The organism is Reyranella sp. (assembly GCF_036558665.1).
GTDB lineage: Bacteria > Pseudomonadota > Alphaproteobacteria > Reyranellales > Reyranellaceae > Reyranella.
Map to the genome: position 1 here is coordinate 1 of NZ_DATBFE010000083.1, position 43,705 is coordinate 43,705.

Below are 43,705 nucleotides of genomic sequence, written 5' to 3' on the forward strand. Positions count from 1 at the left end.
AGGCATAGACGCGCTCGATGCCGTCGCGCACCTTGCTGACGCGCCGCTCGGTGTGGGCGCCGGCGACGAGGTTCTCCTCGGTGGTGAGGTGCTCGAACACCCGCCGACCCTCGAACACCTGGGAAATGCCGAGCCGCGTGACGTTGAAGGCGCGCATGCCGTCGATGCGCTTGCCTTCGAAGGTGATGGAGCCCTTGGTCACGTTGCCGCGTTCGGTGCGCAGCACGCCGGAGATGGCCTTGAGCGTGGTCGTCTTGCCGGCGCCGTTGGCGCCCAGCAGGGTGGTGATGGCGCCCTCGTGCACGTCGATCGACACGCCCTTCAGCACGAGAATGACGCGGTCATAGACGACCTCGATATTGTTGATCGACAGCATGCGAAAAATGGGCGGCGGTTGTCCGCCGCCCACTCCCTGGCGGTTCAGGATTTGGCGTCGGCGGCGATCTGCTTCTCGACGATCTGACGGAAGCCCTGGTACCAGTCTTTGGTCTTCACCAGCTTGCCGCCCTTGACTGTCCAGACCTCGCACCAACCTCCGCCTTCGTGGTCGGTCGGCGTAATGTTCAACGGTGGCACCAGGCCGCCGAGTGTGAAGCCTTTGATCTGCTCCATGCCCTTGCGGACGTCGTCAGACGTGGGCGGCTTTCCGCCCGTCGCCTTGAGGGCATTGCGCAGCGCTTCGACGTGGATCGCGGCAGTCATGACGCCGCGATTGTAGTAGACGGTCGAGTCCATTTCCTTGGGTGCCGGCTTGCCCTGCGCCTTGTACATGGCAACGATTTCCTTCAGCGCTGGGAAATCCTTGCCGACGCCGGCGAACTGGAGGGTGTTGTACCCTTCGGCCACGGCATAGCCACCGGCCGCAAGGATGTCATTTTCGGCGCTGCCCCACACGAACGATATGACCTTGCTGAGTGGGTAACCCTTGCCCTTCAGTTCCTTGATGGAGACCGACGGCGAGCGCCCGAACAGGTGTGCGACGACGAAATCGGGCTTGTAGCGGCTGGTGATGTCGAGCACCTGGGCGCCCATCTCGACGCCGGGGGCCGGCACCGCGAAAGTGCGCAGCTCGAAGCCCTCACTCTTGGACAGATCCTCGAGGATCGGCAGAGGCTCCTTGCCCGCGGGGTTGTCGTAGAACAAATAGGCGATCTTCTTGCCCTTCAGCGTGCCGAGCTTTTCCTTGACGAACTCGATCGCAGCGCCCGCTTGCGACCAGTAGGTCGCCGCGATCGGAAAGATGTAGGGAAAGCGCTTGCCGTCGGCAGCGGAGGCGGTGCCGAAGCCCGGCGAGGTGCCGGGCATCTTGTCTTCCTCGAGCTTCTTGGCCAGGGCCTGGGTCTGTGGCGTGCCGTACAGTCCATCGATGACGGCGCCCTCCTTCTTGAAGCGCTCGTGCGCTTCGACTGCCGGCGGCACCTTGTACTCGTTGTCGACCTCGATGACCTTGATCTTGTAGCCGTCGACGCCGCCCTTGCTGTTTACCAGATCGATGTAGTCGTGGTAGCCGGGGCAGAGCACCGTGCCGACCAGGGCGGTCGGTCCGGTACGGTCGCACTGCAGGCCGAACACGACTTCCTTCTGCTGGGCGAATGCTTCGCCCGCTCCGAACGCCAGAGTGCCGGCCGCGACCGCCACTCCCAGACTACTTTTCACGTACCTCAGCATGGGATCCTCCCTTTGCTCGGATGTTGCCCTTTCCTAGTAGGAGAAGGGCCAGACCCGGAAATAATTCCGGATATTGCGCCACAACCTGTTGAGCCCCTCGGGTTCAACGATCAGAAAGAAGATGATCAACGCGCCGAATACGGCCAGGCGCGTGCCGGAGATGACGTTCGCCAGTTCGGACTCGCTGAAGATCAGGGAACCGACGTTTTCCAGCAGCAAACGCAGGACGATCGGCAGCAGCGTGACGAAGATCGCGCCGAAAATCGAGCCCAAAACCGATCCCAGGCCGCCAATGATGATCATGGCGAGGTAGTCGATCGACACGATGAGCTGGAACTGCTCGTAGTTGGCGATGCCGAAATAGTACGTATAGAGGACGCCACAAACGCCGGCATAGAAGGACGAGATGGCAAACGACAGGAGCTTGTAGCGGTAGATATTGATGCCGATGATCTCGGCCGCGATGTCCTGGTCGCGCACGGCGATGAAGGCGCGCCCGATGCGGCTGCGCACCAGGTTCAGCGTCGCCACGATCGCCAGAGCGGCAAAGAACAGCAGGAAGAAGTACAGCCGGCCCTGGGTATCGAGGATCAGCCCGAAGAGATCCGGACGCGGCACCTGGATCGAGGCCTGGGCGCCGCCGGAGATCGCCGGCACATGGTTGATCGTCCACTCGATGATGAGCTGGCCGGCCAGGGTGGCGATGGCGAGATACAATCCTTTGATGCGCAGGCTCGGCATGCCGACCAGGACGCCGATCAGCGCCGCCATCAGACCGCCTGCCGGCAGCGTGATCCAGAACGGCAATCCCAGCCTCACCGCCAGATTGGCGGCCGTATAGGCCCCGACCGACATGAAGGCGCCGTGGCCGATCGAGATCTGCCCGGTGTAGCCCACGAGGATATTCAGGCCCAGCGCGCCGACGACGGCGATGAAGATCAGATTCAGGATCGCAAGATAGTATTCCTCCATCACCAGCGGCACGATCACCACGAACAGCAGCGCGAGTGCCGCTACGGCCCATTTCGCGATCGGCAGCGGGAAGAGCGCCATGTCGGCGGCATAGGTCGTTTTGAAGATGCCGGCCTCGCGGTGGAACATCGCTACACCCGCTCGATCTGACGTCGGCCGAAGATGCCGTAGGGTCGGATCATGAGGACAAGGATCATCAGCACATAGGGCGCGAAATCCTTGGTTCCCCCGCCGACATAGGGGTCGAGGTACCCGGCAGCGAGGCTCTCCACGACTCCCACGATCACGCCGCCGAGCAGGGCACCGCCAATCGAGTCCAGACCGCCCAGGATCACGACCGGAAACACCTTCAACCCGACCAGGGCAAGCTGGATGTCGACGCCCAGCATGCTGCCCCAGATGATGCCGCCCATTGCCGACACGATACCTGTCATTGCCCAGGCGATCGCAAAATAGCGCTCGACATTGATGCCCATGGCTTGCGCAACCTGCTGGTTGTCGGCAACGGCCCGCATGGCGACACCCATGCGGCTCTTCTTGAAAAACCAGCTGAAGGCCAGGAAGAAGAGAATGGCCACGACGGCGCCAAGAACCTGGATGGGTGGCAGGCTCGCCGGGCCGATTTCGATCGGCTCGTCGCCGATCGGCAGGGACACGCCCATCGTCGAGCTGCCGAAGACGATCGGCGTCAGCCCGCGCAGCACGGCGGCAAGGCCGATGGTCGCCATGATGACGGCAACTACCGGCCGCCCCAGGAGGGGCCGAAGCACGACGCGCTCGAGGGCAAAGCCAAAGCCCACCATTACTGCGAGCGTCACCACGACCGCCACGATCAGCCATGCACCCTCGACCGCCAGCACGGCGGCGGCGATCAGGCCGGCCATCATCACGAACTCGCCCTGCGCGAAGTTGATGGCGTCCGTCGCCTTGTAAACCAGCACGAATCCCAGCGCGATCAGCGAGTACATCAAGCCGATCGAGGCGCCGTTCAGCAGCAGCGCCAGGAGAAAACCGAGATCCTCCGATGACATTACGCCCGCGCCTCAGGCCGCCCGGCGTGACGGCTCGGCCGGCGCGAGGTCGTGGATGTCGATGTCGGAGATCAGCGAGGACTTGCGGCCATCCTCGAACGTGATCTCCATCGTGACCTTGACACGGCCTGCGCCGCCGTAGAAGGCGTCGACTACTGCGGCGTACTTCTCCGCGACGAACCGGCGGCGCACCTTGCGGGTGCGTGTCATTTCCGCATCATCGGCCTCGAGCTCCTTGTTCAGAAGCAGGAAACGCTTGACCTGCTGCACGTCCGGCAGGGTCGCGTTGGCCTTGGCGACCTCTTCCGCGATCAACGCCGCCACGTCGGCCTTGCGGCTGAGATCCATGAAGCTGGAATAGGCGAGGCCTTTCCTCTCGGCCCAGGTACCCACGGTCTGCATGTCGATGGCGATCATCGCCACGACCATGGGACGGCCGTCGCCGAACGCCACGGCCTCGCGAATGTAGGGGCTGAACTTCAGCTTGTTTTCGATGAATTGCGGGGCGAATGCGGAACCGTCCGTCAACTTGCCGACGTCCTTGGCGCGGTCGATGATCACAAGATGGCCCTGCTTGTCGAAGAAGCCGGCGTCTCCCGTCATCAGCCAGCCGTCGCCGGTCAGCGTGGCGCGGGTGCTTTCCTCCTGTTTGAAATAGCCCCTGAAGACGTTGGGGCCCTTGAGCATCACCTCGCCGCGATCGTCGATGCGGACCTCGACACGCGGCATCGGACGGCCGACCGTATTGGGATTGGCCTCGGCGTTGGACTGGCAGGTGACGAGTGCGGAGGCCTCCGTCGCGCCATAGATCTGCTTCAGGTTGATGCCGAAGGAACGGAAGAAGCGGTAGGTGTCCGGCCCGAGCGGAGCGCCGCCGGTGTAGCACCATCGGGCATTGCGCAGACCAAGCTGGTCGCGCACCGGGCCGTAGACGAGCATCTCGCCGGCGGCGAGACCCAGTCGGTCGGCGAGCGACAGCGACGTGCCGTCCGTGCGCTTCAGCTCGCATCGCTCCGCCAGGCCGCGAAAATAGTCGAACACCCGGCGCTTGACCGGCGAGGCATCGTCTCCCTTCACCTGCACCTGGGTCAGCATGTTCTCCCAGATGCGGGGAGGCGCCAGCATCGCGCTGGGACCGAGCTCGCGCAGGTCGCGTTGCACCGTTTCCGGGCTTTCCGGACAATTCGCCGTCAGCTTGCCGACCAGCGCCAGCCCCAGCGAGAAGGCGGCGTCGCCCAACCACGCCATTGGCAAATACGATAGCCAGTTGTCGCCGGGGCGCACGTCATTGACTTCAAGGAACGACTCGGCAGCTGCCATCATGTTGCGATGGCTGAGCATCGCACCCTTCGGATTGCCGGTCGTGCCCGATGTGTAGGCAATCATAGCGATGTCGTCGGGGCGTCCCTTTCCCAGTTCGGCGGCATAGAACCCGGGATTGGCCTTGGCGAATGTGCGTCCTGCTTCGAGCATGCTCTCGAACGAGCGCAACATCGGGTCGCCATAGTCCCACAGGCCGCGCGGATCGTCGAACACGATCAGTCGCAAGTTGGGCAGCTTGCCCTTGAGGGACAGCGCCTTGTCGACCTGTTCCTGGTCCTCCGCCACGATCACGGAACTCTCGGCATGGTTCAGCACATAGACCAGTTCGGAGGCGATCGAATCCTGGTAGACCGGCACCGACATCCCTCCCAGGACCTGCGCCGAAAGCTGTGCGATGTAGAGCTGAGGCCGGTTGTCGCCGACAACGCTGAGCTTGTCGCCGCGCTCGAAACCCATCGAGGCGAGCCCCAGCGCAAAATCCCGGACGCGGTCGCGATAGTCGGTCCAGGTCAAGGTCTGCCAGACGCCTCGGGTCTTCTCCCGGATGCCGGCAGCATGGGGATTTTCGCGCGCGTTGCGCTCGAGTAGCTTGGGAAGCGTGTCCGTCGTGGGGAAATCGAGCAGGCTCATGTCGGTCCTCCGCTCTTGGCCGTGCCGAGATAGGCTTCGATCACCTTGGCATCGCCCTGGACTTCCGCCGGCGTGCCCGATGCGATGCACCTGCCGCGATCAAGTACGACGACCCTATCCGAGACATCCATGACGACTCCCATGTCGTGCTCGATCAGCACCACCGTCACACCGCGCTCCTGGTTCACGTCCAGGATGTAACGCGCCATGTCCTCTTTCTCGTCCTGGTTCATGCCACCCATCGGCTCGTCAAGCAGCAGCACCTTGGGATCGAGCGCCAGCGCCCGGCCGAGCTCGACGCGCTTGCGCAGCCCGTAGGCCAGCGTCGCCGTCTGCAGCTTGCGCAGGTCCTGTAGCTTCAGGAAGTCGATGATCTCCTCGACCGCCTCGCGGTGGGCGATGTCTTCCTTCTGGGCGAGGCCCCAGTAGATCATGCTCGAGAGCACGCCTGCCTTCATGCGGACGTGCCGGCCCAGCATCAGGTTGTCGAGGACAGTGAGGCCGCTGAACAGGGCGATGTTCTGAAAGGTCCGGGCGACACCGAGCGATGCAATCTCGCTCGGTTTTTTATAGGTGATGTCCTGGCCCTCCAGCACAACGCGCCCCGCGTCGGGTTTGTAGAAGCCGGAGAGCATGTTCAGCAGCGACGTCTTGCCCGCGCCGTTGGGACCGATAATCGAGAGGATGCCGCCGCGCGGCACCTCGAGCGACACGTCCTGCACGGCGGTGACGCCACCGAATTTCTTGGACACACCCTCGACAGCGAGCTGGTTGTCATCCCGGCACGCCGCAACGCGCCGGGCAGACACCCCCATCATGACGCCTCCCTTAATCCCTGTTCCTTGGCTTTGTATCGCATCATGTGGGTTCCGCATCCCGAAGGCAACAAATCCGTCCGATGTTTGGGGCCCCAAGAGGCGGCTGCGACCATAAGGCCCGAAGAAGTCGCGACCGGCCGGGGCGGAGAGGGCAAAAGGATCGAACGTTGAAACGACCGGCCACGGTGTTTAGGGTCACTGGGCACCCCGCAACGTCGAAGGGAAGTCCCAATGCCCGGGCATTACGACATGTTGGAAACCCGCCGGCGGGAGGAGCGTGAGGCCGCCCTCATGCAGGCGCTGCCCGGGCAGGTCGCTCACGCCAAGGCGAACGCTCCGTTCTTCGCCAAGTGGTTCAAGGATATCGATGCGGCGACAGTGACCTCGCGGGCCGCGTTGGCAAAATTGCCGGTGCTGCGCAAGTCGAAGCTGGGCGAAGTGCAAAAGGCGGACCCGCCGATGGGCGGCCTGATCGCGGTGCCGCTTGCCAAGGCGCGGCACATCTTCATGTCGCCTGGCCCGATCTTCGAGATCGATACCGAGGAACCTGATTATTTTCGGGGCGCGCGGGCGATGCATGCCGCAGGGTTTCGCGCCGGCGACGTGGTTTACAACACCTTCTCCTATCACCTGACGCCCGCGGGCATCATGATGGAGTCCGCCTTGCGCGCGCTGGGCTGCCCGGTTGTGCCGGGCGGCGTCGGCAACACGGAGCTGCAACTCGACGCCATCGCCGCCATAAGGCCCGTGGGCTACGCCGGCACGCCTTCGTTTCTCAAGATACTGCTCGAGAAGGGGACCGAGCTGGGCAAGGACGTCTCGTCCCTCAAGAAGGCATTCGTGGGTGCCGAGGCGCTGCCGCCCTCGTTGCGCCGCATGTTCCAGGATGCGGGCATCTCATGTCTGCAGAGCTATGGCACAGCCGATGTCGGAACCATCGCCTACGAATCGGAGGCGCTCGAAGGGATGATCGTTGACGAGGGGGTGATCGTCGAGATCGTGCGGCCCGGCACCGGCGATCCGGTGCCCGAGGGCGACGTCGGCGAGGTCGTCGTGACGACCTTCAACCGCGCCTATCCCCTGATCAGATTCGGTACCGGCGACATGTCCGCTGTGCTCCCGGGAGAGAGTCCGTGCGGGCGCACCAACATGCGCATAAAGGGCTGGATGGGCCGCGCCGATCAGCGGACCAAGGTACGCGGCATGTTCGTCGATCCCGAGCAGATCGCCGAAATCTCGAGAAAGCATCCCGGCCTCGGCCGTCTCCGTCTCGTCATCGATTGGGTGAATCAGGCCGACAGCATGGTCCTCAAGGCGGAAAGCGCCGATACGTCGCCCGCGCTTGCCGATGCGCTCGGCGAGACGATCCGGACCGTCTGCAAGGTGGGCGGAAAGATCGAGTTCGCAAAGCCCGGCACTTTGCCGAACGACGGAAAGGTGATCGACGACATCCGCAAGTACACATAGCCGGCCTCGAGGAGCGTCGGCGGGCGCGCGGAGGGAATCGACTGGATGGGCATCGGGTGGTTGTTTGGCCGCGGCAACAAGCCACGCGCACCCGTCGTGGTGGCATTTCTGGTGCTGGCCAATGCGCTCCTCCTGCGTGCTGTTGATCCGCCGGGGATGGTCCGGCTTCGCGACTTCGCTTTCGATACCTATCAGCGCCTGAAGCCTCGCGTCGTGCCGCAGGACATGCCGGTGCGGATCGTCGACATCGACGAGGAGTCGCTTGCCGCTTACGGCCAATGGCCATGGCCGCGTACGCTGGTCGCCACCCTGGTGAACAAGCTGACCAGAGACGGCGTGGCCGTCATTGCCTTCGACGTCGTGTTCGCGGAACGTGACCGCTCTTCGCTCACCGTGATCGCGAAAAACCTGCCGGAGGCGGTGCGCGACAGCGACCTCAGGCGCATGATGGAGGCGCTCCCCGACAACGACGAGGTGCTGGCCGAGGCCCTCGCGCGCTCAGACGTCGTCACGAGCTTCGCCTTCGACGCCAAGGGAATGGGCGGTCCGCCACGGCGCGAATGGGGCTTCGCCCACAATACGGGCGAGAAGGACACGAGGTCCGTGGCGGAAATGATCCGCGAGTTCATCCCCCAGCAGACGGGCACGGTTCGCACCCTGCCCGTGCTGGAAGACGCGGGGAAGGGCAATGGCGCTGTCACGACCGAGATCGAAAGCGCCATTGTGCGTCACGTACCCATGCTGTTTCGGCTCGCCGGCCAGCGCGAGGAGGACCTCTATCCGGCGCTGTCGCTGGAAGCGATGCGGGTTGTCCAGGGGGCGTCGACCTATATCGTCCGCTGGTCGGGAGCCCAGCGGCTGCGGTCGTTCGGGGCCCGAACCGGGGTCGGCTCCATCCGGGTAGGCAAGGTCAATGTCGATACCGACGCCGAAGGTCGCGTTGCCCTCTACGACAGCGGGCATCGCGATTCGCGGTTCGTATCGGCCAAGGATGTGCTGAAGAACAGAGTGCCCGCCGACAAGCTCGACGGCAACATCGTCTTCGTCGGCACGTCGGCAGTGGGCCTCAAGGACCTGCGCAACACGCCTCTCCAGGATTCAGTTCCGGGCGTGGAGATCCATGCCCAGGTCGCCGAGCAGATGCTGAGCCAGACGTTCCTCGAACGGCCGGACTATGCCGACGGCGCGGAGTTCGTCTACCTTGCTGCCATCGGATTTGCCTTCTTGCTCCTGCTGCCGCGGCTCTCCGCCGGCCGAATGGCCCTGGTGGCGGTGGGCTTCATTGGCATCGGCGTTGTGGTGCCATGGATCGCCTTCGCGCAGGCGCGGTTGCTGTTCGATCCGATCTATCCGCCGGCAACGTTGGCCGCCATCTATGTCAGCGGCTCGGCTCTGAGCTTCATGCGCGCCGAACGCGACCGGCGAGAGATCCGCGGTGCCTTCGGCATGTATCTGTCGCCCGACGTCGTCGAGCAGCTCGCGCGCAATCCCAGGCTCCTCCAGCTCGGCGGAGAACAGCGCGAAATCACTGTGATGTTCACCGACGTGCGAGGTTTCACGCGCATTTCCGAGCAATTCGACCCGCACGGGCTCACGCGCTTCATGAACCGCTTTCTGACCCCCATGACCGACCTCATCCTGTCGCACAAGGGCACGATCGACAAATACATGGGCGACGCGATCATGGCCTTCTGGAATGCGCCGCTCGCCATGGACGACCATGCCGCCCGGGCATGCGAGGCGGCGTTAGGCATGCAAGCGCGGCTTGGGCAGCTCAACCAGGAATGGAAGACCGAAGCCGAGCTCGAGGGCCACGGCTACATCCCGGTGCACATCGGCATCGGTCTCAACACCGGCATGGCGTCGGTCGGCAATTTCGGTTCCGACCAGCGCTTCACCTATTCATGCCTTGGCGACGAGGTCAATCTTGCTTCGCGCCTCGAGGGACAATGCAAGACCTACGGCGTCGGAATTGTCGTCGGCGACAATACACGCCAGAAGATCCCGGCCCTTGCCACGCTTGAGCTTGATCTGGTCATGGTGAAGGGCAAGACCGAGCCCGAGCGCATCCACGCGCTGGTCGGGGACTCCGACCTTGCACGGTCGCCGACGTTCCGGAGTCTCGCTGATCGTCAGGCCGTGTTTCTGGGCTTCTATCGGGCCGGCCGGTTTGCCGAGGCTCTTCGCGCGATCGATGCGTGCGTTGCTGCAGCAGAGGCAGCCGGTTGGAAACAGGGCTATTACGACGTCATGCGCGTTCGAGTGGTCAGCCTGGTCGACGCCCCTCCAGCCCAGTGGAACGGTGTGTATGTGGCCAAGGAAAAGTGAGCTTGACGCCATCGAGGCGGTTGTTTGCCGGGACGTCGGACGCAAGACACAGCCATTGATCGATGCAACACGCGGCGAGCTCTCAGCGGCGGCGCAGTCATTGGCGCAGGCGACGAGCGTCGGTCTTATCACCGGCTTCTTCGTGCCTCGTGCCGAGGTCGCCGCACCCGAGACCGACGGCCCGGTCGGTGCCGCCCTGCTGGCATCTGGCCTGGATGCGTGTGGCGTGCCGGTCCGCATCGCCGTCGATTCGCCTTGCGCGGAGGTGGTGCGCGCAGCGCTGCGGGAAGCCGGCGGCAACCTACTTGTCGATGAGGTCGGCGTTCAAGATCGTCCCGGAATAGAGCGGGTAATCGATTCCTGGCGCGCCGCGGCGGTCAGCCATGTCGTCGCCATCGAGCGTTGCGGGCCGAGTTGCGACGGTCGCCCGCGCAACATGCGCGGCGTCGATGTCTCGCCGTGGACGGCACCGCTCGATGACCTGTTCTCTGCCGGTCCGTGGACGCGCATCGGAGTAGGTGATGGCGGCAACGAACTCGGCATGGGCAAGCTGCCGGTCGATTTGATCGCGGCCGCAGTGCCCAACGGGGAGCGCATCGCCTGCATGACCGGCTGCGATCATCTCGTCGTGGCGGGCGTTTCCAACTGGGGGGCCTACGGCCTGATGGCAGGGCTCGCGCTCGCGCGTCCGGGATGGTCGCCGGTGCTCGCAAAGTACCTGACTGCGCAACTCGACCGTGGCGTCACCCGGGCCATCGTCGAAGCCGGCGCCGTTGACGGAGTGTCGGGACGCCGTGAGAACACGGTCGACGGCTTCGACGCCGAAGTTCATGCCACGCTGATCGATGGGTTGCGCCGCATTGCGTGGGCCAGAGCAGCGGACTAGGTTGCGGCGCCATGGAAAATCCCTACGCGCCGACCCATCCGGAAATCCGCGACGCGGTGCGCGCTCTCTGCGTCAAGTTCGACGGCGCCTATTGGCGCAACCTCGACCGCGAGCGCGGCTATCCGACAGAGTTCGTGAAGGCACTGACCGAGGCGGGTTGGTTGGCGACGCTCATTCCCGAGGAATATGGCGGTGCCGGCCTCGGCATCTCGGCTGCCGCCGCAGTGCTCGAGGAAATCCAGCGCGCAGGCTGCAACGGGGCGGCCTGCCACGCTCAGATGTACACCATGGGAACGGTGCTCCGGCATGGCAGCGCCGAGCAAAAGCAGCGCTATTTGCCCAAGATCGCCAGCGGTGAACTGCGCCTGCAGGCCTTCGGTGTCACCGAGCCCACGAGCGGCACCGACACCCTGGCCTTGCGTACGACGGCGGTGAAGAAGAACAACAGCACCTATGTGGTGAATGGGCAGAAGGTCTGGACCAGCCGGGCCGAGCATTCCGATCTGATGCTTCTGCTCGCGCGCACCACGCCGCGCGAGCAGGCGAAGAAGCGCACCGAAGGGCTGTCCGTTTTCCTGGTCGACATGCGCAAGGCGCTCGGGCATGGGCTCACCATCCGGCCGATCCGCACGATGATGAATCACAACAGCACGGAAGTGTTCTTCGACAACATGGAAGTGCCGGCGGAGAATCTGATCGGCGAGGAAGGCCAGGGGTTCCGCTACATCCTGGGCGGCATGAACGCCGAGCGCATCCTGATCGCCTCCGAAAGCATCGGCGATTCCCGCTGGTTCATCGAGAAAGCGACCGACTACGCCAAGGAGCGCAAGCTGTTCGGCCGGCCGATTGGCCAGAATCAGGGCGTGCAGTTCCCGATCGCCCGTGCCTACGCCCAGACCGAGGCCGCCGACCTCATGGTTCGGAAGGCGGCCACCCTCTACGAGGCAGGTCTGCCGTGCGGCGCCGAGGCGAACATGGCGAAGTTGCTCGCCTCCGAAGCCGCCTGGGCTGCCGCCGACATGTGCGTTCAGACCCATGGCGGGTTCGGCTTCGCGGAGGAGTACGATATCGAGCGCAAGTTCCGCGAGACGCGGCTCTACATGGTGGCGCCGATTTCGACCAACATGATCCTGAACTTCGTGTCCGAGCACGTGCTCGGCCTGCCGCGATCGTACTGACAGAGACCGGTCAGAACAGAGACTTGAACAGGCCCGCCACGACGAGAGGGCCGACGATCAACAGAAAAACCGTCCATACTGTCGCGAGAAAGGCAAACAGCCACCCGAGGATCGCCATCAGGCCGTCGCCTTCGATCAGCGCCAGGCAGAAGAACAGGATGGACCAGGCCGGGAGCAGATTGTCGAACGGAATCGGGATAGCCAGCACGACGACCATAACACCGAGAGCGAGGCGCAGAAACCGGCGCTGGGCTCCGGTCACCCACCAATCGCGCCGCGGATGGAGGGTACCCTCGATGCGCTCGATCGTGGGGCGGGCGCGCACGAGGAAGTCCTGGAGTTTGCCGCGCGGCAGCGAACGTGCGGCGACGAATTGCGGCAGGAACGGAGTGGGGCGGCCAAGCCACGCCTGTGCCACGAACAGCAGCATGGGCAAGCCCGTAACGGTCGAGAGAAGCGGGATGCCGGTCGGGACGCAGTTCGGCAGATCAAGCGCTGCAATGATGAATGCGTAGGAGCGCGCCTGCAGCCCGGCGAGGAACGCTTCCAGCGTCAGTCGGGAGTCACGCGGACCGGCGAACAGGCGCTCCAGCACCGGCAAGAGCGTGCCGCGCTCTCTCATCCGGCGCGGGCGAGAAGGCGACGGGCGAGCACCAGGTGGGGCTTGTCGAGCATCTTGCCGTCGAGAGTGAGCACACCGGCGGCGGGGTTGCTCTCGAAGCTCGCGACCACGCGTTTTGCCCAGTCGATCTCCTGGGCCGACGGCGTGAAGACCTCGTGGATGACAGCGACCTGGTCGGGGTGGATCGCGATCTTGCCGCCATAGCCCATGCGCCGCGCCTCCTGGGCCTCGGCCCGCAGGCCGTCAAGGTTCCTGATGTCGGGATAGACCGTGTCGTAGGCGGTGACCCCCGCCGCGACCGAGGCCAACAAGTTGACTGTCCGCGCGAGCCTGAAGGTATCGTCGTAGACGCCAGGCGCGGGGCCCTTGGCGAGCGCGCCCAGATCGGCCATGAGATCCTCGCCGCCCCACGAATGGCCCATCAAGCGCGGATGTTTCGCGGGTGCAGCCGTTAAGGCGAGTACGGCCGCGGCACTTTCGGTCGCGACGGTAAGAATGCGCGTCGTCCCTGGTTCGATTCCTTCACGCGCCTCGAAGGCATCGAGGTAGGCAGCCAGCAGGTCGAGATCGGCTTGGCCGACACATTTGGGAAAGACGATGCCGTCGGGCCGGCCCTGCATGACGCTGGCGAGGTCATCGAGCGTAAGGCCGGTATCGAGAGCGTTCACGCGAATGTAAAGCTTGGGCCCAGAGCGATCGACGATGCGCAGATAGGCGAGCGCCATCTCGCGCGCGGCCTTCTTTCGGTCGCTAGCGACGGAGTCTTCGAGATCCAGGATCAGGCCGTCGGCACCGGACTGCGGGCCCTTGGCGAGCTTGCGCTCCGAATCGGCGGGAACGAAAAGTAAGGAACGCATTCGTCTAGCCTCGCTCCTTGGGGCGTTTGCGCATCAGCGCCTGCCGGGTGCATTTGGCGACAGTCTCGCCGCGCTGGTTGAAAGCGCTATGGCCGAACTCGACGATGCCGGCGTCGGGCCGGGACTTGCTCTCCCGCACCGACAGCACCGTGGTCCGGACCTTCAGGGTGTCACCGTGGAAGACAGGCTTGGGAAAGCGGACGTCGGTCATGCCAAGGTTGGCGACAGTCGTGCCAAGCGTCGTGTCGTTCACGGTGATGCCGATCATCAGGCCGAGCGTGAACAGGCTGTTCACGATGCGCTGGCCAAATTCGGTCCTGGAAGCAAACTCCTGGTCGAGATGAAGCGGTTGCACGTTCATGGTGAGCGAGCTGAACAGCACATTGTCCATCTCCGTGACCGTGCGCGTCCAGGTATGGTCGAACGTGCGCCCGACCGTGAACTCCTCGAAATAGAGCCCTGACATCTTCCTCCTCGCGAAAGTTCCGGGTCTTCTAGCACGGATGGACGGTAGGCTGCCGGCCATCGTATCAATGCCGCCATAGGTCGAAACTCGAGCATGCGGAGCAAACGATGCGCGCCATGATCAGCGAAACCCCGGGCGGACCGGAGAGTCTCAGGCTGATGGAATTGCCTTCGAGACCATTGGGCAAGGGTCAGGTGCGCGTCGCCGTCCATGCGGCCGGCGTGAACTTTCCCGACACGCTGATCATCGCCGACAAATATCAGTTCAAGCCGCCGCGGCCCTTCGCACCCGGTCACGAGGTGGCGGGAGACATCACCGAGGTCGGCGAGGGTGTCGGCGCCTACAAGGTGGGCGATCGCGTCATCGGCATGATCGGCCATGGCGGTTACGCGACCGAAGTCGTCACCGACGAAGGCCAGCTTCTGCCGATGCCCCGGAACATGACCTACGAGGACGGCGCCGCCTTCACCATGACCTATGGCACGTCCTACTACGCCCTGAAGCAGCGCAGCAGCTACAAGCCGGGCGAGACGCTGCTCGTCACGGGCGCGTCTGGCGGCGTCGGACTAACCGCGGTTGAGCTTGGTTCTTTGATGGGGCTGAAAGTGATCGCCGCTGTCGGCTCGGACGAGAAGATGGACATCTGCCGCAAGTACGGCGCCACGATGTTCGTGAACTACGCCAAGGAAAGGATGCGCGACAAGGTGAAGGAGCTGACCGGCGGCAATGGCGCGGATATCGTCTATGACGCGGTCGGCGGCGATGCCTTTGACGAGGCGGTCCGCTGTATCGCCTGGTATGGCCGGCTGCTGGTGATAGGGTTTGCGGCTGGCCGCATTCCGACGCTGCCGGCGAATCTCGCGCTGCTCAAGAGCTGCGACGTGCGCGGCGTCTTCTACGGTGCCTGGCGTGGCCGCGAGCCCGTGGAGGCGCGCAAGAATTTCGACGAGCTGCTGACCTGGTATGCCCAGGGCAAACTCAAGCCGCACGTTTCGATGCGCTTTCCTCTGGAGAAGGGCGCGGATGCCATGAATGCCCTGCTGTCGCGCAAGGCGACCGGCAAGGTCGTGCTGACGGTCGCGTGAGATGGGTCGGCTTGCGGGCAAGATCGCCATCGTGACGGGCGCCGCTTCCGGCATCGGGGCGGCGTCGGCAAAGTTGTTCGCCGAGGAGGGTGCGCAGGTCCTGGCGGTGGACCGGCCCGAATCGGAGATCGATTCCGTGCATTCCGGCAGCAGCGCCGTGGCCCCCTTCAAGGCCGACATCACCACCGGCGACGCGCCCAAGCGGATCATCGAGGCGGCGCTGTCGACGTTCGGCGCGCTCGACATCCTGTTCAACAACGCAGGCGTCAGCGGTCGCTCGTTCGTCGAGGAAATGACCGACGAGTTGTGGGATCGCGTGAACGCGGTGAACGTCCGGGGGATGTTCCGCCTCTGCCGCGAGGCCATTCCGGCACTCAAGGCGAGGGCGAAGGAAAAGGGCCGCGCCCGGATCGTCAACACGGCCTCGGTGATGGCGTTCGACACCGACTACGGGCTCGCTGCCTATTGCGCGTCCAAGGCGGGCGTCGGCGGATTGACACGCACGCTGGCACTCGAGCTCGGCAAGTTCAACATCACCGCCAACTATGTCTGCCCCGGCGCGATCTATACCGGCATGACACGCACCAACTTCGACAATCCCGAGATCCGGGCGGTGTGGGAGAAGAAGGCGGCGCTGCGCCGGCTCGGCCAGCCGATCGACATCGCCCGCGGCGCCCTGCTGCTGGCCTCGGACGAGGCTGACTTCATCACCGGCCATGAGCTGGTGGTCGATGGCGGCTTGACGCTTAGAACCTAGCTCGCATGTTCAACACTCACTCCTTTGCCAGCGACTACAGCGAGGCACGCGACAAGTTCCTCGCCGCCGCTCGCATCGCCGGCGCCGTGACCTCGCGCTTCGACAATCCGACCAAAGGTCCGAAAGGAGAGATGCTTTCGACCGACGTGGCTCGTCTTGGCCCCGATGATGCCGCCAAGATCGTCGTCACCCTTTCGAGCACGCACGGGGTGGAGGGTTATTGCGGTTCGGGTTTCCAAGTCGATTGGCTTGCCACCATCGGTGCCGCCGGCTTGCCGAAGGATACGGCGATCCTGTTCGTCCACGCCATCAACCCCTACGGCTTCGCGTGGACGCGGCGCGTAACCGAGGAAGGCAACGATCTCAACCGCAACTACGTCGACCACGGCAAGCCCTATCCGGTGAACGAGGGATATCTTGAGATCGCCGACTGGCTGGTGCCGGCGGATTTCAGCGAGGGAGGCATAAAGGCCGCCGATGCCAAGCTGGCGGAGTATCGCAAGAAGGCTGGTGACGTGGCGTACTTCCGCGCCGTCTCCGGAGGCCAGTACAGCCATCCGGACGGCATGTTCTTCGGCGGCGGCGGTCCGAGCTGGTCCAATCGCACCCTGCATGCGATCGCCAGCAGGTTTCTCGGGGGCCGCAGCGACGTCGCCGTCATCGACTTCCATACCGGCCTCGGTCCTTACGGGTATGGCGAGCCGATCACCCACTATGACATCGATTCCGGGGGCTCGCGCCGCGTGCGCGCCTTCTGGGGCGAGTCGGTGACCGAATCCAAACGTGGTCAGACGGCATCCCAGGCCCGTGATGGCCTCGGCCACCACGGCCTCAATCGCCTGCTGCGGGAGCCCGAGACCCGCCTCACCATGTGCACGCTCGAATTCGGCACCTTCGACCGTGAGAGCGGCCAGAAGGCGTTCCGTGCCGACCACTGGCTGCACAAATACGGCGATCCGCTGGGCAAGGAAGCCGAGTCAGTGCGGGCAGCCATGCGCCGCCAGTTCTATCCCGACACCGACGACTGGAAGGAGGCCGTACTGTTTCGCGGCCATCAGCTCGTACGGCAGGCCATCGCGGGCGTGCAACGCGGTGCGATCTAGCCGGCGTGCGCGATCGCTGTTGCGCGCCATCGCTCTCGATCCACAAAATGTCGTGTCGCCGCAGTGGCGCGACCGCCCCATCCTGCTACAAAGCCTGTCATGCGTGCCTTGGTAGCGCTGCTGGCGTTCGCAGTCGTAGCGGCGCTCAACTTTTTGTGGTGGTGGCTGCCTAACAGGCCGGTCGAGATTGGCGGCTGGACCAGCGCACCCCTCCAGAGCGTGTCGTTTGCTCCCTATCGGCCGGGCCAAAGCCCGCTGACGCGCACCTTTCCTACGCCGGACCAGATCGAGCAGGACCTCAAGCGTTTGCAAGGCAAGGTTCAGGCCGTGCGTACCTACTCGGCGGCCGAGAATCTGGAAACCGTGCCCCAGCGTGCCGGCAAGTACGGTCTCAAGGTCTGGGAAGGGGCGTGGCTGAACGACAACGACAAGGAGAATCTGGAGCAGATCAATCTGCTGATCGATCACGCCAACAGATATCGCGACGTCGTCGAGCGGGTGATCGTCGGCAACGAGGTGCTGCTGCGCAAGGACCTGACGGCAAATCAACTGCGCGCCTACATCCGGATGGTGAAGCAGCGTGTTCGGCAGCCGGTGACCTATGCCGACGTATGGGAATTCTGGCTGCGCAACCCGTCGCTTGCCGACGATGTCGACTTCATCACCATCCACATGCTGCCCTATTGGGAGGACGAGCCGATCGGCATCGATCGGCGGGAGCCGGACGGGACCCTCAGCATCGAGAAGCACATTCTCGACATCTACCACAAGGTGCAGGCGCGATTCCCGGGCAAGAAGATCGTGATCGGCGAGACCGGCTGGCCGTCGGACGGGCGCATGCGATCGGACGCGCGCCCGGGCAGGGTGGAGCAGGTGCGTTTCTTCTCGATGTTCCGCACACTCGCCGAGCGTGAGCACTTCGACTACAACTTCGTCGAGGCATTCGACCAACACTGGAAGGCGCGCCAGGAAGGCACGGTCGGCGCGACATGGGGCCTGCTCGACGCCTATCGCGGCGACAAGTTCGAGCTCGGCAAGCCCGTCGTCGCCGAGCCGCAATGGCGCCTCCTGTTTGCTGTATCGACCCTGATGTCGGGCTTGCTGGTGCTGGCCTTTGGCGCCGGCCGCCGCCACGCCAAGAGGCGGCAAATCGCCGTGTTCGCGCTGTTCGCCCAGCTCGTTGCGACCTGCTACGTTCAATCTGTATGGATCGACCTGTCGCGCACCTTCTATTTCGAGAAGGTGGTCGGCATGGCCTTCTGGGCGATCCTGCTCGCCGCGTTCAGCTACGCCCTGCTGCGCGGCATTGCCGACAGCCTTACGGGCAAGATGGCCGATCCCTCGCTCTATGGTGCCCGGGTCCGCGAGGCCTGGCGCGCGTGGCGCGAGCTGCCGCGGTTTCGCATCCTGCAGCGTGCCGATTTGATGGCTCAGATACTCTACCTGGCGCTTACGGTGCTTTGCATCTTCTACCTCGTGGTGATCTCGATCGATTGGTACGACGGCGTCATTCGACTGAGTGAGACCTGGTTTCGTCAGATCGCCATCGACGGTCGCTATCGCGACTTCCCGATCTGGAGTTTCGTCATTCCGAGCCTTTGCCTGATGGCCTGGAAGGTGACGACGTTGCTGCGTGCCCAGACCGTGCCGCGGCCGGACCGGTTGTTGCGTGCTCTCTCCTTCGGCCGTCTCCTGGGCTACGATTCGAGTCGCGGCTATGTGCGCATGAACAGGAGCCTGAGCCGGCTGTGGCCGGTCCTGCCGGAAATCATCCTCGCCAGCTTGCTGATCTTCTGGGCCGCCATACTCGTGGTCACCGAGGGCGCCATCAAACTCTACGATGGCGGGATCGGCGGTTTCATCGCCGCCGACGGGGGTCGCTGGGTAATCAGGACACTCTTCTGGAACACCCAATCGGACTGGCTTGCCGGTCTGGCCGTGCTGATGGCGCTTCCGTATCTGGCGACAATCTACCTCTCGGTCCGCGAACCGCTGGCAGAACCGCCGCCGGACTCCTATACCAGCAAGTGGTAAAGCTGGCCCAGGAACCGGGAGTAGCCTTATGGAGATCAAGGGCGAATACAAGATCGCAGCAGCGCGGGAAAAAGTCTTCGCGGCGCTCAACGATCAGGCCGTCCTGCAAGCCTGCATTCCGGGTTGCGAATCGCTCGAGAAGCTGTCGGATAACGAGATGACCGCAAAGGTGCGCCTGCGCATCGGACCGGTAAGTGCGGCCTTCAGCGGCAAGGTCATCCTGTCCGATATCGATCCGCCGAACGGCTACAAGATCACCGGGGAAGGGCAGGGCGGTGTCGCAGGCTTCGCGAAAGGCGGTGCGGTCGTCAGGCTCGCCGACGACGACGGCGCTACGGTACTGACCTACGATGTCGACGCCCAGGTCGGCGGCAAGATCGCCCAGGTCGGCGCGCGGCTGATCACAGGCACTGCCAGGAAGCTTGCCGACCAGTTTTTCGGCAAGTTCGCCGAGAGCGTGGGCGCGGCGGCACCGGTGGATACTGCGGAATAGTACCAATGGCGACGTCCGACGATCCGCCTCCGCCGGTTCGGGCCGCAGCGGCCCAGCGAGGATACAGGCACTGGACCATCATCGGTGCCGGTGCGGCGATCCTGATCATCGTGTTTCTGCTCAGTCGCTAGGCGCGGCTTTTTGGCGAGCGTTTTACGCCATCCGTAATTCGCTTGACCGGCGTATCGCGGCCTTGCGAGAGTCCCGCGAAAGCCCTGCGGCGCGCTTCGGCGCGGCCTGAACCAACATGTGAGGGAGAAGAGGAATGACCATTTCCGTCGCCATGACCGTCAACGGCAAGTCGGTATCCGGCAAGGTCGAGGCGCGCACATTGTTGGTCCAGTTCCTGCGCGAGCACCTCGGCATGACCGGCACCCACGTCGGCTGTGACACCAGCCAGTGTGGCGCCTGCGTCGTTGATGTCGACGGCAGGTCGGTGAAGTCTTGCACGATGCTCGCGGTCCAGGCCGAGGGTACGAAGGTGACGACGATCGAAGGGCTGGCGGCCAGTGCCGACAAGCTCCATCCCATGCAGGAGGCGTTCCGCGACAACCATGCACTCCAGTGCGGCTTCTGCACGCCGGGCATGGTGATGAGCGCGATCGACATGGTGAGGCGCCACAACTACCAGCTCGACGAGACCACCGTGCGCCATGAGCTCGAGGGCAATCTCTGCCGCTGCACCGGCTACCACAACATCGTGAAGGCCATCCTGGCCGCTGCGCCGGCCATGAAGGCCGCGGGGGTGTAACCATGACCGCAGCCACCGGAATCGGCGCCCGGGTCAAGCGGAAGGAAGACTTGCGCTTCCTGACCGGGACCGGCCGCTATGTCGACGATCTGCCTCTTGCGCGCGCGACCTACGCCTATTTCCTGCGTTCGCCGCACGCCCACGCCACGATCAAGAGCATCGATGCCGCGGCGGCAGAGAAGATGCCGGGCGTGGTCGCGATCTTCACCGGCAAGGACCTGGCCGAAGCCAAGGTCGGCGGATTGATCTGCGGCTGGGTGGTGAAGGACAAGCATGGCCAGCCGCACAAGGCGCCGGCCCATCCGGTGCTGGCTGCCGACACCGTGCGGTATGTCGGCGATCCGGTCGCGATGGTCGTGGCCAACAGTCATGACGAGGCGAAGGACGCCGCCGAAAAGATCAAGGTCGACTACGAGGTGAAGCCGGCCAATGTCGATCTGGCGAAGGCCCTCGACAACGGTGCGCCGCAAGTGCACGCGGAGGCACCGGGCAACCTGATCTATGACTGGGAGCTCGGCGTGAAAGCCGACGTCGATGCCGCCTTCGCCAAGGCCGCACACGTTACCAGGATTGACATCGTCAATAATCGCCTGATCCCCAACGCGATGGAGCCGCGCGCCGCGGCGGCCGAGTACGACAAGGGCACGGGCCAATACACGCTCTGGTCGACGTCCCAGAACCCACACGTGCTGCGTCTCATCCTGTCGGCATTCGTGCTGGGCATCCCCGAGCACAAGCTGCGGGTTATTGCGCCTGACGTCGGCGGGGGCTTTGGCAGCAAGATCTTCTGCTACAATGAAGAGACGGCGGTGTGCTGGGCAGCGAGCCGCGTCGGTCGTCCGATCAAGTGGACGGCGGAGCGTTCCGAGTCCTTCATGACCGACGCGCACGGCCGGGACCACGTGACCCATGCCGAGCTGGCGCTGGATAAGGAGGGCAAGTTCCTGGCGCTGAAGGTGGACACCATCGCCAACATGGGCGCCTATCTCTCGACTTTCTCGACGGCGGTGCCGACCTACCTCTACGCCACCCTGCTGGCGGGGCAGTACACCACGCCGCTGATCTACGCCAATGTGAGGGCCGCAGTTACCCACACGGCACCGGTTGACGCCTACCGCGGCGCGGGCCGCCCCGAGGCGACGTTCGTGATCGAAAGCATCGTCTCCCAGGCCGCCAAGGAGCTGAAGATGGATCCGGCCGAATTGCGCCGGAAGAACTTCATCCCGCCCACCGCCTTTCCGTACCAGACGCCGGTCGCCTTGCAGTACGATTCAGGCAACTATCCGCCGATCATCGACGAGGCGATGAAGATAGCCGACTACAAGGGCTTCGAGGCGCGCCGCGCCGAAGCCAAGTCGCGCGGCAAGCTGCGCGGCATCGGCTTCTCTTCCTATATCGAGGCCTGCGGGCTCGCACCGTCTCAGGTGATCGGTCAGCTGGGCGGTGGCGTCGGCCAATGGGAATCGGCCCAGATCCGCTTCAACCCGACCGGCAACGTCCAGGTCCTGACCGGGGCGCACAGCCACGGCCAGAGCCACGAGACGACCTTCGCCCAGATCGTGTCCGACAAGCTGGGCGTGCCGATCGAGAACATCGAGGTCGTCCATGGCGACACGGCGACCACGCCGTTCGGCATGGGAACCTACGGGTCGCGCTCGCTGGCCGTCGGCGGCTCGGCGATCACCAAGGCGGCCGACAAGATCATCGCCAAGGGCAAGAAGATCGCCGCCCACCTGATGGAAGCGTCGGTCGACGATGTCGTGTTCGAGAACGGCACCTTCAAGGTGGCCGGAACGGACAAGAATGTGCCGCTCGGGCAAGCAGTGTTTGCGGCCTACGTTCCGCACAACTACCCGCTGGCCGAGATCGAGCCCGGCATGGACGAGAATGCATTCTACGACCCTGCCAATTTCGTCTATCCCGCCGGTACGCAGATTTGCGAGGTCGAGATCGACCCCGACACCGGCGAGACGCAGATCGTCACCTTCACTGCGGTCGACGATTTCGGCAACGTCATCAACCCGATGATCGTCGAAGGTCAGGTCCATGGCGGGATCGTGCAGGGTGTCGGCCAGGCGCTGCTCGAGAATGCCGTCTACGACAAGGAGACGGGTCAGCTCGTGAGTGGCTCGTACATGGATTACACCATGCCCCGTGCGGACGACGTCCCGTCGTTCAAGCTCGGCTACAAGGTCACTCCCTGCCCGCACAATCCGCTGGGCGTGAAGGGATGCGGCGAGGCAGGCGCGATTGCCGCCCCTGCCGCCGTAATGAATGCCGTCCGCGACGCGTTGGCGCCGCTTGGTATCGCGCACGTGCCGATGCCGGCGACGCCGCTCAACGTGTGGCAGACCATACAGGGCGTGCGGCGCGCGGCGGCCGAGTAGCGGGAGGAAAGAGATGTACGATTTCGCTTACCATCGTCCCAAGAGTCTTGCCGATGCGGCAAACACGCTGAAAGGCAAGGACGAGGCGCGGCCCATGGCCGGCGGCATGACCCTGATACCGACGCTCAAGCAGCGGCTGGCGCGTCCGACCGACGTCGTCGACCTCGGCGGCATCAAGGAGCTTGCGGGCATCAAGGTCGAGGGCTCGAACGTCGTCATCGGCGCCATGACCAGGCACGCCGATGTCGCAAGCTCGGCCGACGTCAAGCGCGTGATCCCGGCTCTCGCCGAGCTTGCCGGCATGATCGGCGACCCGGCGGTCCGCAATCGCGGCACGATCGGCGGCTCCGTAGCCAACTCGGATCCGGCGGCGGATTATCCGGCGGCAGTCGTCGCCCTGAACGCGACTGTCACGACCAACACCGGCAAGCACGCGGCGGACGGCTTCTTCAAGGGCCTGTTCGAGACGGCCTTGGGCGAGGGCGAGCTCATCACCTCGATCAGTTTCCCCAAAGCCGACAAGGCCGCCTACATGAAGTTCCGCAATCCCGCTTCGCGCTATGCGATGGTCGGCGTGTTCGTCGCCAAGACAGGCGACAATGTGCGCGTGGCGGTGACGGGCGCCGGTCCGTCAGTCTTCCGTGTCAAGGCAATGGAAGATGCGCTCGCGAAGAACTTCACGTCGGCCGCCATCAAGGACATGAAGATCCCGGCGAACGGACTCAATAGCGACATCCATGGCAGCGCGGAGTATCGCGCGCATCTGGTGGGCGTGATGGCGCGCCGCGCCGTCGACGCCGCGAACAAGTAGCCGTCGCATTTCGGCAGAGGTAACGTCGGGGCGCTCCAATTCGGGGCGCCTTTTTTGTTGGCGATGAGGACGGGTTCGAATGAGAGCGCTGGTGACAGGCTTCGACGCGTTCGGCGGGGAGAAGGTCAACCCGTCGTCGATGGCCGTGAGCCGGCTCAGGCGACGGACGGGGAACCTGACCATTCACACTGCCGTGCTGCCGACATCATATGCCCGTTCAGCCATCGCACTGCGCGGCGCCATCCACGAGATGCGGCCCGACATCGTGCTGTGCGTGGGCCAGGCGGGCGGCCGCAGCGAGCTCAGCCTCGAACGCGTCGCGATCAACATCCAGGATGCCCGTATCCGCGACAACGACGGCAAACAGCCGATCGACCGGCCGGTGGTGCGCGAGGGGCCGGCGGCGTATTTTTCGACCCTGCCGATCAAGGCCTGCGTCGCCGAGCTGCGCCGGGCCGGCTTGCCTGCGGCGGTGTCCAACAGCGCCGGCACCTTCGTATGCAACCACATATTCTACGCGCTGATGGACATGGCCGGCCGGCACGGCCTCTCGTTCCGCGGTGGTTTCCTGCATATTCCCTACCTCCCCGAGCAGGCGGCGCGGCTTGGTGACGAGCCCTCGATGTCGGTCGACGACATCGTGCGCGCCATCGAGATCGTGCTGACGGTCAGCGCCGCGCGCACCAGCGACGTGCGGACAGCCGAGGGGCGGCTGTCCTAGGTCTCTCCGATAGCGTACGGGTGTCGCTGTCACCTCAAGGATGGAGACCGAAGTGTCCACGGCAGCCCCGGGTACCCGCAAGAAGCGTGGCGAGGGCCATACCCGCCGGGACGAGATTCTATGGGCTGCAAAGAGGCTGTTTCTGGCAGAGGGCTACGAGGCAACGACGATCCGTCGGATTGCCGATGTCGTCGGCGTTTCGGCGCCAGCCCTCTACCTCTACTTCAAGGACAAGGAAGCCATTATGTCGGCGCTCTGCGATCAGACCTTCGGTGGCCTGATCGAGCGGATGGCGGAGATCGAGAAGCAAGGACTGCCGCCGATCGAGCGCCTGCGCCATTGCGGCGAATCCTATGTCCGCTTCGCCCTGGATAATCCGCAGGAGTATTGGTTGACGTTCCTGTCGGGAAACGCGCCGAAGCAGACCAAGGAGCGCGGTCGCCTGCCTGAGACCATCGACACCAATGAGCTGCGAGCGAGCGGCTCGATCGCCTTCGCCAAGCTGATGGGCATGTTCCGCGACATCGAGACGGCCGGTGTGCCGCTCCGCTATCCGGTCGAGACGGCGGCCGAGCTGGTGTGGATGAGCCTGCACGGCCTCGCGGCCGCACTCATCAACAATCCGGAATTTCCCCGGTCCCGACGGGACATGTTGATCGCCGGCATGATTGATATGGCCGTACGCGGCGTTGTGCGGCTGCCTTCATCGGCGTAGCCGACAACGGCTTCAGGTCGGCGAGAGAACGTGGATGATGCGGCTGGCGATATTGTCCTTGATCTTGGCCGCATAGGCCGCCATGTGCGGCGCGGCGCCATGTGCCTTCAGTGCGTCCGTGCTTTCCCATTTCTCGACCACGACGAATGTGTCCGGACCGACCTTGGTCTGGAACGAGCCCAGGCCGTCGGCGTCGACGGTGGCGCCATATTCGATGCAGCCCTTCTCGGCCTTCACCGCCGGCACATTGGCACGGAAGTGGCCGAGGATTTCGTCGCGTTTGCCGGGCTTGGCGGTGATGACGGCGATGACGTGGATCACAATTCCCTCCGTTGAAGTCATTCAGGCAGCACGGCCGTGGCGCAGCAGGCGACCGGGCAGCCGCTCATCGGCGGCGACGGCGTCCCGGCCGTCGCGCCGGATCAACACGCCGTTGACAATGACGGCGTCGATGCCGTTGGCCTCGGAAACCAGCCGGTCGGCGCCGGCGGGCAGGTCATAAATCCGCCTGAGCGGGCCGGGCCCGACAGTCTTCGGGTCGAACACCACGACGTCGGCGGGGCGGCCCTCGGCCAGTACGCCGCGATCGCTGATCCCGAACATTTCGGCCGGCCGCTGCGTCAGATTGTGCACGGCCTGCTCGAGGGTGAAGGTCTTCCTTTCGCGTACCCAATGGCCGAGCAGGTGGGTCGAGTAACAGGCATCGCAAAGCTGGCTGGCGTGCGCGCCGGCATCGGACAGGGCGATGATCGTGTTGGGGTCGGTGATCAACTCGGCGACCTCCGCCTCGTCGAAGTTCATCACCGCCATACGGAAGCGCGCCTGCAGGTCGTTGGCGAGTGCAAGGTCGAGAGCCAAATCGACCGGATCTTTGCCGAGCTTGCGCGCCGCGACGGCGAGCGGCAGTTCCTCCAGCTCCCTGGCCGACGGCGCCCACGCGATGATCGTGCGATCCCACCAGCGCTGGAAGAGGGGGGTCAGCTCGGCCGTGAACTTGCGGCGCCAGGCCGGGTCGGCATAGGCGCGCCGACGCGCGCCGGGCGCCCGGGCATCCTCGACGGCCAACTCGTTCATGAATTTCATGACGTCGAAGATGAAGGGCTCGGCGAAGGTGAATTCGAAATTGAGCGGCCGGCAGCTCACCTGCGGGATCACCATCGCACCGGACTTGCGCTGCTCGGCGGCAAGAGCGAGCTGCTTGCGGTGTCCGCCTGGTCCGTAGAGATAGGAGAGGAGAGCAGTCCAGGTAACGGGAATCCCATACTTCCGGCTCACCTCGGCCATGGCTTTGGTCGAGAACTCGCGGCCGATGGTGATCTGCATCAAGCCGCGCTTCATTTCGCCCATCACCGAGACCAGCGCTTCCATTTCCTGCACCGTGGCCTGACGACTTGGCACCGGCTTGCCGGCATAGCCGTTGTGGCTCACCGACATCGAGGTGCCGAAGCCGATGGCGCCCGCCTCCATGGCCTCGCGTACCAGCTTCTTCATCGCGGCGACCTCGTCGGCCGTCGCGGGACGTTCGGTCGAAGCTTCGCCCATCACGTAGAGCCTGAGCGGGGTATGGCCGAACAGGGCGGCGACATTGATCGCCATGCCGCGCGTCTCGAGGGTGTCGAGGTACTGCGGGAAGGTCTCGAACGGCCAGGTGTCCCCCAGGCCTGCCTGCAGCGCGTCGAGGCTCATGCCTTCGACCTTCTCGAGCGTCTGCAGGATCAGCTTGCGGTGGGCGGCGCGCGTGGGAGCGACACCAAAGCCGCAATTGCCGATCACCGTCGTGGTGACACCATGCCACGGCGAGATCGAGAGCATGCGGTCCCACAAAACCTGGGCGTCATAGTGCGTATGGACGTCGACGAAGCCCGGCGACACAGCCCTGTCCCGGGCGTCGATCGTCGTCTCGGCCGGTCCCTCGGCCTTGCCGATCGCTGCCAGCTTGCCCTTCTTGATGCCGACATCGCCGACGAAGCCCGGCTTGCCGGTACCGTCGATGATCGTGCCGCCCGTGATCTTCAGGTCGTAGGACATGGCGCTTGCTCCCGAGGATGCGTCCATTATACGTCGGCAGACGCAACGAGAGGAAACAGATGGCCAGGCACAAGATCGCGCTCGTTCCGGGTGACGGAATCGGCAAGGAGGTTCTGCCGGAGGGCGTTCGCGTGCTGGAAGCGGCAGCCCGTCGTTTCAACTTTCAGCTCGAGTTCACCGACTTCGACTGGTCGTGCGATCGGCTGCTGAAGACCGGCAAGATGATGCCGGAAGACGGGATGGAGCAACTCAAGGCCTTTGAAAGCATCTTCCTCGGTGCGGTCGGCTGGCCGGGCGTGCCCGACCATGTCTCGCTGTGGGGCCTGCTGATCCCGATCCGCCGCGACTTCGACGAATACGTGAACCTGCGGCCGGTCCGGCTGTTCGAGGGCGTGCCGTCGCCGCTGGCCAACCGCAAGCCGGGCGAGATTGATTTCTGGGTTGTGCGCGAGAATACCGAGGGCGAGTACAGCCAACTCGGGGGCCGCATGTTCCAGGGTACCGAGAATGAGTTCGCGGTACAGGAGACGATCTTCACCCGCAAAGGCGTCGATCGCGTGCTGAAGTTCGCCTTCGAGTTTGCCCGCGGTACCAGGAAGAAGCACGTCACCTCGGCCACCAAGTCCAACGGCATCATCCACACCATGCCGTTCTGGGACGAGCGCTTCGCCGAGATGAAGAAGAACTATCCCGACATCAAGGCCGACCAGTATCACATCGACATCCTGACCGCCCACTTCGTGCGCAATCCGGACTGGTTCGATGTCGTGGTCGGGTCAAACCTCTTCGGCGACATCCTGTCCGATCTCGGGCCGGCGTTGACCGGCTCCATCGGGGTCGCGCCGTCGGGCAACATCAATCCCGAGCGCAAGTATCCGTCCATGTTCGAGCCGGTGCATGGCTCGGCCCCCGACATCGCGGGCAAGGGGATCGCCAATCCGATCGGCCAGATCTGGTCGGGCGCCATGATGGTGCGCCATCTCGGCCATCCCGAGGCAGCCGAAGCGATCGAGCGCGCGATCGCAGCCTCCCTGGTCGAGGGCGGCCCGCGCACCCGAGATCTCGGCGGCAATGGCGATACCAGGACGGTTGGCGCCGCCATCGCCGAGCTCGTCGCGAAAGTGTGACCGCCGGCGGGTCCGTCGCCGTCCGCGGCAAAACGGCAAATGGAAGGCGGGACAGGAGATTTTTTGCCGGTCGTCCTGCTGCCCTTTGCCGTCGCCTTCCCTAGACTGCGCCGATGCGGCAGCGCCTGAAGCACGCGCTTGAGGTCGTCCTGGTTCCGATCGCGGCTGCGATCGTGTTCCTGGAACAGACGCTCATCCGCTATCTCAACGTCATGATGGAGGCGGTCGCGCGCTGGCCTCCGGTCGCGCGAACGGAGGCGTTCCTCATGCGCCTGCCGCCTTGGGCGGCTGTGCTGGCTTTCGCTGGGCCTTCGATCTTCATCCTGCCGGTGAAGCTCTCGGCCGTCTGGTTCGTCGCCCATCGCCATTTCGTCCTGGCGTTCGCCGCCGTCGCCCTGGGCAAGGTGCTGGCCACCGCGATCGTGGCGCGGCTCTATCGAATCCTGCGACCGAACCTGCTGTCGCTTGAATGGTTCGCCTGGGCGGATCGCAAGTTCTTCCAGTGGCGCGACTGGGCCTATGGCTTCGTGCGCAGCCTGCCGGCCTGGCGCCGGATGACCGAGCTGATCGAGCGCATACGCGCGCAGCTTGCCGCCTTGGTTTCCGGCCCGTCGGCGCGTTAACCGGCAGCGCCTGCCTGCACGGCGCCGGCGGCCGTCAACTTGTCGATCTCGGCCTCGCTGTAACCAGCTTCGGCAAGGATCTCGCGAGTATGCTGGCCCATCAGCGGTGCATGGCACTCCTCCTCGCGTGCCCCGCCCGAGAAGGTATTGGCGAGCCTGGTGCGGCGGATCCTTCCTTCGCTCGGGTGATTCTCCTCCTTGAAGAAGCCGACATCCTCGAGATGCGGATCGGCGAGGAGATCGTCGATCGAATTGTAGCGCGCCGCCGGAACGTCGAGCTTGTCGAACAGCTCGACCCATTCGTCGGTCGTCCTGGCTCCAAGTCCCTCCCGTTGGACCTGAAAGTAGGCCTTGGCGTTGCGTGTGCGCGATGCAGCGCTGTCGAAGCGGGGATCGGCCTTGAGCTCGGGCCGACCGATCGCCTCAAAGAAGGCGAAGGCCTGGGCATTGGTGTTGGGGCGGACGGTGATGTAGCCGTCCCTGGTCGGCAACGGCCGATAGTCGGGACTGAGCAGGCGCCCGTCACCGCTGGGCCCGACCGGCGGGTCGAAGGTCAGCGCGCCGAGATGCTCGCTGGCGACGAACGAGGCCATGTTCTCCAGCATCGGCACGTCGATTGCTTCGCCTTGGCCGGCCTTCTCGCGCCGATACAACGCGAAGCCGATGCATTGGGCGGCGATCAGCCCGCTCACGTGATCGCTCATGACCATCGGCACGAAGCGCGGTTCGCCGGTGGCGCGTGCCAGCGTTCCGGCCACTCCCGACAGGCTCTGCACGACGGGATCGTAGGCCGGCCGGTTGAAGTAGCGCCCGCCGCGACCGAAGGCGAGGATCGAGCAGTGGATCAGCCGTGGATGGTCTTTGGCCAGGCTCGCATAATCGAGCCCGGCGCGCGCAAGCGCCTCCGGACGAACATTGCTGACGAAGACATCCGCGCGACTAATCAGGCGGAGGAGGGCGGCATGGCCTCCCGGCTTCTTGAGGTCGAGCACGATCGAGCGCTTGTTGCGATTGAAGTTGATGAACTTGCCGGACATGCCGGGGTGACGGCTGCCTTCTGCCATGGTGCGCAGCAGATCGCCGCCGGGTGCTTCGACCTTGATGACGTCGGCGCCGTAGTCGGCCAATGTGCGCGTGCAGATCGGGCCGACGACGACGGTCGTGAGGTCGACGACGCGCACGCCCGCAAGCGGGCCGCCCGGGGCTTTGGCCGTCATTGGGCGAACTCCAGTTCCATCTCGCCGCAGAGCACGCCGTCCTTGTCGGCCGCCCAGACCTTCAGGCGGCCTTCCTTCTGCGCCATGCCGCGGACTTCGATCAGGCCGCCGACCCACAGCGGATGGACGAGCCGGGCCGTGTAGCCCGTGAGCCGGCCGGAACCATGCTTCAGGGCGGCATCGACCATGAGATGCATCGAGAGCCCGCCATTGGAAACGAGAGCCGGATAGCCTTCCTCGCCGCGCGCGTACTCGGCGTCGTAGTGAATGCGGTGCGCATTCCAGGTGAGCGCGGAGTAGCGGAAGTTGAGGGCGTTGGTGAGATTCGTCGTCTCGCTCCAGGCAGGACCTTTTGGCGCCAGGGTCGGCACGGTGGCCGTGGTCTTCTCGCCCGGCGGCACTGCAGGCCGGTAGATCGCGTCGAATTCATCGACGGCCAGCGTTTTGCCGTGCTGCTCGATCGTGTGCCGCATGGTCAGCACGAAAATCTCGCCGGAGCGGCCGGTCTTGGGAACGATGTTGGCGACTTCGGCCTTCTTGATCGCGGGTTCGCCGGCGCGCAGACGACCCATGATCTTGACGCGGCGGCCTGCACCCATGCGGCGCGGCATCGGAATGGGGGGCAGCACAATGCCCTTGTTGGGATGGCCGTCGGGCCCGACATCGCCTTGCTTCACGGTCTCGACGAAGAAGAGCGTGAACCAGTGCGGTGGCAGTTCGCTGCCGCGGGTGAAGCGTTCGGGATCGAGATTGAAGGTACCTGCCGCGCGCCGGGCGGCCATCACGCCGATGTCGTCTTCGACGGTGCGCACCCGTCCGATCCACGGGCGCAGCGTCTCCATCGCCTTGTCCATCCATTCTGTCATGCGTGCTGTTCCTTGCTTGGCGAGGCGCAGAATCGCACGGCCACGTGTCGGCCTCCAACAAAAGAAGGGCCCGCTTGCGCGGGCCCTTCCATGATCCGAAAGACGGCGGCCGTCCGAAGTCAGACGGAGTAGTACATCCTGTACTCGATCGGGGACGGCTGATGTTCCCAGGCATAGACCTCTTCCCACTTGAGCTCCATGTAGGCATCGATCTGGTCGTCGGTGAACACGCCGCCCTTGGTGAGGAACGTGCGATCCGCGTCGAGCGCGTTGAGCGCCTCGCGGAGCGAGCCTGCGACCGTCGGAACCTTGGAGAGCTCTTCGGGCGGCAGGTCGTAGAGGTTCTTGTCCATCGGATCGCCCGGATGGACCTTGTTCTGGATGCCGTCGATGCCCGCCATCAGCATGGCGGCGAAGGCCAGATACGGATTGGCCGACGGATCGGGGAAGCGCACTTCCACGCGCTTGCCCTTGGGCGAGGAGGTGTAGGGAATACGGCACGAAGCCGAGCGGTTGCGCGACGAATAGGCCAGCAGCACCGGCGCCTCGAAGCCGGGGATGACGCGCTTGTACGAATTGGTGCTGGCGTTGCAGAACGCGTTGAGCGCCTTGGCGTGCCTGATGATGCCGCCGATGTAGTAGAGCGCCGTCTCCGAGAGGTCGGCATAGCCGGAGCCCGCGAACAGCGGCTTGTTGTCCTTCCAGATCGACTGGTGGGTGTGCATGCCCGAGCCGTTGTCGCCGTACAGCGGCTTCGGCATGAACGTGAGGGACTTGCCGTAGCTGTGGGCAACGTTGTGCAGCGTGTACTTGTACTTCTGCACATTGTCGGCGGTCTTGACCAGCGTGTCGAACCTGAAGCCGAGCTCGTTCTGGCTGGGCGCCACTTCATGGTGATGGATTTCCATGCTCAGGCCCATCTCGCTCGCTACCGACATCATCTCCGCGCGCAGGTCGTTCATCGAGTCGACCGGCTGGACGGGGAAGTAACCGCCCTTGATGCCGGGGCGATGGCCCATGTTGCCGCCCTCGAACTCCGCGCCCGTATTCCACGGCGATTCGCTCGAGTTGATCTTGTAGTAGCTGCCCGACATCTGCACGTCGAAGCGTACGTCATCGAACACGAAGAACTCGAGCTCGGGTCCGAACACGGCAGTGTCGCCGACGCCGGAGGACTTCAGGAAGGCTTCGGCGCGCTTGGCGGTCGAGCGCGGACAGCGGGAATAGAGCTGACCGGTCGAGGGTTCGACCACGTCGCAGTTGACGATCAGCGTGGTTTGCGCCGTGAACGGATCGAGCACCGCGGTGGACGTATCGGGCATGAGGATCATGTCGGACTCGTTGATCGCCTTCCAGCCGGCGATCGAGGAGCCGTCGAACATGACGCCGTCGACGAACGTGCCTTCGTCCGTGGCAGAGGCCATGCGGGCCGTGTGCTGCCACTTGCCGCGAGGATCGGTGAAACGGAAGTCCACGAACTTCACGTCCTTGTCCTTGATCATCGCCAAAACCTGCTTGGCATCCATATCTCGCTCGTCCCTTTCTTTTGGTTGACGTCCTGGCCCCCCAAGGGCCGTTTCTCATACGGCGGCGTCACCGCGCTCGCCAGTACGAATTCGAATGGCATCGTCGATCTGCGACACGAAGATCTTGCCATCACCGATGCGGCCGGTGTGGGCGGCACCGCGGATCGCCTCGACGGCCTTCTCGACCATCTCGTCCTCGATGATCAGCTCGATCTTCACCTTAGGGAGGAAGTCGACGACATATTCGGCGCCGCGATAGAGTTCGGTGTGGCCCTTCTGCCGACCAAAGCCCTTCGCCTCCAGCACGGTAATCCCCTTGAGGCCAACCTGATTGAGGGCGTCTTTCACCTCGTCGAGCTTGAAGGGCTTGATGATCGCTTCGATCTTCTTCATTGGCTTGCAACACTCCACGCACAGGCGCTAGCGCTGTCGCCACCGGCAGCCCTCCGCCAGGCACGTCAGCACTTTTCATGCCAGAGTTGTCCACAAGCAGGAGCAAAGGGGGCCTCGCGATGTGCGCTGAAAATGGGCGAACTGGTCAAGAGATGCCCAAAGAACTGCCTATTATGACGTCAAGAGAAAGCCGATGAAGTCTGCGAACGTCACATTGTCCAGCTTGGGCACTACCGTCTTCGAAGTCATGTCGGCCCTCGCCCGAGAACATCAGTCGGTCAACCTCGGCCAGGGCTTCCCTGACGACAAGGGGCCGGAAGAGGTGCGTCGGGCGGCGGCAGACTACCTGCTGAATGGCCACAACCAATATCCGCCCATGATGGGCCTGCCGGAATTGCGCCAGGCCGTCGCCGATCATGCCAGGCGCTTTCAAGGCCTCGCTGTTGACTGGCAGACCGAAGTGCTGGTGACGTCGGGAGCGACCGAAGCGCTTGGCGACTGCCTGTTCGGACTGATCGAGCCGGGTGACGAGGTCGTCCTGATCGAGCCGCTTTACGATTCCTATCTGCCCATCGTGCGCAGGGCAGGGGGCATTCCGCGACTGGTGAGGCTCCAGCCTCCGACCTGGCAATTGCCGCGCGCTGAACTGGCCGCGGCATTCAACGACCGCACCAAGCTCATCCTGTTCAACACGCCGATGAACCCTTGCTCAAAGGTCTTCGCTCGCGAGGAACTCGGCTTCATCGCCGATCTTTGCCTGAAGCATGACGCTTATGCGGTCTGCGATGAGGTTTACGAACACATCACCTTCGACGATCGCCGGCATATTTCGATCATGACGCTGCCCGGTATGCGCGAGCGGACCGTCCGGATAGGGTCCGCCGGCAAGAGTTTCAGCGTGACCGGCTGGAAGGTGGGCTATGTGACGGCGGCGGCGGGCCTGTTGAAACCGATCGCCAAGACACATCAGTTCATGACCTTCACGACGCCGCCGAACCTGCAGTGGGGCGCGGCTGTTGGCCTCCGATTGGAGGATGCCTATTTCAATTCCCTGGCAAGTGACATGCAACGCAAACGGGACCGCTTGGCGGATGGACTGGCGAGAATCGGTTTCGACGTGCTTGCCTCGCACGGGACCTATTTCGTGACGAGTGATTTCAGGCAACTGGGTTTCAATGGCACGGACGACGATTTTTGTCGGCATGTCACCGTGGCGGCCGGCGTCACCGCCGTGCCCGTCAGCGCCTTCTACGATCAGCCCGAACGGGCCCCGCGCCACTTTATCCGGTTCTGTTTCTGTAAAGACAACAGTACCTTAGATGCCGCCGTTGAACGATTGGATAAGCATTTCAGGCGGTAGGGATATGTCGGGCATTTCGCGGCAGAGACATCTGCAGAGACATGACTATTGCAGAATTTCAGGCGACGCCGGCGTCACCTTGCGGCATAGTCTTCCTGCACTCATATTGCCAAATTCCTGTTTGAAACCATGGTTTTGGCAGACAGGGTTTGGCTCCGAGTGTTCGCGCCTGGCAATCCGGTGGAAGTCGTGTCGTCCCAATCCTCGCCCAAGTCTCCCCGGATCGATGGTCGCCGCCTGCGCAGCGAGCGGACCAAGCAGCTCATCATCGAGGCATTCCTTGCCCTCGTTCGCGAAGATCCGAAGGTGCCGACCGCGGTCCAGATCGCCGGGCGCGCCGGCTACTCCGTGCGCTCGATATTCGAGCGATTTCCCGATCTCAATGCCTTGCGCGTCGCGGCCGCCGACTATGCGCTCGCCCAAGCGGCGGCGCTGGCACCAGCCCGTCACGTCGACGGCGACCGGCAGACCAGGCTGCGATCCCAGGTCGATACCCGTGCGCACACCTGCGAGAGGGGCGTCGCCTTGTGGCGCGTACTGATGGATTCGCAGGAGGAGTCCGATGAACTCAAGGCACGGGTCCGGCGCGCGCGCGAGGTGACGATGGCGAGGCTCGAGCTCATGTACAAGCCCGAGCTGTCGGTATTGCCGACCGACGAAAGGCGGGACCTGCTCGTCGCGTTGGAAGCTCTGACCGACATTGAAAGCTGGGCGCGTATGCGCGAACAGCACGGCCTGCCGTTCGAAGAGGCGAGCGATGTCTGGGTATTCGCCATAGACCGTCTCTTGCCGCCAACGCCGGCCAATGGCTGACGTCAGCGGCCTACCCAAGCGAGCCATCGTGGAAGAATCTCCTTTAGGTTCCAGTTCTCCGCCACCGACGCGCAAGTCGCCTCGGATCGACGGCCGTCACCTGCGCAGCGAGCGCACCAAGCGCTTGATTGTCGAGGCCTACATGGTACTCGTGCGGGAAAGCAGCCAGATGCCGACGGCGCTGCAGATCGCGGAGCGCGCCGGCTATTCGGTGCGCTCGATCTTCGAACGGTTTCCGGACCTGCACGCGATTCGCGTAGCCGCCACCGATTATGCGATCGGCGAGGCGAAGGCGTTGGGAGCGCCGCGCGACACCAATGCCGATCGGCAAACCCGGATCAGATCGCAGGTCGAGACCCGCGCCCGGAGCTGCGAGCGCTGGTTGCCCTTCTGGCGGATCCTGAATGCCGGCAACAACGACTCGCCGGAACTTCGACAGCGCATCAAGATGATCCGGCAGCTCATCCTCATGCGCATCGAGGTGATGTTCAAACCGGAACTCGTGACGCTTGCCGAACCCGAGCGCAAGAAGACGTTGATCGCCCTCGAGGCGCTGATGGATTTCGAAAGCTGGGCACGGATGATCGAGTTGTTCGGCTTGTCCCATGAGCAGGCCTGCACGGTCTGGATACGGGCAATCGACCGGCTGTTGCCGCCGACGCCCGTTTCTTGACGCTCCGGGCGCCTCAGCGTAGGAAAGCGCCCGCTTCGCCAAAGCGACTGACGGTGGCGGCCGTAGCTCAGTTGGTTAGAGCGCCAGATTGTGATTCTGGATGTCGCCGGTTCAAATCCGGTCGGCCGCCCCAATCGCCCGTCCGCAATGACTGAGCCAGGCCGATCCCCGCGAGACATTGTGAAGCGCGACGAGCTGGTCCTGCTGACCTGTGCGCAGATGGCCGCTGCGGACTCGGCAGCCGTTGCCCTTGGCACGCCGGCGAGTGAACTCATGGAGGCCGCCGGTGGTGCGGTCGCCAGCGCCGTGATGGAGCGCTTCCAGCGCCAACCGTTGGTGGTCCTGTGTGGTCCGGGCAACAACGGGGGAGACGGCTTCGTGGCGGCCCGGCGCCTGGAGGCGGCAGGCTGGCCGGTACGGCTCGCGCTGCTCGGCACGCTCGGCGCGCTGAAGGGCGACGCAGCACGAGCCGCGCGGCTGTGGACGCGTCCCGTGGAGACGCTTTCTTTCAGCCTGCTGGAAGGTAGTCCGCTGGTGGTCGACGCCCTGTTCGGAGCGGGTCTCAGCCGGCCCATCGAGGGGCTCGCCAGTCAGGTATTGGCGGAGATAGATTCCCGTGGCCTTTCGGTGGTCGCCGTCGATGTGCCGAGCGGCCTGCATGGGGACACCGGCGAGGTGATGGGCCAGTCGGTGAGGGCCATGCTCACCGTCACGTTCTTCCGTGGCAAGCCGGGGCACTATTCGCTGGCAGGGCGCAGGCTTTGCGGCGAAATCCTGGTCACGGACATCGGTATTCCCGCGGTCGTTCTGGACGAGATCCAGCCGATCCTCTGGAACAACGGGCCGGCCCTGTGGGCATCGCTGCTTCGCCGCAACGATATCGCCGACCACAAGTACAAGCGCGGTCATCTGACGATCCTGGGCGGCGCGAGCGCGACCGGAGCCGCTCGTCTGTCCGCCCTGTCGGCGCGTCGGACCGGCGCCGGCCTTGTCACCATTGCTGCTCCGCGGACGGCCGCGCCGATCTATCAGGGTGCCGAGCCGGGTAATCTGGTCGCCGTGAGCGACGGCGATGACGACTTCGCCCGGCTCTTGGCCGACGAGCGGCGCAACGCCATCCTGATCGGACCCGGTTCGGGCCGCAACGAACGTACGCGCCTGGCCGTGCTGGCAGGGCTAGGCCTGCGGCGATCGGCGGTCCTCGATGCCGATGCGCTGACCGTGTTCGCCGAACGGCCGGCCGCTTTGTTCGCTGCCATCGCGGGACCGGTCCTGATGACCCCGCACGCGGGGGAGTTTCGCCACGTTTTTCCCGACCTCGCCGACATTCCGAGCAAGGTCGAGCGCACACGCGCAGCTGCGAGACGGAGTGGTGCCACCATTCTGCTCAAGGGGCCCGACACGGTGATTGCGGGGCCGGACGGGCACGCGGTGATCAATGTCCATGCCCCTGCCGCCTTGGCGACCGCAGGATCGGGCGACGTGCTGTCGGGTATCGCCGCCGGCCTGTTGGCGCAGGGCGTTGCTCCGCTGGCGGCGGGAGCGGCAGCGGCGTGGATCCACGGTGAGTGCGGCTATCGTTTCGGACGCCCGGGCCTGATTGCCGAAGATCTGATCGATTGCCTGCCGGAAGCGCTCGGAACCGCCATGAATTGACCGCCTGACGGGCGCGGGCTAAGAGGCCCGCGATTCGGCCCTTGCGGCATCGGCCCGCCCGCCCTGGCGGGGCGCGGGGCTACGTCGGGCGGGCGTGGTGGAATTGGCAGACACGCGAGATTTAGGTTCTCGTGCCGCAAGGCGTGGGGGTTCAAGTCCCTCCGCCCGCACCAAACGGAAATGATGGAAGTGAGATCATGCAAGTCACGGAACTCCCGGCGGAAGGCCTGAAGCGGCAGTTCAAGATCGTCGTTCCCGCCGACGACCTGTCGGCCAAGGTCGACGAGCGCCTGACCGAGCTTGCGCGGACCGCCCAAATGCCCGGCTTCCGCCGCGGCAAGGTGCCTGTGGGTCTGCTGAAGAAACAGTACGGCCAGGCCCTCTATGGCGAGGCGTTGGAGCAGGCGGTCAACCAGAGCACCGCCAAGGCCATCGAGGATCGCGGCCTGAGGCCCGCACTGCAGCCCAAGGTCGATCTCAAAGAGCTGGGCGAGGGCAAGGATGTCGAGTTTGAGGTTGCGCTCGAGATATTACCCGAGATCGGCAAGCTCGATTTCTCCGACATCGAGTTGGAGCGGCTCAAGGCCGAGGTTCCGGAGAAGGAGGTCGACGACGCTCTTGCGCGCATCGCCAAGGCCAATCGCGAGCAAAGGCCGGTCGATCCGCCGCGTCCGGCGCAAAAGGGAGACGCGATCAAGATCGATTTCGTGGGCTCCGTCGACGGCGTCGAGTTCTCCGGGGGCAAAGCTGACGACTACGTCCTCGAGATCGGTTCGGGTTCCTTTATCCCCGGATTCGAGGATCAGCTGGTGGGTGCCGAGGTCGGCAAGCCGGTCGACGTGAAGGTAACCTTTCCCGCCGACTACGGAAACAAGGAGCTGGCGGGCAAGGAGGCCGTGTTCAAATGCACGGTGAAGGAGATCCGTGAATTCGTCGATAAGCCGGCCGACGACGAGCTGGCGAAGAAGAGCAACTTCGAGAGTCTCGACGCCATGCGCAAGGCGGTGGGCGAGCGGATCGGCCAAGATTATGCGCAGATCTCCCGTTCGATGATCAAGCGCCAGCTCCTCGACAAGCTGGCCGAAAGCCACAAGTTTGCCGTTCCCGAGGGACTGATCGACAGCGAATTCAACGCGATCTGGCAGCGTATCGAGCAGGCCAGGAAGGATGGCGAGAAGCTCGAAGACGACGAGGACAAACAGCGCCGGGAGTACCGCGACATTGCCGAACGCCGGGTGAGGCTCGGCTTGCTGCTGGCCGATGTCGGCCGTTCCAACAGCATCGACGTCACGCCGGAAGAGCTCAATCAGGCGGTGATGCGCGAGGCGATGCGCTATCCCGGTCAGGAGCGGCAGGTGCTGGAATTCTACGGCAAGAATGCCGAGCTCAAGGAGCAGCTTCGTGCGCCGATCTTCGAAGAGAAGACGGTTGATTTCATTCTCGAACTCGCCAAGGTGACCGAGAAGGCGGTTACCCCCGAGGAACTGATGAAAGCGGCCCGCGAGACCGACGAGCAAGCCGCGCCGGCGGCCACCAATTGATCAGCGTCGGTGGCCTTGAACGGGGCCGTCGGCGCTGCCACTTTTCAGTCGTCAGTTCATAGGGGGTTTCGGCGATGAGCCGCGAACGCGATCCGCTGGAGGTCTACAACAACTACTACGTGCCGATGGTCGTCGAGCAATCGGCGCGTGGCGAGCGCGGTTACGACATCTGGTCGAGGCTGCTCAAGGAGCGCATCATTTTCCTGAACGGGCCGATCGAGGACAATGTGGCAGGCCTGGTCTGCGCCCAGCTTCTCTATCTGGAAGCCGAGAACCCCACCAAGGACATCTCCTTCTACATCAACTCTCCCGGCGGCGTGGTGACGTCCGGCCTCGGCGTCTACGACACCATGCAGTATGTCCGGCCACAGATCTCGACTCTGGTGTTCGGCCAGGCGGCATCGGCCGGCTCGCTGCTTTTGATGGCAGGCGCCAAGGGCAAGCGGTTTTCGCTGCCAAACGCCCGGATCATGATCCACCAGCCTTCCGGCGGGGCCCAGGGCCAAGCGACCGACATCGAGATCCACGCCAAGGAAATCATCCAGACCCGGGCACGATTGAACCAGATGTACGTTCATCACACGGGCCGGACGATCGAGGAAATCGAGCGGGCGATGGAGCGCGACAAGTTCTTCTCCCCGTCGGAAGCCAAGGAATTCGGCCTGATCGACGACGTTCTGGAGAACCGGCCGGTGCCGACCATCCAGGCGGCCGCCTCCTAGGGGCCGCGACCAATTGCTTTCTATTCGCAGGCCGACACACTATATTTTGGGGTTGTCGCCCTCTGGGAGGCGCGTTTAACATAGTCTTGTGTGCGGGCTCGCCGGCAGCGAGCCCCCCAAGCGGAGGTGCGTTACCGACATGCCAGCCGCCAAGTCCGGGGGCGATTCCCGCAATACCCTCTATTGCAGCTTCTGCGGCAAGAGCCAGCACGAGGTCCGTAAGCTCATTGCCGGCCCGACCGTGTTCATTTGTGATGAATGCGTCGAACTTTGCATGGACATCATCCGGGAGGAAAGCAAGACCACCCTGGTGAAATCCAAGGACGGCGTTCCTTCGCCCAAGGAAATCCGCCAGATCCTCGACGACTACGTTATCGGGCAGGACCAGGCCAAGCGTATTCTGGCCGTTGCAGTGCACAATCACTACAAGCGGCTAAGTCACGGCGGCAAGGCCAACGAGGTCGAGATTGCCAAGTCGAACATCCTGCTGATCGGCCCGACCGGCTGCGGCAAGACCCTGCTGGCACAAACGCTTGCCCGGATGCTGGACGTCCCGTTCACCATGGCCGACGCCACGACCCTTACCGAGGCGGGCTACGTGGGCGAGGATGTCGAAAACATCATCCTGAAGCTCCTGCAGGCGGCGGACTACAACGTCGAACGGGCGCAGCGCGGCATCGTCTACATCGACGAAGTCGACAAGATCAGTCGTAAATCCGACAACCCTTCGATCACGCGCGACGTGTCGGGGGAGGGCGTCCAGCAGGCCTTGCTCAAGATCATGGAGGGCACGGTCGCTTCCGTGCCGCCGCAGGGCGGGCGCAAGCATCCCCAGCAGGAGTTCCTGCAGGTCGATACGACCAACATCCTGTTCATCTGTGGCGGGGCCTTCTCTGGCCTCGACAAGATCATTTCGCAGCGTCGGCAGGGAACGTCGATCGGGTTCGGCGCTGAGGTGCGCGGTCCGGACGATCGGCGCACCGGCGAGGTGCTGCGCGACCTCGAGCCCGAAGACCTGCTGAAGTACGGGTTGATTCCGGAGTTCGTCGGCCGCCTGCCGGTGGTCGCCACGCTCGAAGACCTCGACGAGGGCGCGCTGATCGAGATTTTGACCCGCCCGAAGAATGCGCTGCTGAAGCAATATCAGCGTTTGTTCGACATGGAGAATGTAAAGCTGAAGTTTTCCGACGATGCCCTGCGCGCGGTTGCCCAGAAGGCGATCCTGCGCAAGACCGGCGCGCGCGGCTTGCGGTCCATCATGGAGACCGTGCTTCTCGACACGATGTACGACTTGCCGTCGCTCGATGGTGTCGACGAGGTGGTGATCAACCGTGAAGTGATCGAAGGGCGCGCCCAGCCGCTTTACGTGCATGGCGAGCGCAAGGAAGGCATCGCTGCTGCGCCGGCCTGAGTTTTGCTGCGCTGGTGGCAATTGCAGCCGCCAGCGGTCCTGTCCCAGGGCCTTGAACGGATCTCCGTTTGAGCCAATCTCTGCAACTGAGTGTGCGTTGCTTTCTGCCGTCAATCGCCCGCGTCATGGGGGTTACGGCCGGGGTGCGCGACAGCTCTAACAGTGTATGTAGCGAGGCATCATGAACGCCCCCAGCCAACAAGGCACCGTCTACCCCGTCCTGCCATTGCGCGACATCGTCGTGTTTCCAGGGATGATCGTCCCGCTCTTCGTCGGGCGCGAGAAGAGTGTGAAGGCGCTCGAAGAAGTGATGAAGGACGACAAGCAGATCCTGCTGATCGCCCAGAAGAACGCCACGCAGGACGATCCCGGCCCGAACGACATCTATGGCATCGGCACGCTCGGTACGGTGCTGCAGCTCCTCAAGCTGCCCGACGACACCGTCAAGGTCCTAGTCGAGGGCGGCAAGCGCGTGCGCATCGCCGGCTATACGGACCGCACGGACTTCTTCGAGGCGCGTGCCGTCGAGATGGAGGAGGTCGCCGGCGATCCGGCCGAGCTCCAGGCTGCTGCGCGCACGGTCGTCTCGGAATTCGAAAACTACGTGAAGCTGAACAAGAAGGTGCCGCCCGAGGTCGTCGTCTCGATCAACAAGATCGAGGAGCCGGCCAAGCTCGCCGACACGATCTCGGCGCATCTCGCGCTCAAGGTCGCGGACAAGCAGCAGCTCCTGGAACTCGACGCGGTGTCGAAGCGACTGGAGCGAATTCTCGGCCTGATGGAAGGCGAAATCGGCGTCCTGCAGGTCGAGAAGAAGATCCGTAACCGCGTCAAGCGTCAGATGGAGAAGACGCAGCGGGAATACTATCTCAACGAGCAGATGAAGGCGATCCAGAAGGAGCTCGGCGAGACCGAAGACGGCCGCGACGAGATCTCCGAGCTGGAGAAGCGCATCAAGAAGACGCGCCTCAGCAAGGAGGCGCGCGAGAAGGCCAATGGCGAGCTGAAGAAACTGCGCACGATGAGCCCGATGTCGGCCGAGGCGACGGTGGTGCGCAACTACCTGGACTGGCTGCTCTCGATCCCGTGGCGCAAGCCGACGAAGATCATCAAGGACCTGAAGTATGCCGAGGACGTGCTGAACGCCGACCACCACGGCCTGGAGAAGGTGAAGGAGCGTATCCTCGAGTATCTTGCGGTCCAGCAGCGCGTCGACAAGATGAAGGGCCCGATCCTCTGCCTCGTCGGTCCTCCAGGCGTCGGCAAGACCTCGCTCGGCAAGTCGATCGCCAAGGCGACCGGGCGCAACTTCGTGCGCATGTCACTCGGTGGCGTTCGTGACGAGGCCGAGATCCGTGGGCATCGCCGGACCTATATCGGCTCGTTGCCGGGCAAGGTCGTTCAGAGCATGAAGAAGGCGAAATCGTCGAACCCTCTGTTCCTGCTCGACGAGATCGACAAGCTTGGTGCGGATTTTCGCGGTGATCCGTCGTCGGCCTTGCTCGAGGTACTGGACCCCGAGCAGAACTCGACCTTCAACGACCACTATCTCGAGATCGACTACGATCTGTCCAACGTGATGTTCATCACCACGGCCAACTCGATGCGCATGGCGCAGCCGCTGCTGGACCGCATGGAGATCATCCGGCTGGCGGGCTACACCGAGGACGAGAAGGTGGCGATCGCCCGCAAGCATCTGATCCCCAAGCAGGTCGAGGCCAACGGGCTCAAGGACAACGAGCTCGACATCCATGACGATGCCGTGCGCGATCTCGTGCGCTACTACACGCGCGAGGCCGGTGTGCGTAACCTGGAACGCGAGATCGCCAACTTGGCCCGCAAGGCGACCAAGGAAATCCTCATGAAGGGGACGTCCAAGGTCAAGGTTACCGCCAAGAACCTCGACAAGTATGCCGGCGTCCGGCGTTTCCGCTACGGTGAGGCGGAACTCGAGGATTTGGTGGGCATTACCACCGGCCTTGCCTGGACCGAGGTTGGCGGCGAGCTGCTGCAGGTCGAAGCCGTGCTGGTGCCTGGCCGCGGACGTGTCACCGTGACCGGCAAGCTGGGCGACGTCATGCAGGAGTCGGTGCAGGCGGCGAACGCCTATGTCCGCTCGCGCGCGGCCGCCTTCGGCATCAAGCAGGCTATGTTCGAGAAGCGCGACATCCATGTGCACGTGCCGGAGGGGGCGACGCCCAAGGATGGTCCGTCGGCTGGTGTCGCCATGATCACCTCGATCGTGTCCGCCTTGACCGGAAATCCGGTCCGCAAGGAAGTGGCCATGACGGGCGAGATCAGCCTGCGTGGCCGGGTTCTGCCGATCGGCGGCCTCAAGGAAAAGCTGCTGGCGGCGCTGCGCGGCGGGCTCAAGACCGTACTGATTCCGAGCGAGAACGAAAAGGATCTCGCCGAGATCCCGGACAATGTGAAGCGCGATCTTAAGATCGTACCGGTGAATACCGCCGACGAAGTGCTGCTCCACGCTCTCGCCGGACCGCTTACCCCTGTCAATTGGGAGGAGGAGAGCGAGACCGCGCCCGTAATGCCCGCGCCAAGCGAAGAACGGCCGGGCGTACTAACGCATTGATTTACATAAACGGTCGTTATCGCCGGTTGTCCAACTTCAAGTGCGGCGGCGATAAC

Annotated in this window: 40 protein-coding genes and 2 tRNA genes; 27 read left to right on the forward strand and 15 right to left on the reverse strand. The window is 64.0% G+C overall.

Translation table 11 applies throughout. The features are described from left to right. The 6 genes from VH499_RS13930 to VH499_RS13955 form a co-directional block, all read right to left on the reverse strand. Positions 1 to 376 (reverse strand): ATP-binding cassette domain-containing protein (locus VH499_RS13930; protein ID WP_332053344.1); only part of this gene is annotated, 376 nt, incomplete at its 3' end. A gap of 44 nt (positions 377 to 420) precedes the next feature. After that, entirely contained in the window at positions 421 to 1,668 is a 1,248-nt protein-coding gene (locus VH499_RS13935) for an ABC transporter substrate-binding protein (protein WP_332053345.1), read from the reverse strand. A gap of 33 nt (positions 1,669 to 1,701) precedes the next feature. Further along, a complete protein-coding gene (locus VH499_RS13940; RefSeq protein ID WP_332053346.1) occupies positions 1,702 to 2,769 on the reverse strand; it encodes a branched-chain amino acid ABC transporter permease in 1,068 nt (355 codons plus the stop codon). A gap of 2 nt (positions 2,770 to 2,771) precedes the next feature. Continuing rightward, positions 2,772 to 3,671 (reverse strand): branched-chain amino acid ABC transporter permease, encoded by a 900-nt coding sequence (locus VH499_RS13945; protein ID WP_332053347.1) that lies wholly within the window; start codon positions 3,669 to 3,671, stop codon positions 2,772 to 2,774. 12 nt (positions 3,672 to 3,683) lie between these two features. Further along, positions 3,684 to 5,624 carry an AMP-binding protein gene (locus tag VH499_RS13950; protein ID WP_332053348.1) on the reverse strand — a complete coding sequence of 647 codons (1,941 nt, stop codon included), beginning with the start codon at positions 5,622 to 5,624 and terminating at the stop codon, positions 3,684 to 3,686. Then, positions 5,621 to 6,442 (reverse strand): ABC transporter ATP-binding protein, encoded by an 822-nt coding sequence (locus VH499_RS13955; protein ID WP_332053349.1) that lies wholly within the window; start codon positions 6,440 to 6,442, stop codon positions 5,621 to 5,623. The genes VH499_RS13950 and VH499_RS13955 overlap by 4 nt, the downstream gene beginning before the upstream one ends. A 231-nt stretch (positions 6,443 to 6,673) precedes the next feature. On the opposite strand from VH499_RS13955, the gene VH499_RS13960 reads away from it, so the two are divergent. The 4 genes from VH499_RS13960 to VH499_RS13975 are packed head-to-tail and all read left to right on the forward strand — an operon-like array spanning position 6,674 to position 12,301. Beyond that, positions 6,674 to 7,909, forward strand: a complete 1,236-nt coding sequence (locus tag VH499_RS13960) for a phenylacetate--CoA ligase family protein (protein ID WP_332053350.1) — start codon at positions 6,674 to 6,676, stop codon at positions 7,907 to 7,909. A gap of 45 nt (positions 7,910 to 7,954) precedes the next feature. After that, positions 7,955 to 10,237, forward strand: coding sequence for an adenylate/guanylate cyclase domain-containing protein (locus VH499_RS13965; RefSeq protein ID WP_332053351.1), 2,283 nt, complete (start codon positions 7,955 to 7,957; stop codon positions 10,235 to 10,237). Further along, the gene (locus VH499_RS13970) at positions 10,218 to 11,123 is read left to right on the forward strand and encodes a DUF4392 domain-containing protein (protein WP_332053352.1); all 906 of its coding nucleotides are present in this window, start codon (positions 10,218 to 10,220) and stop codon (positions 11,121 to 11,123) included. The genes VH499_RS13965 and VH499_RS13970 overlap by 20 nt, the downstream gene beginning before the upstream one ends. An 11-nt stretch (positions 11,124 to 11,134) precedes the next feature. Further along, positions 11,135 to 12,301 carry an acyl-CoA dehydrogenase family protein gene (locus VH499_RS13975; RefSeq protein ID WP_332053353.1) on the forward strand — a complete coding sequence of 389 codons (1,167 nt, stop codon included), beginning with the start codon at positions 11,135 to 11,137 and terminating at the stop codon, positions 12,299 to 12,301. 10 nt (positions 12,302 to 12,311) lie between these two features. On the opposite strand, the gene VH499_RS13980 is transcribed toward VH499_RS13975, so the two are convergent. From VH499_RS13980 to VH499_RS13990, 3 genes are read right to left on the reverse strand one after another with little or no spacing between them, the layout of a single operon-like run. After that, on the reverse strand, positions 12,312 to 12,923 hold the full coding sequence (locus VH499_RS13980) for an exopolysaccharide biosynthesis protein (RefSeq protein ID WP_332053354.1): 612 nt from the start codon (positions 12,921 to 12,923) through the stop codon (positions 12,312 to 12,314). Continuing rightward, complete coding sequence (locus VH499_RS13985) at positions 12,920 to 13,780, reverse strand: CoA ester lyase (RefSeq protein WP_332053355.1); 861 nt, start codon at positions 13,778 to 13,780, stop codon at positions 12,920 to 12,922. Before VH499_RS13985 ends, VH499_RS13980 begins: the two co-directional genes overlap by 4 nt. Before the next feature lie 4 nt (positions 13,781 to 13,784). Then, positions 13,785 to 14,246: a MaoC family dehydratase gene (locus VH499_RS13990; RefSeq protein ID WP_332053356.1), complete on the reverse strand. Its 462-nt coding sequence runs from the start codon at positions 14,244 to 14,246 to the stop codon at positions 13,785 to 13,787. Between the two features lie 107 nt (positions 14,247 to 14,353). On the opposite strand from VH499_RS13990, the gene VH499_RS13995 reads away from it, so the two are divergent. The 11 genes from VH499_RS13995 to VH499_RS14045 all read left to right on the forward strand — a co-directional run bounded on the left by VH499_RS13995 (position 14,354) and on the right by VH499_RS14045 (position 25,103). Continuing rightward, on the forward strand, positions 14,354 to 15,331 hold the full coding sequence (locus tag VH499_RS13995) for an NADPH:quinone oxidoreductase family protein (protein ID WP_332053357.1): 978 nt from the start codon (positions 14,354 to 14,356) through the stop codon (positions 15,329 to 15,331). Between the two features lies 1 nt (position 15,332). Further along, positions 15,333 to 16,088, forward strand: a complete 756-nt coding sequence (locus tag VH499_RS14000; RefSeq protein WP_332053358.1) for an SDR family NAD(P)-dependent oxidoreductase — start codon at positions 15,333 to 15,335, stop codon at positions 16,086 to 16,088. Between the two features lie 5 nt (positions 16,089 to 16,093). Then, on the forward strand, positions 16,094 to 17,191 hold the full coding sequence (locus VH499_RS14005) for a M14 family metallopeptidase (protein WP_332053359.1): 1,098 nt from the start codon (positions 16,094 to 16,096) through the stop codon (positions 17,189 to 17,191). A gap of 99 nt (positions 17,192 to 17,290) precedes the next feature. Continuing rightward, positions 17,291 to 19,225: a hypothetical protein gene (locus VH499_RS14010; RefSeq protein WP_332053360.1), complete on the forward strand. Its 1,935-nt coding sequence runs from the start codon at positions 17,291 to 17,293 to the stop codon at positions 19,223 to 19,225. Between the two features lie 28 nt (positions 19,226 to 19,253). Then, positions 19,254 to 19,718, forward strand: coding sequence for a carbon monoxide dehydrogenase subunit G (locus VH499_RS14015; RefSeq protein ID WP_332053361.1), 465 nt, complete (start codon positions 19,254 to 19,256; stop codon positions 19,716 to 19,718). 5 nt (positions 19,719 to 19,723) lie between these two features. Next, positions 19,724 to 19,849: a hypothetical protein gene (locus VH499_RS14020; protein WP_332053362.1), complete on the forward strand. Its 126-nt coding sequence runs from the start codon at positions 19,724 to 19,726 to the stop codon at positions 19,847 to 19,849. 134 nt (positions 19,850 to 19,983) lie between these two features. Then, a complete protein-coding gene (locus VH499_RS14025; protein ID WP_332053363.1) occupies positions 19,984 to 20,469 on the forward strand; it encodes a (2Fe-2S)-binding protein in 486 nt (161 codons plus the stop codon). A 2-nt stretch (positions 20,470 to 20,471) separates the two neighbouring features. Beyond that, positions 20,472 to 22,856, forward strand: a complete 2,385-nt coding sequence (locus VH499_RS14030) for a xanthine dehydrogenase family protein molybdopterin-binding subunit (protein WP_332053364.1) — start codon at positions 20,472 to 20,474, stop codon at positions 22,854 to 22,856. 13 nt (positions 22,857 to 22,869) lie between these two features. Continuing rightward, on the forward strand, positions 22,870 to 23,667 hold the full coding sequence (locus VH499_RS14035) for a xanthine dehydrogenase family protein subunit M (RefSeq protein WP_332053365.1): 798 nt from the start codon (positions 22,870 to 22,872) through the stop codon (positions 23,665 to 23,667). Between the two features lie 79 nt (positions 23,668 to 23,746). After that, positions 23,747 to 24,388 carry a pyroglutamyl-peptidase I gene (pcp, locus tag VH499_RS14040; protein ID WP_332053366.1) on the forward strand — a complete coding sequence of 214 codons (642 nt, stop codon included), beginning with the start codon at positions 23,747 to 23,749 and terminating at the stop codon, positions 24,386 to 24,388. 52 nt (positions 24,389 to 24,440) lie between these two features. Further along, positions 24,441 to 25,103, forward strand: coding sequence for a TetR/AcrR family transcriptional regulator (locus VH499_RS14045; RefSeq protein ID WP_332053367.1), 663 nt, complete (start codon positions 24,441 to 24,443; stop codon positions 25,101 to 25,103). Positions 25,104 to 25,115: 12 nt separating this feature from the next. Here the strand turns inward: VH499_RS14045 and VH499_RS14050 are convergent, their stop codons facing one another. Together VH499_RS14050 and VH499_RS14055 are read right to left on the reverse strand one after the other, a co-directional pair. Beyond that, a complete protein-coding gene (locus VH499_RS14050) occupies positions 25,116 to 25,424 on the reverse strand; it encodes a putative quinol monooxygenase (protein ID WP_332053368.1) in 309 nt (102 codons plus the stop codon). Positions 25,425 to 25,445: 21 nt separating this feature from the next. Continuing rightward, the gene (locus VH499_RS14055) at positions 25,446 to 27,131 is read right to left on the reverse strand and encodes an N-acyl-D-amino-acid deacylase family protein (RefSeq protein ID WP_332053369.1); all 1,686 of its coding nucleotides are present in this window, start codon (positions 27,129 to 27,131) and stop codon (positions 25,446 to 25,448) included. Between the two features lie 59 nt (positions 27,132 to 27,190). On the opposite strand from VH499_RS14055, the gene VH499_RS14060 reads away from it, so the two are divergent. Next, positions 27,191 to 28,258, forward strand: a complete 1,068-nt coding sequence (locus VH499_RS14060) for a tartrate dehydrogenase (RefSeq protein ID WP_332053370.1) — start codon at positions 27,191 to 27,193, stop codon at positions 28,256 to 28,258. Between the two features lie 113 nt (positions 28,259 to 28,371). After that, a complete protein-coding gene (locus tag VH499_RS14065; RefSeq protein ID WP_332053371.1) occupies positions 28,372 to 28,881 on the forward strand; it encodes a hypothetical protein in 510 nt (169 codons plus the stop codon). Here VH499_RS14065 and VH499_RS14070 read toward each other — a convergent pair. From VH499_RS14070 to VH499_RS14085, 4 genes are all read right to left on the reverse strand, one after another. Next, the gene (locus tag VH499_RS14070) at positions 28,878 to 30,098 is read right to left on the reverse strand and encodes a CoA transferase (RefSeq protein ID WP_332053372.1); all 1,221 of its coding nucleotides are present in this window, start codon (positions 30,096 to 30,098) and stop codon (positions 28,878 to 28,880) included. The genes VH499_RS14065 and VH499_RS14070 overlap by 4 nt on opposite strands. Next, positions 30,095 to 30,964: a hypothetical protein gene (locus VH499_RS14075; protein WP_332053373.1), complete on the reverse strand. Its 870-nt coding sequence runs from the start codon at positions 30,962 to 30,964 to the stop codon at positions 30,095 to 30,097. The genes VH499_RS14070 and VH499_RS14075 overlap by 4 nt, the downstream gene beginning before the upstream one ends. 119 nt (positions 30,965 to 31,083) lie before the next feature. Then, positions 31,084 to 32,490 (reverse strand): type I glutamate--ammonia ligase, encoded by a 1,407-nt coding sequence (glnA, locus tag VH499_RS14080; RefSeq protein ID WP_332053374.1) that lies wholly within the window; start codon positions 32,488 to 32,490, stop codon positions 31,084 to 31,086. 54 nt (positions 32,491 to 32,544) lie between these two features. After that, positions 32,545 to 32,883, reverse strand: a complete 339-nt coding sequence (locus tag VH499_RS14085; protein WP_332053375.1) for a P-II family nitrogen regulator — start codon at positions 32,881 to 32,883, stop codon at positions 32,545 to 32,547. Positions 32,884 to 33,076: 193 nt separating this feature from the next. Here VH499_RS14085 and VH499_RS14090 point away from each other — a divergent pair, with 193 nt between their 5' ends. The 10 genes from VH499_RS14090 to lon all read left to right on the forward strand — a co-directional run bounded on the left by VH499_RS14090 (position 33,077) and on the right by lon (position 43,649). Further along, positions 33,077 to 34,243, forward strand: a complete 1,167-nt coding sequence (locus VH499_RS14090) for an aminotransferase (protein ID WP_332053376.1) — start codon at positions 33,077 to 33,079, stop codon at positions 34,241 to 34,243. Between the two features lie 189 nt (positions 34,244 to 34,432). Then, positions 34,433 to 35,056: a hypothetical protein gene (locus tag VH499_RS14095; protein ID WP_332053377.1), complete on the forward strand. Its 624-nt coding sequence runs from the start codon at positions 34,433 to 34,435 to the stop codon at positions 35,054 to 35,056. Continuing rightward, entirely contained in the window at positions 35,049 to 35,729 is a 681-nt protein-coding gene (locus tag VH499_RS14100; RefSeq protein ID WP_332053378.1) for a TetR/AcrR family transcriptional regulator, read from the forward strand. The genes VH499_RS14095 and VH499_RS14100 overlap by 8 nt, the downstream gene beginning before the upstream one ends. Before the next feature lie 56 nt (positions 35,730 to 35,785). Then, positions 35,786 to 35,862, forward strand: a tRNA-His gene (locus VH499_RS14105). 47 nt (positions 35,863 to 35,909) lie between these two features. After that, positions 35,910 to 37,385: an NAD(P)H-hydrate dehydratase gene (locus tag VH499_RS14110; RefSeq protein ID WP_332053379.1), complete on the forward strand. Its 1,476-nt coding sequence runs from the start codon at positions 35,910 to 35,912 to the stop codon at positions 37,383 to 37,385. 88 nt (positions 37,386 to 37,473) lie between these two features. After that, positions 37,474 to 37,558: transfer RNA gene (locus tag VH499_RS14115), tRNA-Leu, on the forward strand. 24 nt (positions 37,559 to 37,582) lie between these two features. Beyond that, on the forward strand, positions 37,583 to 38,926 hold the full coding sequence (gene tig, locus VH499_RS14120) for a trigger factor (RefSeq protein ID WP_332053380.1): 1,344 nt from the start codon (positions 37,583 to 37,585) through the stop codon (positions 38,924 to 38,926). Between the two features lie 74 nt (positions 38,927 to 39,000). After that, positions 39,001 to 39,648: an ATP-dependent Clp protease proteolytic subunit gene (locus tag VH499_RS14125; RefSeq protein ID WP_332053381.1), complete on the forward strand. Its 648-nt coding sequence runs from the start codon at positions 39,001 to 39,003 to the stop codon at positions 39,646 to 39,648. 139 nt (positions 39,649 to 39,787) lie between these two features. Then, on the forward strand, positions 39,788 to 41,059 hold the full coding sequence (gene clpX / locus VH499_RS14130) for an ATP-dependent Clp protease ATP-binding subunit ClpX (protein WP_332053382.1): 1,272 nt from the start codon (positions 39,788 to 39,790) through the stop codon (positions 41,057 to 41,059). A gap of 181 nt (positions 41,060 to 41,240) precedes the next feature. After that, positions 41,241 to 43,649 carry an endopeptidase La gene (lon, locus tag VH499_RS14135; protein ID WP_332053383.1) on the forward strand — a complete coding sequence of 803 codons (2,409 nt, stop codon included), beginning with the start codon at positions 41,241 to 41,243 and terminating at the stop codon, positions 43,647 to 43,649. Positions 43,650 to 43,705 lie beyond the last annotated feature (56 nt).

Excerpts from the sequence above, each read along its gene's own strand:
- VH499_RS13935 (WP_332053345.1), bottom strand. The coding sequence starts at position 1,668 with ATGCTGAGGTACGTGAAAAGTAGTCTGGGAGTGGCGGTCGCGGCCGGC.
- VH499_RS13940 (WP_332053346.1), bottom strand. The coding sequence starts at position 2,769 with ATGTTCCACCGCGAGGCCGGCATCTTCAAAACGACCTATGCCGCCGAC.
- VH499_RS13945 (WP_332053347.1), bottom strand. The coding sequence starts at position 3,671 with ATGTCATCGGAGGATCTCGGTTTTCTCCTGGCGCTGCTGCTGAACGGC.
- VH499_RS13950 (WP_332053348.1), bottom strand. The coding sequence starts at position 5,624 with ATGAGCCTGCTCGATTTCCCCACGACGGACACGCTTCCCAAGCTACTC.
- VH499_RS13955 (WP_332053349.1), bottom strand. The coding sequence starts at position 6,442 with ATGATGGGGGTGTCTGCCCGGCGCGTTGCGGCGTGCCGGGATGACAAC.
- VH499_RS13960 (WP_332053350.1), top strand. The coding sequence starts at position 6,674 with ATGCCCGGGCATTACGACATGTTGGAAACCCGCCGGCGGGAGGAGCGT.
- VH499_RS13965 (WP_332053351.1), top strand. The coding sequence starts at position 7,955 with ATGGGCATCGGGTGGTTGTTTGGCCGCGGCAACAAGCCACGCGCACCC.
- VH499_RS13970 (WP_332053352.1), top strand. The coding sequence starts at position 10,218 with ATGTGGCCAAGGAAAAGTGAGCTTGACGCCATCGAGGCGGTTGTTTGC.
- VH499_RS13975 (WP_332053353.1), top strand. The coding sequence starts at position 11,135 with ATGGAAAATCCCTACGCGCCGACCCATCCGGAAATCCGCGACGCGGTG.
- VH499_RS13980 (WP_332053354.1), bottom strand. The coding sequence starts at position 12,923 with ATGAGAGAGCGCGGCACGCTCTTGCCGGTGCTGGAGCGCCTGTTCGCC.
- VH499_RS13985 (WP_332053355.1), bottom strand. The coding sequence starts at position 13,780 with ATGCGTTCCTTACTTTTCGTTCCCGCCGATTCGGAGCGCAAGCTCGCC.
- VH499_RS13990 (WP_332053356.1), bottom strand. The coding sequence starts at position 14,246 with ATGTCAGGGCTCTATTTCGAGGAGTTCACGGTCGGGCGCACGTTCGAC.
- VH499_RS13995 (WP_332053357.1), top strand. The coding sequence starts at position 14,354 with ATGCGCGCCATGATCAGCGAAACCCCGGGCGGACCGGAGAGTCTCAGG.
- VH499_RS14000 (WP_332053358.1), top strand. The coding sequence starts at position 15,333 with ATGGGTCGGCTTGCGGGCAAGATCGCCATCGTGACGGGCGCCGCTTCC.
- VH499_RS14005 (WP_332053359.1), top strand. The coding sequence starts at position 16,094 with ATGTTCAACACTCACTCCTTTGCCAGCGACTACAGCGAGGCACGCGAC.
- VH499_RS14010 (WP_332053360.1), top strand. The coding sequence starts at position 17,291 with ATGCGTGCCTTGGTAGCGCTGCTGGCGTTCGCAGTCGTAGCGGCGCTC.
- VH499_RS14015 (WP_332053361.1), top strand. The coding sequence starts at position 19,254 with ATGGAGATCAAGGGCGAATACAAGATCGCAGCAGCGCGGGAAAAAGTC.
- VH499_RS14020 (WP_332053362.1), top strand. The coding sequence starts at position 19,724 with ATGGCGACGTCCGACGATCCGCCTCCGCCGGTTCGGGCCGCAGCGGCC.
- VH499_RS14025 (WP_332053363.1), top strand. The coding sequence starts at position 19,984 with ATGACCATTTCCGTCGCCATGACCGTCAACGGCAAGTCGGTATCCGGC.
- VH499_RS14030 (WP_332053364.1), top strand. The coding sequence starts at position 20,472 with ATGACCGCAGCCACCGGAATCGGCGCCCGGGTCAAGCGGAAGGAAGAC.
- VH499_RS14035 (WP_332053365.1), top strand. The coding sequence starts at position 22,870 with ATGTACGATTTCGCTTACCATCGTCCCAAGAGTCTTGCCGATGCGGCA.
- pcp (WP_332053366.1), top strand. The coding sequence starts at position 23,747 with ATGAGAGCGCTGGTGACAGGCTTCGACGCGTTCGGCGGGGAGAAGGTC.
- VH499_RS14055 (WP_332053369.1), bottom strand. The coding sequence starts at position 27,131 with ATGTCCTACGACCTGAAGATCACGGGCGGCACGATCATCGACGGTACC.
- VH499_RS14060 (WP_332053370.1), top strand. The coding sequence starts at position 27,191 with ATGGCCAGGCACAAGATCGCGCTCGTTCCGGGTGACGGAATCGGCAAG.
- VH499_RS14065 (WP_332053371.1), top strand. The coding sequence starts at position 28,372 with ATGCGGCAGCGCCTGAAGCACGCGCTTGAGGTCGTCCTGGTTCCGATC.
- VH499_RS14070 (WP_332053372.1), bottom strand. The coding sequence starts at position 30,098 with ATGACGGCCAAAGCCCCGGGCGGCCCGCTTGCGGGCGTGCGCGTCGTC.
- VH499_RS14075 (WP_332053373.1), bottom strand. The coding sequence starts at position 30,964 with ATGACAGAATGGATGGACAAGGCGATGGAGACGCTGCGCCCGTGGATC.
- glnA (WP_332053374.1), bottom strand. The coding sequence starts at position 32,490 with ATGGATGCCAAGCAGGTTTTGGCGATGATCAAGGACAAGGACGTGAAG.
- VH499_RS14085 (WP_332053375.1), bottom strand. The coding sequence starts at position 32,883 with ATGAAGAAGATCGAAGCGATCATCAAGCCCTTCAAGCTCGACGAGGTG.
- VH499_RS14090 (WP_332053376.1), top strand. The coding sequence starts at position 33,077 with ATGAAGTCTGCGAACGTCACATTGTCCAGCTTGGGCACTACCGTCTTC.
- VH499_RS14100 (WP_332053378.1), top strand. The coding sequence starts at position 35,049 with ATGGCTGACGTCAGCGGCCTACCCAAGCGAGCCATCGTGGAAGAATCT.
- tig (WP_332053380.1), top strand. The coding sequence starts at position 37,583 with ATGCAAGTCACGGAACTCCCGGCGGAAGGCCTGAAGCGGCAGTTCAAG.
- VH499_RS14125 (WP_332053381.1), top strand. The coding sequence starts at position 39,001 with ATGAGCCGCGAACGCGATCCGCTGGAGGTCTACAACAACTACTACGTG.
- clpX (WP_332053382.1), top strand. The coding sequence starts at position 39,788 with ATGCCAGCCGCCAAGTCCGGGGGCGATTCCCGCAATACCCTCTATTGC.
- lon (WP_332053383.1), top strand. The coding sequence starts at position 41,241 with ATGAACGCCCCCAGCCAACAAGGCACCGTCTACCCCGTCCTGCCATTG.